The organism is Cupriavidus sp. 96C5-1, from assembly GCF_057798855.1.
Window position 1 is genome coordinate 1 of record NZ_JBYOJU010000008.1, and the last position, 57671, is coordinate 57671.

General features: G+C 62.0%; 42 protein-coding genes and 7 pseudogenes (1 of these 49 running past the window's edge). 23 read left to right on the forward strand and 26 right to left on the reverse strand.

Translation table 11 applies throughout. From position 1 onward, the window contains the following. From AC3FOF_RS11835 to AC3FOF_RS11865, 7 genes and pseudogenes are all read right to left on the reverse strand, one after another. Positions 1–363: pseudogene (locus AC3FOF_RS11835) on the reverse strand (transcriptional regulator); the annotation flags it as partial. A 271-nt stretch (positions 364–634) separates the two neighbouring features. Continuing rightward, a complete protein-coding gene (locus AC3FOF_RS11840) occupies positions 635–1453 on the reverse strand; it encodes a transcriptional regulator (RefSeq protein WP_488726665.1) in 819 nt (272 codons plus the stop codon). Positions 1454–1766: 313 nt separating this feature from the next. Further along, a complete protein-coding gene (locus AC3FOF_RS11845) occupies positions 1767–2810 on the reverse strand; it encodes a fimbrial protein (RefSeq protein ID WP_488726666.1) in 1044 nt (347 codons plus the stop codon). A 26-nt stretch (positions 2811–2836) separates the two neighbouring features. Continuing rightward, positions 2837–5512, reverse strand: coding sequence for a fimbria/pilus outer membrane usher protein (locus AC3FOF_RS11850; RefSeq protein WP_488726667.1), 2676 nt, complete (start codon positions 5510–5512; stop codon positions 2837–2839). Between the two features lie 65 nt (positions 5513–5577). Next, positions 5578–6312, reverse strand: a complete 735-nt coding sequence (locus tag AC3FOF_RS11855) for a fimbrial biogenesis chaperone (protein WP_488726668.1) — start codon at positions 6310–6312, stop codon at positions 5578–5580. Between the two features lie 81 nt (positions 6313–6393). Beyond that, positions 6394–6930 carry a fimbrial protein gene (locus tag AC3FOF_RS11860; protein WP_488726669.1) on the reverse strand — a complete coding sequence of 179 codons (537 nt, stop codon included), beginning with the start codon at positions 6928–6930 and terminating at the stop codon, positions 6394–6396. A gap of 249 nt (positions 6931–7179) precedes the next feature. Next, complete coding sequence (locus AC3FOF_RS11865) at positions 7180–8073, reverse strand: EAL domain-containing protein (RefSeq protein ID WP_488726670.1); 894 nt, start codon at positions 8071–8073, stop codon at positions 7180–7182. 947 nt (positions 8074–9020) lie between these two features. On the opposite strand from AC3FOF_RS11865, the gene AC3FOF_RS11870 reads away from it, so the two are divergent. Then, positions 9021–9248: a hypothetical protein gene (locus AC3FOF_RS11870; protein ID WP_488726671.1), complete on the forward strand. Its 228-nt coding sequence runs from the start codon at positions 9021–9023 to the stop codon at positions 9246–9248. A gap of 463 nt (positions 9249–9711) precedes the next feature. On the opposite strand, the gene AC3FOF_RS11875 is transcribed toward AC3FOF_RS11870, so the two are convergent. After that, positions 9712–10257 carry a hypothetical protein gene (locus tag AC3FOF_RS11875; protein ID WP_488726672.1) on the reverse strand — a complete coding sequence of 182 codons (546 nt, stop codon included), beginning with the start codon at positions 10255–10257 and terminating at the stop codon, positions 9712–9714. Between the two features lie 428 nt (positions 10258–10685). On the opposite strand from AC3FOF_RS11875, the pseudogene AC3FOF_RS11880 reads away from it, so the two are divergent. The 9 genes and pseudogenes from AC3FOF_RS11880 to AC3FOF_RS11920 all read left to right on the forward strand — a co-directional run. Beyond that, positions 10686–10892: pseudogene (locus AC3FOF_RS11880) on the forward strand (transposase); the annotation flags it as partial. A 452-nt stretch (positions 10893–11344) separates the two neighbouring features. Continuing rightward, a complete protein-coding gene (locus tag AC3FOF_RS11885) occupies positions 11345–11833 on the forward strand; it encodes a hypothetical protein (RefSeq protein ID WP_276268935.1) in 489 nt (162 codons plus the stop codon). A gap of 104 nt (positions 11834–11937) precedes the next feature. After that, entirely contained in the window at positions 11938–12174 is a 237-nt protein-coding gene (locus tag AC3FOF_RS11890) for an antitoxin (RefSeq protein WP_276268936.1), read from the forward strand. After that, positions 12174–12575, forward strand: a complete 402-nt coding sequence (locus tag AC3FOF_RS11895) for a type II toxin-antitoxin system VapC family toxin (protein WP_488726673.1) — start codon at positions 12174–12176, stop codon at positions 12573–12575. Before AC3FOF_RS11890 ends, AC3FOF_RS11895 begins: the two co-directional genes overlap by 1 nt. A 534-nt stretch (positions 12576–13109) precedes the next feature. Continuing rightward, positions 13110–13817, forward strand: coding sequence for a secretin and TonB N-terminal domain-containing protein (locus AC3FOF_RS11900; protein WP_488726674.1), 708 nt, complete (start codon positions 13110–13112; stop codon positions 13815–13817). Next, the gene (locus AC3FOF_RS11905) at positions 13798–14334 is read left to right on the forward strand and encodes an RNA polymerase sigma factor (protein ID WP_488726675.1); all 537 of its coding nucleotides are present in this window, start codon (positions 13798–13800) and stop codon (positions 14332–14334) included. Before AC3FOF_RS11900 ends, AC3FOF_RS11905 begins: the two co-directional genes overlap by 20 nt. A gap of 112 nt (positions 14335–14446) precedes the next feature. After that, entirely contained in the window at positions 14447–15448 is a 1002-nt protein-coding gene (locus tag AC3FOF_RS11910) for a FecR family protein (protein WP_488726676.1), read from the forward strand. A gap of 375 nt (positions 15449–15823) precedes the next feature. Continuing rightward, the gene (locus tag AC3FOF_RS11915) at positions 15824–28678 is read left to right on the forward strand and encodes a filamentous hemagglutinin family protein (protein WP_488726677.1); all 12855 of its coding nucleotides are present in this window, start codon (positions 15824–15826) and stop codon (positions 28676–28678) included. A gap of 32 nt (positions 28679–28710) precedes the next feature. Then, positions 28711–29337, forward strand: coding sequence for an RNA polymerase sigma factor (locus AC3FOF_RS11920; RefSeq protein WP_488726678.1), 627 nt, complete (start codon positions 28711–28713; stop codon positions 29335–29337). Between the two features lie 522 nt (positions 29338–29859). Here the strand turns inward: AC3FOF_RS11920 and AC3FOF_RS11925 are convergent. From AC3FOF_RS11925 to AC3FOF_RS11935, 3 genes are all read right to left on the reverse strand, one after another. Further along, entirely contained in the window at positions 29860–30465 is a 606-nt protein-coding gene (locus AC3FOF_RS11925) for a DNA-3-methyladenine glycosylase I (RefSeq protein WP_488726679.1), read from the reverse strand. 21 nt (positions 30466–30486) lie between these two features. Next, entirely contained in the window at positions 30487–30774 is a 288-nt protein-coding gene (locus AC3FOF_RS11930; RefSeq protein WP_488726680.1) for a YciI family protein, read from the reverse strand. Positions 30775–30836: 62 nt separating this feature from the next. Beyond that, positions 30837–31424 carry a TetR/AcrR family transcriptional regulator gene (locus AC3FOF_RS11935; RefSeq protein WP_488726681.1) on the reverse strand — a complete coding sequence of 196 codons (588 nt, stop codon included), beginning with the start codon at positions 31422–31424 and terminating at the stop codon, positions 30837–30839. Between the two features lie 536 nt (positions 31425–31960). Between AC3FOF_RS11935 and AC3FOF_RS11940 the strand changes: the two are divergent. The 5 genes and pseudogenes from AC3FOF_RS11940 to dld all read left to right on the forward strand — a co-directional run. Then, positions 31961–32247, forward strand: a pseudogene (locus AC3FOF_RS11940) (transposase); the annotation flags it as partial. Between the two features lie 35 nt (positions 32248–32282). Continuing rightward, entirely contained in the window at positions 32283–33044 is a 762-nt protein-coding gene (gene glcC, locus AC3FOF_RS11945; RefSeq protein ID WP_488726682.1) for a transcriptional regulator GlcC, read from the forward strand. Between the two features lie 205 nt (positions 33045–33249). Next, positions 33250–34584, forward strand: coding sequence for an MFS transporter (locus AC3FOF_RS11950; RefSeq protein WP_488726683.1), 1335 nt, complete (start codon positions 33250–33252; stop codon positions 34582–34584). 135 nt (positions 34585–34719) lie between these two features. After that, positions 34720–35505, forward strand: a complete 786-nt coding sequence (locus AC3FOF_RS11955; protein WP_488726684.1) for a class II aldolase/adducin family protein — start codon at positions 34720–34722, stop codon at positions 35503–35505. A 148-nt stretch (positions 35506–35653) separates the two neighbouring features. After that, positions 35654–37393 (forward strand): D-lactate dehydrogenase, encoded by a 1740-nt coding sequence (gene dld / locus AC3FOF_RS11960; RefSeq protein ID WP_488726807.1) that lies wholly within the window; start codon positions 35654–35656, stop codon positions 37391–37393. A gap of 9 nt (positions 37394–37402) precedes the next feature. Here the strand turns inward: dld and AC3FOF_RS11965 are convergent. From AC3FOF_RS11965 to AC3FOF_RS11975, 3 genes and pseudogenes are all read right to left on the reverse strand, one after another. After that, a pseudogene (locus AC3FOF_RS11965) lies at positions 37403–38424 on the reverse strand (ISNCY family transposase); the annotation flags it as partial. A gap of 312 nt (positions 38425–38736) precedes the next feature. Then, the gene (locus AC3FOF_RS11970; RefSeq protein ID WP_488726685.1) at positions 38737–39546 is read right to left on the reverse strand and encodes a hypothetical protein; all 810 of its coding nucleotides are present in this window, start codon (positions 39544–39546) and stop codon (positions 38737–38739) included. Between the two features lie 289 nt (positions 39547–39835). Next, on the reverse strand, positions 39836–40009 hold the full coding sequence (locus AC3FOF_RS11975; RefSeq protein WP_488726686.1) for a hypothetical protein: 174 nt from the start codon (positions 40007–40009) through the stop codon (positions 39836–39838). An 874-nt stretch (positions 40010–40883) separates the two neighbouring features. On the opposite strand from AC3FOF_RS11975, the gene AC3FOF_RS11980 reads away from it, so the two are divergent. Further along, complete coding sequence (locus tag AC3FOF_RS11980) at positions 40884–43553, forward strand: C1 family peptidase (RefSeq protein ID WP_488726687.1); 2670 nt, start codon at positions 40884–40886, stop codon at positions 43551–43553. 55 nt (positions 43554–43608) lie between these two features. Here AC3FOF_RS11980 and AC3FOF_RS11985 read toward each other — a convergent pair whose 3' ends face one another. Beyond that, positions 43609–43788, reverse strand: coding sequence for a hypothetical protein (locus tag AC3FOF_RS11985; protein ID WP_488726688.1), 180 nt, complete (start codon positions 43786–43788; stop codon positions 43609–43611). Positions 43789–44242: 454 nt separating this feature from the next. On the opposite strand from AC3FOF_RS11985, the pseudogene AC3FOF_RS11990 reads away from it, so the two are divergent. After that, positions 44243–44758: pseudogene (locus AC3FOF_RS11990) on the forward strand (IS5 family transposase); the annotation flags it as partial. 8 nt (positions 44759–44766) lie between these two features. On the opposite strand, the gene AC3FOF_RS11995 reads toward AC3FOF_RS11990, so the two are convergent. The 7 genes from AC3FOF_RS11995 to AC3FOF_RS12025 all read right to left on the reverse strand — a co-directional run bounded on the left by AC3FOF_RS11995 (position 44767) and on the right by AC3FOF_RS12025 (position 49067). Continuing rightward, positions 44767–45066, reverse strand: coding sequence for a DUF4365 domain-containing protein (locus AC3FOF_RS11995; RefSeq protein ID WP_488726689.1), 300 nt, complete (start codon positions 45064–45066; stop codon positions 44767–44769). A 600-nt stretch (positions 45067–45666) separates the two neighbouring features. Continuing rightward, on the reverse strand, positions 45667–46110 hold the full coding sequence (locus AC3FOF_RS12000; protein WP_488726690.1) for a tetratricopeptide repeat protein: 444 nt from the start codon (positions 46108–46110) through the stop codon (positions 45667–45669). A gap of 45 nt (positions 46111–46155) precedes the next feature. After that, complete coding sequence (locus AC3FOF_RS12005; protein ID WP_488726691.1) at positions 46156–46920, reverse strand: pentapeptide repeat-containing protein; 765 nt, start codon at positions 46918–46920, stop codon at positions 46156–46158. A gap of 28 nt (positions 46921–46948) precedes the next feature. Then, on the reverse strand, positions 46949–47179 hold the full coding sequence (locus tag AC3FOF_RS12010; RefSeq protein WP_488726692.1) for a hypothetical protein: 231 nt from the start codon (positions 47177–47179) through the stop codon (positions 46949–46951). Between the two features lie 813 nt (positions 47180–47992). After that, on the reverse strand, positions 47993–48124 hold the full coding sequence (locus AC3FOF_RS12015) for a hypothetical protein (protein ID WP_488726693.1): 132 nt from the start codon (positions 48122–48124) through the stop codon (positions 47993–47995). A gap of 312 nt (positions 48125–48436) precedes the next feature. Further along, positions 48437–48691, reverse strand: coding sequence for an H-NS family nucleoid-associated regulatory protein (locus tag AC3FOF_RS12020; RefSeq protein ID WP_488726694.1), 255 nt, complete (start codon positions 48689–48691; stop codon positions 48437–48439). Then, the gene (locus AC3FOF_RS12025) at positions 48681–49067 is read right to left on the reverse strand and encodes a tyrosine-type recombinase/integrase (protein ID WP_488726695.1); all 387 of its coding nucleotides are present in this window, start codon (positions 49065–49067) and stop codon (positions 48681–48683) included. The genes AC3FOF_RS12020 and AC3FOF_RS12025 overlap by 11 nt, the downstream gene beginning before the upstream one ends. Before the next feature lie 162 nt (positions 49068–49229). Between AC3FOF_RS12025 and AC3FOF_RS12030 the strand changes: the two genes are divergently transcribed. Next, on the forward strand, positions 49230–49661 hold the full coding sequence (locus tag AC3FOF_RS12030; protein ID WP_488726696.1) for a hypothetical protein: 432 nt from the start codon (positions 49230–49232) through the stop codon (positions 49659–49661). Positions 49662–49925: 264 nt separating this feature from the next. Further along, a complete protein-coding gene (locus tag AC3FOF_RS12035) occupies positions 49926–50642 on the forward strand; it encodes a DNA alkylation repair protein (RefSeq protein ID WP_488726697.1) in 717 nt (238 codons plus the stop codon). A gap of 284 nt (positions 50643–50926) precedes the next feature. Here the strand turns inward: AC3FOF_RS12035 and AC3FOF_RS12040 are convergent. Together AC3FOF_RS12040 and AC3FOF_RS12045 are read right to left on the reverse strand one after the other, a co-directional pair. Beyond that, positions 50927–51168, reverse strand: a pseudogene (locus AC3FOF_RS12040) (H-NS family nucleoid-associated regulatory protein). Between the two features lie 388 nt (positions 51169–51556). After that, positions 51557–52006: a cupin domain-containing protein gene (locus AC3FOF_RS12045; protein ID WP_276267757.1), complete on the reverse strand. Its 450-nt coding sequence runs from the start codon at positions 52004–52006 to the stop codon at positions 51557–51559. A gap of 137 nt (positions 52007–52143) precedes the next feature. Between AC3FOF_RS12045 and AC3FOF_RS12050 the strand changes: the two genes are divergently transcribed. Beyond that, the gene (locus AC3FOF_RS12050) at positions 52144–53094 is read left to right on the forward strand and encodes a LysR family transcriptional regulator (protein ID WP_276267756.1); all 951 of its coding nucleotides are present in this window, start codon (positions 52144–52146) and stop codon (positions 53092–53094) included. A gap of 275 nt (positions 53095–53369) precedes the next feature. Here AC3FOF_RS12050 and AC3FOF_RS12055 read toward each other — a convergent pair whose 3' ends face one another. Then, positions 53370–54377 carry a LysR family transcriptional regulator gene (locus AC3FOF_RS12055; RefSeq protein WP_488726698.1) on the reverse strand — a complete coding sequence of 336 codons (1008 nt, stop codon included), beginning with the start codon at positions 54375–54377 and terminating at the stop codon, positions 53370–53372. A 122-nt stretch (positions 54378–54499) separates the two neighbouring features. Here AC3FOF_RS12055 and AC3FOF_RS12060 point away from each other — a divergent pair, with 122 nt between their 5' ends. Together AC3FOF_RS12060 and AC3FOF_RS12065 are read left to right on the forward strand one after the other, a co-directional pair. Continuing rightward, on the forward strand, positions 54500–55474 hold the full coding sequence (locus tag AC3FOF_RS12060; RefSeq protein ID WP_488726699.1) for a Bug family tripartite tricarboxylate transporter substrate binding protein: 975 nt from the start codon (positions 54500–54502) through the stop codon (positions 55472–55474). 7 nt (positions 55475–55481) lie between these two features. After that, positions 55482–56525, forward strand: a complete 1044-nt coding sequence (locus tag AC3FOF_RS12065) for a methyltransferase (RefSeq protein ID WP_488726700.1) — start codon at positions 55482–55484, stop codon at positions 56523–56525. A 293-nt stretch (positions 56526–56818) separates the two neighbouring features. Here AC3FOF_RS12065 and AC3FOF_RS12070 read toward each other — a convergent pair. Continuing rightward, positions 56819–57113: pseudogene (locus AC3FOF_RS12070) on the reverse strand (IS66 family transposase); the annotation flags it as partial. Between the two features lie 356 nt (positions 57114–57469). Between AC3FOF_RS12070 and AC3FOF_RS12075 the strand changes: the two are divergent. After that, positions 57470–57671: the 5' portion of a hypothetical protein gene (locus AC3FOF_RS12075; RefSeq protein ID WP_488726701.1), read on the forward strand. It continues 29 nt past the right edge of the window; 202 of the gene's 231 nt are visible here — the first part of the coding sequence; the start codon lies at positions 57470–57472; the stop codon falls past the right edge of the window.

The window sequence follows — 57671 nt, forward strand, 5'->3', positions numbered from 1 at the left end:
TGGAAACAGGCTCAGCTTGAACTCGGCGCCCCAGGGCCCATATAGCTGCTGTTCGTAATACTGCTGGCAGTCCGTGGCATACAGGGGGAGGCCCAACACTTCGGCGCGAGCCGCCGCCATGATGCGGGCAATATGCTGGTGGCCCAGCCATCTTCCGAGGCTCTCGCGATACGTTGTGCGAAACGCTGCATCCCATGCCGGAGGGGACATGCGCGGCCTCAGCGGCGCGGTCAGATGTTCGAACCACGGATGTGGGCTTCCGTCGCAGAACCACACCGACGCCCCCGGATTCCCCCCTTCCATCCCAACATACGAAGCAAAATAGCCGTCCAACTCCGACCTGGTAAACACGGCATTTTCCATACTGCTCCCCTTACAGCTTAATGCGCCCCGCTAACTCGGCGCGCCAACGTGCTGATCGGCCACCTAACCCGCCGCCCGTGCCGCTGGCGTCGTCTCGCCGGATACCAAACGAGACATGGACGCTGATGAAGTGTTTCGCTTCAAAGAGTTTCAGGCCTTCCCGAATTGTCTGCCGGTCAGTCCGACTCCAAGATCATGGATCTAGCTGGCCCGGCATTCCTTCTTTGGGCTCGCCTTGATTCGGGGTCCGGGTCAAGGCGGTGGAGGCTCACTATGGTGCGGAAAGGGATAAGGCGGTCAGCCGTGTGCCCGGATGGGGAGGGAAATCCGATGCGTCCAGCCGCCGCGCCAGGTAGGCTCCCAGCGCGTCAAGAAGCACATTGGAACTCAGCCCCTTGGGGCCACCGAGTGGAGGGCTAAGCACCAGCGCAGTTCGTTCATGTTCAAAGACATATAGCGATTGAGGCACATCTGCAGGCTGCAGAATTTCCTCGATTCCATCGATACCTTCGAAGCCGAACGCACGCAGATAATCGCACCTGTGCCGTTGGCCCAAGCACAGGATGACGCGCGGTTGATGCTGATGGCGCAGCTTGGAGATGAAGCGGAATCGGCCGCCATCGCGGCACAAGTGCAAGTAGGCTGATTTCGAGTGCAGGACGGAATCGTCTTTGAACGCCTCGTTCCATGGCAGGCTGGGACGTGGATTTTCTGGAAATGGAAAGAGATTCAACTTGAATTCCCAGCCATGCGGCGCATAGAGACAGTGGTAGAAATACTCCGTCGCGTCGATTGGGCTAAGCTCTGGCGGCAGGGTCGATGCGTGGGCAGATGCGATTACGCGCGCAATTCGGTAGTGCGTTTGCCATTGCGGGAAGAAGTGAGCATTGGCCCGACGAAAGGCGACGTTCCAGGAGCCGGGCTGCTTCTCCGGGCGCAGTGCTTTCAGCGGTGGCACGCAGCTGAACAACGGAGCCACATCGCACACCCAGAGGGCAGCATTGGGATTGCCGCCATCCATTCCAATGAACGACGTAAAGACAGCATCAAGCTTCGTGCGGCCCGGTGCTGATAATCGAATCTGCTGCATCCCACCAACCTCCAAGCGAGCAAACTAGTTCACCCACCTTCTATTGAAATACTTACCACTGTTTCTTAAACGATTGAGCGCCCGCTATCCTCGTATGGGTCAGCAGATACTGCGTGGACACACTACAAATAGCTCATAGTGAAAGTCAGAATGCTACTGGCTGTCCCAGGACAGACGGTTGCTGCCGTCTGGTAATAGCGCGCCTTGGCACGCTCCTGGCAGAGGACGTGTATCCGGCGCCACGACGGAATTGGCCGGATTGAAAGCGGGTGTGATGCGTCAATCTGCATCAGCCTGCGCGTCTATGCCTTCATTACTGATAGCTGAATGTGAACGTGGAAACTGCAGTCGCTGCGCCGGCCGTGACGGGGCCGGTCTTTGCAAAGCGCGCCGTCAGCGGAATCGAAGCGTTGCCGTTCAGCTGACTGGGCAGGACCAGGAACTGGTTGGTGTTGCCAGCAGCGCTGGAATCAGGCCCGTACTTGATTGGGTTCCCTTTCCACAGGATCTGGACCGCCACGCCCCTGGCCTGCGAGCCCGGGGCAAGCGACAGCATGTCCGTGGTGTTTGTGGGATTGTTGGCATCCGTGAAGGTCACGTACACGTTGCTGGAAGTGGTGGTGGGATTACCACCGGAGCACATCAGGTTCACGTTGAAATTCACCTGATTCGAATAGGTGTTCGCGTCGAGCGTGCCGGCTGCCACAGTACCCAGCGGTACCCCCTGATTCGGCACCGTCGGCGCACAAGTAGGATAGGTTGGCTTGATGACGATGCCCCCAGGACGGAACCGATACGATACAACCTGCGTGTTATCAGGCGTAAACCAGCCGGCGAACTCACCCGTCAACGTTCCTCCCGACGTGACAGGACCGGTCTTGATAAGTTCGACAAGCAGCGGGTATGATGGGGCTAGGTAATTACCATAGTAAGTACCACCATCGAGCATGACATCGTTCTGCGACCAGTAGGTGCTAGGAAAGACGTAGCTGCCGAGAGTGATACGCACACCAATGCCTGGAATCGATGTGGGGTACACACTACCATTTGGTGCGCCGGTGGTTCCTCGAAAAGTGTATGGGTTAGGGTTCGTTGTACATTTCCACCCGACCGACATAACGCCGTAGCTAAAAACCGGCATCATCGAGGTTGTATTCACTGCCGCCGCTTGCGTACCGCTCCATCTCAACAGGACTGATCCAACGGGCAAGTTTGGATTGACTGTGAAGTTTGGACCTGGATCAAAATTGAAATACCCGACCTGACTGTCGGAGGTGACATACGTGCAGCTCGCGCGCGCGCAGACGGGCAGAAGCGCGCCGGCCAGAATGAATAGAAGAGCAAGGATGCGTGACATGTTAGCTGGGAATTGGTAAAGCAATTTCAAAGGACTGGCCTCGTGCGTTGCGGCTCTCCCATCGCCGTGCCAATGCCTTGCGGTGTGCACGGGAGCCCGTCTACGGTCGACGTCTCGCCCTTCGGGGCGCGAGACAAATCCAGGTGATAAGCCAAACGGCAAGACGAGGCTGGGCCATCACCCCATTTCACTATCAGTTCACCGTTGTTTTCCTTCAGACTCGCCAGAATCTTGCTGCCCTGGGCGACGACACCGACTTCCTTACCCGACGCATCCAGCACCGTAGCCCCAAAGGGAAGAGGCTTGCCGTCAGCGCCCTTGCTTCGAATCACGATCTGCGGGCCATTGTCTTGCGTATCAAACTTCACCACCGAAACAGCGCCGGCAGTGGGAGCGACATATTGCGTCGTTGACTTGAACTCGATTCCCGACGCCAATCCCTTCGGATCGATTTCAATCATGTTGCGCGAGAACGGAATCACGTTGGCTACCACGGCATGACCCCACGGATCCACGCGCAGGCCCGCGCCATTGGCGAGGCGCGCCCCGCCGGCATCCTTGGCCTCGACGATCACCATCGTTTCACCCATGACGGGACTAAAGGCCACACCGCCGGCGTAGGCGACAATGCCGCCGGAGAGGCCGGCGCTGGCCTGCGTATAGTTGTTGCCCTTGCTGACGCTACCATTCAGCATCGTGAACGGTGTCATGTAGGCAACGTTCGCACCCACCGACGTGTTGTTCGAGTTGCCGCCGCCCGAGATACGCGATGCATTCAGACCGTAGGTCAGGCTGCTATCGTCACCCAGCGCCCCGGACACGGATTCCCGCAGACGGAGTGTACCGTTGGAATCACGCTGCGCGCTCGTCACCGAGTTCGGAGCACGAGCCGTCTTGCCCAGCGGAATGCCAACCGTGAGCATGACACGATTGACCCACTTGTTCTCGTTCAGGTTAAACTCACGAGCAGCCGTTACCCCGTAGCTGATGCGCTTGTAGTAATTGCTGTATCCAACTGAGAACTGCGTATCGCGCCCACTGCGGTTCCAATAGTCCTGCGTGGAACCCATCAGGTAAAAGTTGCCCCAGCCTTGCGGCAGCGCCTGGTTCATGGTCACCTGGAGGCGACCCCGCTGAATGCCTGTCATGCCCTGTGGAATAGCGCGCTCATCCAGGTCGCGCAGGGCCATGGCATTCGACAGGCCCAGGTACCCGCTGGTCGAGTAGCGATAGGCAGCCAGCGTCAGGTTGGTGCTTGTGGGTGCCACCATCTTGGAGTAGGTCAACCGGTAGCTCTGGCCGCTGCGATCGGCCTGATTCTGCAGTTGGGTACGAGCTTGCGTAACATCGAGCCCAATTGCGCCCCAGTTGGTGTTCAGAGACGCACCGCCCATTGCTGCGACATAGTTCTCGGACAAAACGGCACCGCCGTATCCGGTCACCATGTTCGAGAAGCCATGCTGCACCGTACCCTGGAACATGAAGGGCCGAATGTGCGCCCCGGTACTGCGGTATTGGCCGGCGGTCATGCTATAGCGCGTCACGCCAGGGCGCAGTGAGGTCACGGCCGCGGCATACGGCACCTTGGACACGTGAACACTGCCGTCCGCCTCGGTGACGGTGACTTCGAGGTCACCACCAAAGCCAGTCGCATAGAGATCATTGATCTCAAATGCGCCAGGCTGGACCGTCGTTTCGTAGATGATGTTTCCGTTCTGCCGAATCTGCACTCGCGCGTTGGTCGAGGCAATGCCACGCACGGTGGGTGCATAGCCGCGCAGCGATTCCGGATACATGCGGTCATCGCTTGCAATCTGCACACCACGATAGCCCACCGAATCGAACAGCGTGCCGTCGGTGAAGCCGTCGCCCAGCGTCAACTGGCTATTGATGGGCGCGATAGCACGCTTGACATTGGTCTGCATCGCCTGATATTGCGAGCCGGTCGCGTCGCTATGCGTATAGCTACCCATGTGGGTCAAGCGCCACGGCCCGGCGTTCACGCCGGCGTTGATACCCGCGTAGCTCTGCGTGTACGACTGGCCCAGGTTGTCTGAATGATAGACGTTCGCGTTGTATTGCAGCTTGGCAGCATTGACGCCCTCGTCCCAGAATTTGGATTCCACGTAGCCGCGGGCATTACGCATCATGTACGCCTGCGGCACGCTCACATCCAGGCGCAACTCGCCGTTGTCATAGCTTGCGGTGGCGTCCGGCACCAGCTGGGGCATGGTGACACATTCGCCCGAGCCAAGCTTTTCGAGTGCTTGCGGCGAAAGCTTCGTCAGGTCGACGCCCATGCGTTCCAGCTGCGCGCGATCTACACATGGCTGCACATTGGCTTTGTCACTGCCGATCTGCCGCATTGTTACTTCGGTACGACCGAGCCAGATTTCGTTCACAAACAGCCCGGCACGGTACTGACCGGGTGCCGCGATGTTTCCCTTGCTGAAGCGGCTGATGTCAATCTTGCCGCCCGAGCCCGGCTGGAGGAAGGCATCATTGAACTGGACTTCGGCGACCAGGGTATCCTCGATCTCTTGCGTTGCCGCATGCGCACTCGCGCCAGCGAACAACATCAGCACAACCGCACTGATCGGGCAAAGGTCCGAGGGAAATGACCGGCGGTGGGATGGCTTATACATGATGGCGAACCCTGAATGCTTGCACGTGCCCGCGCGTGCCACCTCGACGGGCTGCATGTCAACACGACGGGCCTTCTTGGAACAATCTGCTCTACGCGTGACCTGCGCAGCGCGTGAAGGGGCTACTTCAACGAGGCTTCCTCGGTGGTCGAGCCACCCCAGTCGTTGATCGCCTGGTACAGGACCTTGGCGTCCGGCAAGTTGGTGACATCGCCCTTGAGCGGAAACACCTTGGTCTCACCGGGGCCGACCATGCCGCCGTCTTCAAATTTGGCAACCTTGCTGCCAGCTTTGACTTCGATCGCGGCGTAGGAAACGTGATAGGACGTGGGGTTGCTCGCCTCAATGCCGCCCCGGACAAGCTTCCACGTCACTTGCATCGGTGCTTCTTCGGCCTGCCCATGAAGTCCGGCGGGGCGGAAGAACAGCTTGATGCGAGAGCGGAAAGCCAGCTGCAGTAGATTCACATCGCCTTCGGCCTTGGCCTTCGGCGGAATATCCAGCACGTTCAACCAGAACACCGTCTCTTTGTCTTGCGGCAACGCTTCACCGGTGTAGGCAATGCGCAGCGTTTGCGCCTTGCTGGGATCCAGTCGCGACACCGGCGGTGTGACGGTGAAGGGAACGTCGAGATTGCTGGGCGACGCGTTGATATCGCCCTTGTCGATCCAGACCTGAGTCAGGCTGGGAGCCTTGCCATTATTGGTGAGTCTGATCGTGGTTTCAGGCTCCCCGGCATTGTAGATAACGCGAGTGCCTGCAATTACCACCGAGGCGCTCACCTGCGACGCTCCTGCCAGGCTTACTGCCGCCAAGGCCGAGCAAAGCAGGGTACGGAAGATGCGCCTCGTTTTCATGATCAATTCCCAATACTCAAAACCACTTCATCAAAAAGGACGGCGCCTTTTGTGGGCGCCATCCGGGTCATGCCTCGCCGCTTACTGGTAAGCGAGCGAGTACGTCACGAACGAAGTCACGGTACCGGCCGTGCTCGTGCCCGTGGCGTAGTAGCGGCCGATGTACGGCAGCGTGGCCGAGCCCGAAGCGATGGCCGTCGGCTTCGAGTTCTGCGAGGCGTCTGGATCGCCAGCCTTGATCACCGTGCTGTCGCCGTTCAGCAGCTGGATGTCCACGTTCGTGGCGGTACCAGTGGCCTGCTGGAGCAGGCGGCCTTGAGCGTTGACGGTCGAGCCAGCTTCGAAGTGGGTACGGACCGGGCCGCTGTTGGGCGAGCATGCACTCAGATTGATCGAGAAGGCGGTGTCGCCTGCGGTCTGGCCGGCAGCAGCCAGGATCGAGGTCGACACGGTCGGCAGCACGACGGTGAAGTCCTTGCCGCCAGCCGAGCTGGCGATGGTGCAGGTCTGGGCGGTGATGTTGCCGTTGAAGGTGATGGTGCCATCGGATGCCAGCGCATTCTGGGAGATGGCGATGACGCCGGCGGCGATCATGGTGGAAAACAGCTTCGTTTTCATGGGTGAACCTCAAAGAGAAGAGATGAAACTAAAGAAAGCATGCGGGCGGCCTATTTATCGCCGAGGCACGCAACTACTTCACAATTTCGCCCATAAGTAAGTAGAGCAAAAAGGTCCTTTGCAAACTCAAGAGATGGTATTCAATAATTTCCCATCCAGAGCGGTATTCTGGTCGTGAATCGAAACTCATTATTCTGAGATGCGGAAGACGATTTCCGTCATTCACATCGCCAGGAGGAGAAAAGCGTCCTAGTATCCAGCGCGCTTATCAGACAAAACAGCCCTAGGCAGATTTGCGTAGACTTCCCCGATCCGCGCCTGCGGGCGCCCGATATAGAACCCCTGGACTTCGATGTCTCCGCGCGCGGTTAGCCATTCGAGTTGCGCTCCGGATTCAACCCCCTCAACGACTACCCGAAGTTGCAATCTTGCGCACAGATCGAGAAGTGCCTCAAGAACAATGCAACTTCGCTCTCCGGTCGGGATTCCTCGAAGAAAGGATTTGTCGAGCTTTACTCCGTCAATTCGCATGGAACTTAATGCTGAAAAGGGCGGATAGGCAGAGCCGAAGTCATCGCACATGAGGCGAATCCCAAGTCCTTTCAGCGGATCCGTAAATTCCCTCAGCGAAAGCAGTGTCGAAGCGTCTTCCGTCTCGATAATCTCGAAGTCGAATCTGCTGGGGTCCACATGATAATGCCCCGTGATCGCTGTAATCCGTTCGATCAACTTCTCATCGACCAAAACCGACGGCTCCATATTGACGGCAATACGGGTTGGAATTTTTTGATTTCGTTCTTCCAAAACGGCCAATTCCCTGCAGGCGGACTCAAAAACAAAATAGAAAGTCTCGCGCGCAAGTGCCTCATCAGAGAATGCGTGACGAAACGCACCGGGCAGCAGCACCCCGTAAGTCGGGTGGTGCCAGCGCAGCAGACACTCTACGCTGGTGACAGAGGCATTTCTCGCGTGCCATATTGGCTGAAAAACGAGGCCGAATTGCTCTGAGATCAATCCTTCATGTACGCGTTTTACAATGGCCCGAATGCCGGCTGCCCGAATGCCGGCTCGAGCGCCGTCGACAAGAAATATATTACCGGCGCCCTGCACCATCCCGTTCCCCTGTATTTTCAAGTTCTTCATGCGCTTTATCCATCTTTTCCGTCAATGGATAATCAGAGAGTGCGACTTCGGCTCCCCCAATCAATTGGTTCGAGACGAAATCCATCTGGATCGAACGCTCCGACCCACATGCGCAGCGTGTGCATGCACCATAGACTTCGGCTCCAATGGCCGTTGATCATTGATATGCGGTGCTACGCGATGTCAGCAGGTGCTGTCGGGTATATCTGTTGGGGAGGATTATGAACGAGAGGCCTCGAAATCAGGTCGGAGTGGTGTCTAATGAAAATTGAGTCCGTTCTCAATGTGCAGAGCCGTCCGTATGCGTCGGGAACGCGAGGCGGGAAGCTACGTGTAGATGGTCTTTCCGCTTTTTGTGAATTCAATTGTATGAATAACCAAGCCTAAGTGAGCGCATAACATATCCATTATGCGCACATATTTTGTAACAGTTATTCCATTTTGGGTCGGAATTCGGGTGGGTTAATGCAGTCTTTGAAAATGCGCTTGGCGAGCGTCGGTATGTTCGAGATGAACAACTGCGCTACATCCGCCGCCTGGTAAGCGGCAATCTGGGGAGGGGGCTCGCGTAGTCCTTGCCGAGGATTGCTGTTGCGACACAGGCGTCCAGCGCCAACTCGGACGCAGTTTATTTGCCTGCGCTGTTCCCTCGCTCGCCAGACATGCAGATCAACTCGCAGAGTTGCTAGTCGGTCCCCGGGCAGGACTGCCGATTCCCTCGGCGACGTGTACACGTTTGTGTGCCGGAGTCGGCTGGTTGACGGACATCTCCAAGTGTTGCCCGCGATGAAACCGCTACAAGTAGATCAACCTTAAGCGTTCCGCGGGCAGTGCGATCCGTGACTGCCAATTGTCCATGAGTTCCGACCTGGTTCCTCCTATTAGCATGGTGTTCCGCGAGCAGGGTCGGCGCCATAATCGTCATCTGGTCCATTACGAGCCCTAATATGGCGAGGCAAGAGTACCTTGACGACCTGGTCGATGCTCAGTCTGTATTGCGGGTTAACTTATACGCCCAGAACGTGCTCAAGGGCGGAGGTGCCGGTCGGCAACCGGGGCTGAGCGTGGACGAGCAAGTGAAGTATGTCGTTGCGGACGCGATGATATGCGCAAGCGCGGCGCAGGACAATCTCGAATCCCTCTATGCGCAAGTTGCTGGGCGTGGCTTTGCTTAAGCGAGAGATCGTTCTGGCGGATTCTCAATTGAGGGCGCGTGAGCGCTGGCTGATACGTTTGCGTGCAAATAGGCTAGCCGGTGAAGCCGTTGTCGCGCTTGGCGGCCTGGCTTCCGCATGGTGATCACCGGCAGCTGGCTCGCTCTGTCCGGCCAACGCTGGTCATGCGCGTCTAATCGGTCGTTCCTGGGTACGCGCGCAGGGCTGCGCTCAATCTGACAACGCTCTAAGCCACAGGCTCTGGGCGACCGATTCCCAGCAGTTCGCGGCCACTGGGAAAAGTGGTTCGGATGGCTTCCGACGGCCATCAACGGTAGCTCACGATACCGAAACTACTTCGGTCTGGCGGGCACAAAAGCGGTCGTTCGGGTGTGGGCGGCCGACGCCATGGAACGTTCGACATGAACGACATGCCTCGGCACGCTTCGCCCGAGGCATGTCCGCTCGATGGCGAGGTTAGGCGTCACTGCGCATAGACTTCGTATGACACAAGTGCAGAGACTTCCGCAGCCCGGGAGCCACTATCGACTTTGTAGAGCGAGTACGCTTCTTCGAATGGGAGTGTGGTGATGTACGCGATCTTCTGCGCTGCGCGAAAGGTGGTCTTGCCCATCGGGCCGTCTCGCATCCGCATCTCGAAGCGAACCTCGTATCGAGACGCAGGAGGAAGTTCAATAGTCTTTTCGCTCATTGCTGGACCGACTTTCATCCATTCAACCCCTGCGACTGAGGGGTGTCGGTATTCAGTTCCGTTCACGAACACTGATAGTTGAACCTCGGCACCGGGGCGGTCTGGAAAGAGCTTGATCGGCTTAATTCGCATGAAGAACTGGCGCTCCTTCTTTGGCGCATTGGCCGCAGCCGCAGGTACTATCGTAGTTTGGAGAGTCACACCGTGGTGCGCCAGAACTAGTGTGCTGGCGGCAACCGCGATGCAAGCGAGCATAAGAAGGCGAGCCCACACTGGGTAGCTTCCAATAAAGCGAATGATGGATTCGAAGGTTTCCATAGGGCAGATGTTGTTCTGTGAACGCCCAACGCCTAAATTCGGCGGCCGCCGTAGGCGGTCCGCTGGAACGAAATGTTATGCGTCAGCCAACTAGGGCGTGCCCTTGATCGCTCGCGCCAGGTCCAACCGGTTGATCAGCCGCTGACGCTTCACGTGCAGCGGCGGGTTGTGCGGTCGCGGTGGCTCGCCCAGCAGCGTCCGCGAAGGGCCGGCCTGCGGCGCGCCAGACCGTCAGGCCGGCCTGCACAGTGGACTCGATGACCTTGCACCGATCCAGTTCCCGCATGCTCATGGTGTTAGTGTCGGGTCGGCCCATGATCGCGCTCCTGGCGTGGCGGCAAGGCAGCCAGCTTGACATGATCTGGGACGGGGTACGACATTTGAATTCATCCCAAGTACGACATTAGAAATCGACGAGGGTGTCAACCATGATGTGTCAAGAGGCGGACCAGGCTCTTCTGCTCGTTCACGTTGATGACCATGTACCCCCAATCACCTCTTGCGGGGCATTGATCGATTCTTTGATCTCGGCGATCTGCGCCAGCATCTGGCTCCTTACTATAGCCATGCCGGACGTCCCACGATCGATCCTGAACTGATGATTCGCATACCGCGTGGGCTGCTGCTTTGGCATTCCACTCAACGTCGCCACCCTACACGAAGGAGCATCAATCACCGCAATAGCATCAACTGAAGGTGAGGGACGGATTGGCGATGACGCCCAGGCAGTTGATCGAGTCGACGGCCCGCGTTATCACCAAAAACCCCTCTGCTGCGGGAGCATATTTGGATGTTTTACTATTTTTCTTCGGCTATCGAGGCGCGATACTTGCAAACAGTAACACTAGCTCTGCCGGTGCTGCTTCACTTGTGAGGTTGACCCCCTCCAGGTTTTTCCCGCGAGCATCTGTCCCACCCGACAGATGCTCTTTTTTCTTCCGTATCTTAGGAGCGGCAAGGGGCCTTCAAGCTGGATTAACAAGTATGTAAGCTGTCTCTGTCGGATTCAGCCCGTGGGATCGTCGTTGGGCTGTTTGAAACACCGAACGGTCTGCTTCGGTAGTTCCGATCTGGAATAATGCTTGCCATGAGTCGACCGAAGAAGCCAAGAAAGCCTTACCGTGCTGGTCGCACGATTGCGCGTGTCGCCATGCGCACGCGTCCGTGGCAATTGAATGCCGCCTTTGCGCCGCTGGAGTCGTTGCTGGATCGCATCGAGCGTGACGGTACGCTGGAACTGTCGGAAGCCGGGGTGCCAGTTTACACGGCGTCTGGGGACGGCAAGGCTTACAGTCTCGTGGCGGTCATTCAGGGTATGGCCGAAATGTTCGATATTGCCCGGCTGCGCGACCCCACCTGCCCACGTACCGAGTTGTTGCATCGGCTTGCCGAGTTGCTGGAACAAGACGGATTGCTGACGCCGGCAGATATTGCTGGTTGCCATCAGTGTTTAGCGGCACTGCGCGCCTATGCGGCAAGTCTGCCACATCAGGAGATGAGCGATATCGTCAGGACCGCGCAGATCAAGTTCAGATTGGACGCGCTGTTGGAGTTATCGGATGAGGAGGGGGGCTGATCTGGAGTGTTGCAGCGCACAGAAGACATGTACACACATGGATTTACATCTGGCCCGGCATAGTCTATAGTACATCCATGGTACATCCATCGATGAGGATCAACATGCACACCACCAAGGTTTTCAAGAATGGCAATTCGCAGGCCGTCCGTATTCCGGCTGACCTGGCCTACGAACGCATGGACGTCGATCTGGAAATTGAACGAGTGGGGGATGAACTGCGCATCCGGCCGGCACGCCGGCCTCTTGCCGGGGTGCTGAAGAAGTTCGCCAAGTTCGGGCCAGATTTCCTGGCCGAAGGGCGAGGCGAGCAAGAGCAAGCTGAGCGCGAGGCCCTGTAATGCCGCGCTTCATGCTCGACACGAACATGTGCATCTACCTGATGAAAAACCAGCCGGAACAGGTCGCAAAGCGGTTTGCGCAGTGCTACGTCGGTGACGTGGTGATGTCCGCGATCACGTACGCCGAGCTGGAGTACGGTGTCTCTGTGTCCGCAAGCCGCGCACGCGAACGTCGGAACCTCACCGCGCTGATCGAGGACATTCCGGTGGTGCCGTTCGATGCTGCAGCGGCGGAAGCCTATGGCCCCATCCGCGAAGCGACGCGCGAGCGTAGGAAGGATCACTTGGACAAGCTGATTGCTGCGCACGCCGTCGCTCTCGACATTGTGCTGGTCACCAACAACGAGCGGGACTTTGCCGGTTATCCCGGTGTCAAGGTTGAGAACTGGCTCCACGAATAGTCACGGAAAAGGATTCCATGATTGACGTACGGCGTCCTCTCTCCGCGTTCTTCCGAATGGGTTAGCCGGGACTCGGCTTGCTGTTGTGCGGCCTGCGCGGCCACTCGATTGGCATCGGCCACCGCCGCCGACTTTTCCGCCGCAACGCGTGCAACTGCCTCGGCGGCAACATGGGTGCATGCATCGACAAGCTCCGCTTCCAAGCAGGGGACCGCATCCAACCACAGTTCAGCCTGGGCCAGTAGCCTGCGCACATCGCCAACCTCCAGGCGGACCCGCTCGATCAGCTGGCTGAGAGGCGGTATCCCGGCGGACTGACCGCGGGCGCCTGGCCAGCCGCGCTGCGATTGTCCGACGCTTTCCCATCGGAAGGCGATGCGTAGACCGCCATTGACCACCCATGCGCCGCGTCGACGCCTCCCCCTCGTCCGGATTGTCACGGACGCGTCACATCCATCCAGTAACTTGCGGCTCATTTGCAGACGGATTTCCCTGTCCGCATGTCGAAGGCATCCCGCGATCTCGCAACGGAAAATGAAAGGCAGCTCGGCATCGGTCAGTGGGCTTGCGCTTGCGGGTTGCCTGAGTTGCCTGGGCCTTCCGGCGGCGACGGGTACGGCGTACGGGCAGGAAGCGGCGCTAGCCGCTGGCGAGCGTGCGCAGTTCTTCGATGTCGATATCCCCGCGCAGCCTCTGGTTGATGCCTTGACCCGGTTCGCGGTCATCTCGGGGCGTTCTGCCTTATTTCCCGCCTCGCTGGTGTCCGGCCGAATGTCGTCACAGGTGAGCGGCCGCTATACCGCCAAAGCTGCGTTGCATCGTCTTCTGGAGGGTACGGGATTGGATGTGGAGGAAATCAGCGGGGGGCGTGTCGCGGCTCTGGTCCTGAAACCCGTTGCCGCGGACGGCCCGGTGGCGGGTACCGGCGCCGACGCGAACGATCTGGGCGGATACGAAGCCCTAGTGCAGGCGCGCATCTGGGACGCCATCTGCGCATACCCTGAGACTTCGCTAGCAAGCTACCGTGCGCTCATACGCTTCAGGGTGGCGCCTGACGGTCGCGTCTACCATTTGCGATTGCTCGGATCTACCGGGGACCGTGCGCGTGATGTGGTGTTGATGCGCGCCTTGGCGCCCGTACGGATGGACCGGGCGCCGCCGCCGAAGATGTCGCAACCCGTCACCATGGCGATCTTGCCGGCACAGTCCGGCGGTCCCGCTTGTGTTGCCGCAGGGCATTGAGCCGATGACCGAAGACGTTCGCCCGGTCTTGCTGGACTTTCTGTCCCGGCGCTATGAAGATCTCAAGCGCCGGCTCGCCCGTGCATTGGGCAACGACGAGTTGGCCGGAGACGCACTGCACGATACGTGGTTGCAGTTGCGCCGCATGGACGACCCGAAAGCGGAGATCCTGAACCCGCGTGCGTTCCTGCTTCGCATGGCGGTCAATACCGCCATCAGCAGCTTGCGCAGCCAGCATCGCGCCGTGCCGCAAAGCGAAATCGAGGCGCTGCTGGAGGTGGCGGACCCGGCGCCGGGCCCCGAGCAGACGACAGCCGGCCGCGCGGAATTGCATGACCTGATGGCGATCATCGAGCGCATGCCGCAACGGCGGCAGGATATTCTGCTGCTGGTGCGCGTCGACGGCATGGCGCAAAAGGACGTGGCCAAGCGTCTGGGCGTCTCGCTGAGCACGGTCGAGCAGGAACTGAAACGGGCCCACCTGCACTGCGCGGCGCGTATGGCCGGCAGAAAATAGTTTGAGGTTTTGGATGCCGACAATTGTCTTGCCTATGGCAGGGCCCAGCCCGTGGTGCGATGGTAGCGCATGTGCACCGGTGCGGTTCAGTATGTGCGCGTGAAATGACATCATGAAGACATCCATTCAACCCAACGACGCTCCCAGCATCTCGCCGGACGTGCTGCACGAGGAAGCGGTGATCTGGCTGGGACGGCTCACGGACGGTGGCGTGACGCAGCCGGAGCTGCAGGCGTTCAAGCGCTGGCAGCAGACGAGCCCGGCGCACGCCGCGGCGTTCGAGGATGCCAAACACCAGTGGAAAGCCATGCGGCCGGCGTTGGTCGAAATGCTGCGCGCCAATCCGGCACGAAGCGCGCGGCACGCACGCCTGTCGCGCGCACCGCAGCTGGGGCGCCGGGCTTTCCTGGGCGCGGGCGTTGGCGTGGCCGCCGCTGCGGGCGTCGCGATCCTCCATCCGCCGTTGGGACTCTGGCCGCCGCTGGCCGAATGGGGAGCGGATTATCGAACCGGCACCGGAGAGCAGCGCATCGTGGCGCTGTCCGACAGCGTGACGGTCACGTTGAATACCCAGACCAGCATTCGCCGCCAGGCGGTCGACGGCGGTGTCGTGGGGATGCATATCCTGGCGGGCGAAGCCGCGGTCGACCTGGGTAGCGGCAGCGGGCCGTTCGCCGTCGCCGCCGGCGTCGGAACCAGTCTGGTCGAATCAGGACGGTTTGAAGCGCGCTACCTGGGCGACAAGGTGTGCGTCACGTGCATCGATGGCGCGGTTCGGATCATGCACCCTTCGGGCTCCCGACGGTTGCAAGCCCGCCAGCAGACGGTCTATGACGACAGCGGCATCAGCAACGTCGCCGCCGTCGAGACCGGCAGCGTTTCCGCCTGGCGCAAAGGCGAACTGGTGTTCAACCAGACCCCGCTCGCGCAGGTGATCGACGAGATCAACCGCTATCGCCCAGGGCGTGTCGTGTTGATGTCGGCTTCAGGGCGCGATCGTGGGGTGGTGGGGCGCTTTCGCATCGCCGTCCTCGACGAAGCGCTGCTGCAGATCCAGTTGGCCTTTGGCCTCGACGCCCGCCGGCTGCCGGGCGGCCTGCTCGTTCTGAGCTAAAGGCGCTTCCCCAAACACGAAGGCGTTGCCTGATATGACGGGCGCATGACACGCGATGTGTCATGTGCCGCTTTTCATCGTCCGTACATCTTCGCCACGTACGACGATGCGTGAGGCATTGGAGCGCACTACAAAATTTCCTAAGGTTTTTCGCGTTGGCCGGCGTCTATCAGCAACGGGTCTTTCGTCGTCAGTGCTTCGCGCTGTCGAACAGGAGATGCGTTCGGGCGTGGCTGCCTGACACGGGGCGGGCAGCCGTAGTGGAATCGACTCAACTATCGGGCGGGACTTCAGATGAGCAGACGCGGGCAAACGGGTGCAACAGGCAATTCACGCCATCCGTCACAAGGAAGACGGGTGTTGCGCACGGCTCCGATGGCTCGGGCCATCACGGCGGCACTGGCGGCCGGCGGCGTGTTCGGCTCGGCGCATGCGCAGCAGGCCTTCAGTCCCGCCTGGTTTACGGCGAAGGGGGCGGCCCAGAACAGCGCAGCGGTCACGGGAAGACTGCCCAACGGCATGCCGGTCTCGACCTTGACGAGCCCTTCCGAGCAGCAGCGCCTGGCCAACGCGCAGTTGCAACGCTCGGTCGCCAACCTCGGCGCTGCAGCGCAGGCGATCGCCGCACAGCAGTCGCTGCAGGCGGCGGCCCGACAGGCGGCACGGAACGATCCTGCTTTGCCCGACGGTTTGACCGATGGCGGGCTCAAGGTCGATACGAACAGCCTGACCCAGGGCTGGCTCAACGCCAATGCGCCGGAACAGACCGTGGCGGACGGCAGGACGACGGTGGCGATCACGCAGACGGCGGATCGCGCCGTCCTGAACTGGGAGACCTTCAACGTCGGCAAGCAGACCACGGTGGCATTCGCGCAGCAGAAAGACTGGGCAGTGCTGAATCGCGTGAACGACCCGCAGGCACGCCCGAGCCAGATCCAGGGGCAGGTCAAGGGCGACGGTACGGTGATGATCGTCAACCGCAACGGCATCCTGTTCTCGGGCAGTGCGCAAGTCGACACGCGCAATCTGGTGGCGGCAGCGGCGAAGATCAGTGACGAGCAGTTCCGGTCCCGCGGCATCCACAGCGCGAAGGTCGGCAACGGCCTGGCGCCCGTCTTTACCGATGCCGCGGGCGCGGTGACGGTCGCCGCCGGCGCGCAGATCACGACTGCCACGCCCGCTTCGGTGACCCAGGGCGGCGGCTACGTTCTGATGGTTGGGCATGAGGTGAGCAACGCCGGCGCGATCACCACGCATCGCGGCCAGGTTCAGCTCGCCGCAGGCGACTTCTTCATCGTGCGGCCCGGCCAGAGCACGGTGACAAATCAAGGGTCCACCACACGTGGCAACGAGGTGTCACCGCAGTTCATTGCCGGCAGTACGGCGGGGCGTGTCATCAACACCGGTCTGCTGAGCGCACCGGAAGGCGACATCACGCTGGCCGGACGCAAGGTGGTGCAGGATGGTGTCGCGCTGAGCACGACCACCGTCGACACGCGCGGCACCATTCACCTGTTGAATTCGGCCAGTGACACGCTTGGCAGCGTCACTGTGACGTCCAATGCGCTGAACGCGGTGTTGCTCGATGACAAGAGCGGTCGCACAGCGCTGGACACCCAGCGCGATGCGTTGATTGTCCCGCAGCTTCGTGAAACATTGGGGATATTCGACAATCTGTCGCAGTTGGACGACCGTCGGGATTTGTCGCGCATCGAGGTCGTTTCGGGCGGCAACGTACTGTTCGCCGGTGGCTCGAATACGCTGGCCACGGGCGGCCAGATTGTCGTCAGCGCCGGCAATGCGGGCCGCACCACCGTGGCCGACGGCGCACGGCTGGATGTGTCGGGCGCGGTCGCCGTACAGGTCGCGATGGCCACCAACAACGTGCAGGTCAACGTTCAGGGCAATGAGCAGCGCGACGCGCCGATCAATCGCGACAGCACCATGCTCAACAACGCCAACGTGTGGATTGACCGGCGTCGGCTGATACGCGTGGCCGCCGGCACGGGAGGCTACGACAAGGAGCGCTGGTATACGCCGGGCGGCCTGCTTGAGGTCGGCGGCTACCTTGGCCTGCAGGGGCACGGCATTGGCGAATGGGCCGCGCAGGGCGGCAGTGTCACCTTCTCCGGCGGGGAACTGGTTGCGCTGAAGGGGTCGAACATCAATCTCTCTGGCGGCACGCTCGACGTGCAGACCGGCATGATCCGGCAGAGCTGGCTCAAGGGGACGGACGGACGACTCTACGAGGTGTCAAATGCACCGGCCGATGTTGCGTTCACCGGCATGTACAAGGGCTTTGAGGATACGCACTCACGGTGGGGCGCGAAGGCCACGAGCTACTTCTACAATCCGCTGATCGGCCCGGCACATCGGCTGGAGAACGGCTATACGGTGGGCCGCGACGCCGGCCGGCTGGTGGTGGCAACCGGAGCCGCGGTGCTCGAAGGCGACATCACCGCGACAGCATTCCAGGGGGCGCGCCAGGTGACGCGCGGCGATGCCAGGCTGGACGGCTACGCGCAGTCGCACAACGCAGCGGCGCAGGCGGCGCAACTGGTCCTCGGCAGCTATATCAGCGGCTACAACAGCGACGCGACGGTGGGGCCGGTGGGCGTCTTCCACAACCTCGCGCCCACGTTCAACCGTATCGTGTTCGACCGCTCGCAGCCCGACGTCGGGGGCGGGCTGACGCCCGACGACGCACTGCCCCAGGTGCGCAAGGACACGCTGTTCATCGACAGCGAGCGTCTGAACGGATTCGGCCTCGGTGCGGTGGTGGCGCTGGCCAACCGGCAGGTGACGGTCGGGAGTGCGCTTTCGGTCGAGGCGGGCGGCAGCATCGCGCTCCATGCACCGCAGGTTTCGGTCAACGCCGATCTTGCGGCCCGTGGCGGGTCCATCGTGTTGGGCAACGTACTGAACCGCATGACATTCAACGGTGCTGTGGAAGCCCCGCTTCCCACACCGGCGAACTCGCCGGTCAACGTGGCGGTGGCCAACGGCGTGACGCTCGATGCCCGTGGCCTGTGGAGCAATCTTCAGCTCGACCCCGGCAGCGCCAGCGGCCTGCCGTATCTCGACGGCGGCAAGGTGTCGATCCAGAGTTCCGGCGACGTGACACTGGCATCCGAGGCCCGGATCGACGTGTCCTCGGGCGCCGCCATCCTGGCCAACGGCAAGACGCGCGGCGGCCGCGGCGGCGATGTCACCCTGGCGTCAGACATGCAGGGCGGCGGGCCGGCGTTGCGTGGCCTGCTCACGATTGACGGCGATATTCGCGGCTACGGGGTCAACGGCGGTGGCACGCTCAAGGTGTCGTCGGGTACCGGGATCGTGGTCGGCGGCCAGGTGCTCGGCACCGGCAACGTGCTGGAGGCGGGCAAGGTGGCGCCCATCGACCTGATCCTGTTGCAGGACTACCAGATCCGGGCAGGCGATATCCTGCCGGTGGATTACACGTATCAGCGTACGCGTGCGATGCCGGGAGAAGCGGTGGGCACGGAGCCGGTCATCAGCGGTGCCTACGCGGTCACGCTTGGGGCGGACTGGCAGCTTCCCGACGTTCCCAATAGCGCCCCGGCGACCTTCTATGTCGTATCCGCGACGGTCAACGGGAAAGACCGCGTGTTTCGCGGCCACAGGGCAGGTGACGGACCCGCTGTCATTATCCCGGCGGGATCGATCATCCAGCGGCTCACAACGTACAACGCTTTCCCGTCGGACTACATCGTGCCGGCGAGCGTGTTTCCGAACGGCTTTCTCATCTATCCGGAAACCGTCACGGTGACGGCCGGCAAGTCGGCACCGGCCGACGTCACGATTGCCAGCGGCACCCGGGTTGCCGCAGGATCGGTATTCAACCAGGCGGTGACCGCCAAGCCCAGCGTTTCGCTCGACGCCGGCGTCTTCCAGTCGGGGTTCTCCCGCTACCAGGTCGACGGGCACCTCGGCGTGATCGTGGCCGACGATGCCAGGCTCGATGTCCGGATGCCGGTCTATCGCTTTTCGGATGCCGCGCAAGCGGTGCCAACCGGCGGCAGCAGCGCGGGCGCGCTGGAACTCTGGACGCCGCCGATATGGCGCGAGAATCCGGCGCAAGGGGTGCTCACGCAGCGTGGCGGCGCCAGTCTCGTGCTGCAATCGACCGTCGGATCAGGCAGGTCTTCCCTCCCCAGCGGGGCGATCGACATCCGCACCGGTGCAGCGATCACCGTCGATCCCGGTCAGTCGATCACGCTGACGGCCAGCGATATCACGGTCGATGGCAAGCTCAGCGCCCCGGGCGGTGCCATTGCGATTGGCGGCGGCAGTGCCATCGTGGAGAAGGCCGGGATGATCTGGATCGGCGATCATGCCGAACTCGATGTCGCGGCACGCGCCGCCGTTGCGCAGGACGCCGCAGGACGGCGCTATGGACGCGTCGCCGACGGCGGCACGATCAGCATTGGCGGTGCGCTGGACTGGGAAGAGAAGGGCGACGGCAATGCGGCCAATGCATTCGTCGTCGTTCGCGCCGGTGCGCGTCTCGACGCGTCGGGCACGCAAGCGGAGCTGGATCTCGGGGGCAACAGCGCATCCGCGGCGCCAGTGACGGTGGCGAGCCCCGGCGGCTCGATCATCCTGAAGTCCAGTCACGGCTTGTATCTGGACGGCACGTTGCGCGCGGTGGCCGGTGGGGCAGGCGCCGCAGGCGGGACATTGGCGCTTGCACTGGCATCGGATTTCTATCCGAGGCTGACCACCAAAGGGGATGTCTTGCGGCATCGCGAGTGGGTGCTGGCACAAGTGCAGGGCGACAGCGCTGCCATGGCAGTGGCGAATCCGACGCAGGCGAAGCAGGTCCTGCATACCGGCACGGCGAGGCTCGGCGTCGACCGCCTCGAGGCGGGCGGATTCGACAATCTCTCCCTGCTGGTCGACGGGCCGCTGAGCTTCGATGGCAACGTCGCGCTTCACATGAACCAGAGCTTGCGCATGTACACGGGAACCTACGCGCACGGCGAGAACGCGGTGCCCGGTGCGACGGCGTCCCTGTCCGCGCCCTACGTGCGACTGGCCGGCGCGACGCGCCGCGTCACCATGGACGGCATGACAATGCCGTCGGCCCACTGGTTCAACAGCCCGTCGCGACAACCCGGCGACGGGACGTTCTCGGTGCTGGCCGACCTGATCGACATCCGTGACGAGGTGGGCTTCGGCACGTTCAACGAGGTCAACCAGGTCATCGCGCGCGACACGGTGGACCGGCGCGGTTTCGCGTCCGTTGAACTCACCAGTCGCGGCGACATACGCTTGCTTCACGGTGGCTTGACGACGCCGGGCAACATACTGTTGACCGCCGCGCAGCTCTATCCGGGAACCGGGGACGGCGGAAAGATCACAGCCGGCTTTACGCGACTCGATCCGTATACCGGCATCGGTGGGGAGTATGCCGTCGGCAGCGTGCTGGCGGTGCGCCGTTATGGCGAGGGTGACGTCCCCTTGCCGAATTCGGTATTCGGCAGCATCGCGCTGGGCGCGGAGACCGTTGAACAGGGCGGCATCGTACGCGCCCCGCTGGGGTTGGTGTTCCTGGGGGCAAATAGTCATCCGGTGAGGACGGACCGCGTGATTCTGCTTCCGGGCAGCATTACGTCGGTGAGTGCCGCAGGGTTGACGATGCCTTACGGTGGCACGGCCGACGGCCTGAACTATCTCTACGCGGGCCAGGCCGTCAAGCTGACCGGCGTGGGTAACATCGCGCAACAAGGCATCCAGCTCAACGGCAGCCATGTCGACGCGCAAGCCGGCGCGATTCTCGATCTGTCGGGCGGCGGCACGCTGACCGGCGCGGGATTTGTCGCCGGACGTGGCGGCTCGGTCAATATCCTGACAACCCCCCTGTTCAATGCCAACCCCGCGAACACTTACAGCAACGCCGGCAACACGGTCTACGCGATCGTCCCGGGCAGCTCGGCGCGCTATGCGCCCGTGGCAGCCGAAGCGGGATTCGGCATGCCGGGTGTCGGGCAGCAGATCACCGTGCCGGAAGGGGTGCCCGGTTTGCCGGCCGGCACTTATACACTGATGCCCTCGACCTATGCGCTGTTGCCCGGTGCGTTCCGGGTGGAAATCGGCGCGGCGGCGCGCATCGGAAGCGCGAACGTGGTCGGCACCGGCGACGGCTCCTACATCACGGCTGGCTACCGCAGCGTTGCCAACACGTCGATTCGCGATGCACTGCCGCGGCAGGTCATCGTCACGCCGGCGGAGAAGGTGAGCATCCATTCGGGCTACGACCCGACCGGCTACAACGCTTTCGTGCTGGCGGACGCAGCGCGGCTCGGCTTTTTGCGCGGCATGTTGACCACGGACGCGAAAACGCTCGACATCGTTCTGACCAAACCGACGGACCAGGACCCGGTACGCACCAGTCTGACCTTCGACGGCGAACTGCGCCAGAGCGCGCAAGCCGGGAGCGGAAGTTTCGACGGCACGGTCAACGTCCACAACCTCGGCGAAGTCCTGGCGTCCGGGCAGCGCGCCGCCGACGGATTGGCGGGGGCATCGGTCCATGACAACGAACTGAGCAAGCTGGGGGCGGCGCGTCTGGTGCTCAATGGCAGCATCGCCACGAACTACGGGCAGCGGGGCCGCATTGCAGGAATTGCCGGCGATTATGGCAGCCGTCTGATCATACGCAGCGGTGTGAATCTGTCGGCGGCTGACATCGTGCTGGCGAGCCCGCCTTCCTACTACGGCGGATCGATGCTCATCGAGGAGGGCGCATCCATCAGCACGCTCGGCCGGCGTGGCGCAAGCTTCGATTCGCGTGCCGGCTACGTATTCACGGGCAATGGCGTGATCGCCTTGTCCAACGGGTGGATCAACCTGCTGCTGGCACCGCCGGGATTGGACGATTTCGCGCCGGTGCCGATCGACATCGGCAGTTGCGTGAGCGCGGGCTGCAACGGCACGACGCGCCTGTTGTCCGAGGGCACGCTGGCGGTCGCCACCGGAGGGACGCTGACACTGTCACCTAACGTTTCCTATGGCACGCGCAACCTCTCGCTGGCACTGGCCGCGATCAATCTGGGCGAGGATGCCGGCATTGCGGCCGCCGGCGCTGCCGGACGCTTGCCGAGCGGCCTGGTGCTCAATCAGGGCAAGCTCAACCAACTCCTGTCCGGCAACACCGCCGACGGCGCCCCCGCACTGGAAACATTGACCCTCAATGCCCGGGATGCGGTCAACATCTACGGCACGACCAGCCTCGATGCCTCCAGCCTCAATCGGCTGGTGCTCGGCACCCCTGCCATCTATGGCTATGGCACGGCGGGTGATGTGGCATCGATTCGCGCGGGGGAGTTCATCTGGACGGGCTCGGACGCCGTGCCGGGTGCCGTCATGGCGGGCGCTTTGGGCGACGGCAGGCTCGACATCGGTGCCCGATCCATCGTGCTGGGGCAGGGGCCCTATGCGCAGGCCAGCGGCACGACGACAGATGCGCGCCTCGCGCTGGGATTTGCCGACGTCAGGCTGGCGGCCGCAGACGGCGTCACGTCCAACGGCAAAGGTGCCTTGTCGGTCTACCATCGACAGGGCGTGTACGCACCGGGTGAAGGCTACGCCTACGACGGCGGCAACCTTGATATCGTCGCGTCGCGCCTGACGGGGCAGGCCGGCTCGAAGACACGGATCGTGGCCGGCGGCGACATTGTGGTCGCCGCGCCGGAAGGCGCGCGTACGACGGCCGCCGCCGATGCACTGGGTGCAACGCTGGAGCTCAAGGGGCGGAACATCCGGGTGGACGGCACCGTTGTGCTGCCTTCAGGGCGCCTGGTCCTGAAGGCGGCCAACGATCTCGCGCTGGGTGCGGTTTCGCGCATCGATCTGGCCGGCCGCGAAATCGCCATGTTCGATGTCCGGAAATACAGCTGGGGCGGCGACCTCGTTCTCTCCAGCGCGACGGGCAACATCACGCAGGCCGCAGGCAGTGTCATCGACGTTTCCGCCCGCGACAATCGCGGCGGCACGGTCGAAGCGACTGCGCTGGGCGCCGGTGCTGGCCATGTCGATCTGGCCGGCGCGATCCGAGGGCAGAGCAGCGGCAGCTACGACGCGGGCGGCACATTCGTGCCTTATGACGGGGCGGAACTGACCGTGCGGGCGCAGACCCTGGGCGATTTCGCCAGCCTGAATCGTCGCCTGAACGATGGCGGCGTGTTCGGCGCGCGCCGCTTCCAGATCCGGCAGGGCGACCTGACGGCGGGCGATGGCGTAAAGGCCCGCGAAGTGTCGATTGTCGTGGACGGTGGCAACCTGACGGTGAACGGCCATATCGACGCCGCCGGCGCACAGGTCGGCACGATCCGTCTGGCAGCGAAGGGGGATTTGACCATCAACGGTACGCTCGATGCCCACGGCTCGGGATTGCGGGTGGATAGCTACGGCAAGATCATCGACAGCCCGAATCGCGCCATCGTCGACCTGACAGCGCAGCAGGGCACGCTGACGCTGGGCGCGAACGCCCGTATCGATCTGCGTGCCGGCACCGAGGCGACGCAAGGCAATGACGGCGTTGCGCGCGGCACGCTGTCGCTCAACGCTGCGCGCCGGGGCGGCACGGGTGTCGCGGCCGACGGTTCCGTCGATGTCTCGGGCAACGGCGCCAACGATGTTGCGGTGGCGGTCCTTGGCACCCCCGCCATTGCCGGCGCAAAAACCATCGCGGTGAACGCCTTCCGTACCTATGACAACGCGCCGCTGGCCGACCAGCCCGATGTGTCGGGATACCGGCCGCAACTCATCACGCAGGCGTACTTCGACGGTACCTACATCAATGGTACCTATCGCCCGGGCATCGATGCGGACAACCAGGCCTTCATGAATGCCGCGCTGAGCAATGGCGCGCTTGGCAGCCGGCTCGCGGGCCTGGGCGGTTACCACCTGCGGCCCGGTGTGGAGATTGTCAGCAATCGCCTGACGAATCCGCACGGCGACCTCACGATCGTGGGCGATCTGGACTTGTCCGGTTACCGTTACGGCCCCGACGCCAACCGCGGCGATCCGACCCGGCGCGGTTACGGCGAACCGGGTGCACTGGTGATCCGCGCGGGCAGCAATCTCAACATCTACGGCAGCGTCAACGATGGCTTTGCGCCGCCGGCGGGCACCCCCGACGACAAGGGATGGGTGTTGACCGAGGAGCGTTATACCTTGGGTGGGAATTATCGGTTCGGTGGCGACGTGGTCATACCGATCGACGGCGTGTCGCTCGATATCGGCACGCGCTTTCCGGCCGGTTCCACCCTGAACTACAACGTCCCCGTGGGCGCGATGACGCTGCCGCCGGGCACGGTGCTGCCCGTGGACGCGATTCTTGCCGGCGCATTGAACCTGGCCGCAGGTACGGTGGTGGCGGCGAACATCTACAACGCCGATGGGTCCATCGCCTATGCGGCCGGTACGGTATTGTCGGCGACGGTAACGCTCACGCCTGACATGCGGCTCGGGGCAGGAACCGCACTGCGTCTGCCTGCCAACGTCGCAGCGTTGACGTGGCCCAAGGGGGTTGCGCTGCCGGTGGAAATGACAACCACCCGCCAGATCGATCTGGCGCGGGGATCGCTGATTCCTTCCATGTCATGGGTGGAATTGCCGGGCGACGCGCGTGTTGATCTACGTCCCACAGTCGACGACAGGCAGGGGCGCAACTGGGCCGTCGCTCCAATGTTGGGCGCGGGCGCCACGTCATGGGATTTGCAGATGGTGGCCGGCGCCGATCTCGGCTCCGCCGATCGCCGCGCCTTGAATCCGGCCTCAAACGGTGCCATACGCCTGGGTGACACCCACTACGTCATGGGCGCCACGGTCAAGAGCGGAGATGTCTGGAAGTGGACTGCGGACAACTGGTTCTTCTACGAGGCAGACTCGACGGTATCCGAAGCCGATCTGGGCTGGTGCGAGGTGGAACCCAGCATGTGCTACAAGGCGTCTAGTGGTCCGCCCATCATCACCTCCCGCGACCCGGCCATGCGTGCCTTCAGTGTGGTGCGGACCGGCACCGGCGACCTGGAGATGATTGCCGCCGGCGACATCCGCATGCATTCGCTCTACGGTGTCTATACCGCCGGGTCGGCAACGGCCGTCGATGCCGCCTACACCGCCGCACGTGGCAGGCAGGCCGATGGCACGGTGATCGGCCTGCAGCCCGAACAACTCGACTATGACAGCAGCCTCGCAACGTACCGGGCCTGGTATCCGACGCAAGGCGGCAACGTGCGGATTGCCGCCGGCGGGAACCTGACCGGCGATCTCTCCGGCGCCTCGTCGACAAGCTTGATGACGGGCAACTGGCTCTGGCGGCAGGGCTCGGGCACGGCGCGGATCGACACCGCCATCCCGGTGGCCTGGTGGATCAACTTCGGCACCTACATTGCGGATCCCGTGCGCGCATCGAACACCATCACGGCGCCCCGGTTGACAGGCTTCACCGGGATCGGCGCACTGGGCGGCGGCGACGTCAGCATCCGTGTCGGCGGCGAGGCGGGCGTGACCGATTGGCACGGGCTCCAGAGTACGGCGCCGATGGCCTACGACCGAAGCACAGGCCTGATGGTCGCGGTGGGCAGTACAGGGCGGGTCGGTGCCGACGGCGCGCTCACGCTGACCGGGGGCGGCGATATCGACATGCGCATTGCCGGCGCGCTCAACGCGAGCCGGGATATCACCGTGGGCGTGGAAAAACTCGCATTGACCGGCGCAGTCGCGAATCTGCGCGGTGCCACGCAGGTCAGCGCAGGGTCCATAGGCAGCGTGGGCCTGGAATACAGCGCGCGCAGCAACGGACTCCCCGACCTGACGGACCCGCGCGGCATCGATCCGTTCACGGCGACGACTGGCACGCCCAAGGGTGCCATCAGTCTCATCCCGGGAGACTCGGCAATCTATCTGCGCTCGCTGGGCGATCTGGTCTTGGGTGCCGCGGCCGATCCGGGGCGCACCACCATGCCGAATAGTGCCGCCTTTGCCGTGAACGGCACCCCTTACCAAGGCGGCGGGAACGGATGGTTCTCGCTCTGGACCGCTCACACGGCGCTCAACCTGGTGTCTGCCGGCGGCAACATGACACCGACCGTGGAAACCCGGGGCGTTGCTGACGGCCTGATTCGTATCGCGTCTCCGGACGGATGGATTGTCTATCCTTCGATCTTCCGGGCCGCGGCCCTGACGGGGAGTCTGTACTACGGCTACGCGGCGCTGCCCCCGCAATCGAGAATTATCGACAGGCTCTCCACTGGCGTGACCCTCGCGCCCTCCGCCACAGGGGTGCTGGAGATGCTTGCGGGCGGGTCGATCTACGCAGGCCAGTACTCGATCAACATGTCGGGGGCGGGGATCGCCTTGCCATCGCCGTTCAATCCCGCTTTCGTGGGGATGGACCTCGGCACCGGTGACATGCGCGTTTCGAACCTGTCTGGCGGAGGATTGAACAACATCGGCCCGACGCTTTTTGCCTTCGGCCCCAATTCCGCCGAGCGGGTGCTTGCTCGCGCAGTCGATGCGCCACCGATCCGCTTCTACGCTGCCGGCGGCGACATCGTTGGCCTGAAGACCGGCGAGACGGCGGCGTTGCCCAACAGCGCGGCGACCTGGTACAACGCCGCGGCGCCGGTCCGTATCAAGGCCGCGCGGGATATCGTCAATACCGGCGACGCGCCGGGCCACACGACCCAGGGGGATGTGGATCTCGGTGGCGTTGCGATGCGCGGCAACCTCATCGTCCACACCAACGCCAACGACGTCTCGGTCGTTTCTGCCGGCCGCGACATCCTCTATGCCAATTTCGAGGTTGCAGGCCCCGGCACGCTCGAAGTCTCCGCCGGCCGCAACCTGCTGCAGGAAGACCGTGGCGGCATCACGTCCATCGGGCCGATCGTGCCTGGCGACACTCGGCCCGGCGCCGCCATCGCCTTGATGGCGGGCGCCGGCGCCGCAGGCCTGGACATGTCGGCGATCCGCGCGCGCTACCTCGATCCGGCGAATCGCGCCGACGCCGGGCGGCCCTTGGTAGACCAGCCGGGTCGCGCCGTCAAGACCTACGAAGCGGAACTGGCCGCGTGGCTGAAGGCACGCTACGGATTCGTCGGCGGCACCCCCGAAGCGCTGGCGTATTTCGACGGACTGGCGCCAGAGCAGCAACGGGTCTTCTTGCGCGAGGTGTACTACGCGGAGCTGCGCGAAGGTGGCCGCGAGTACAACAACCCGGCAAGCAGCCGGGTGGGCTCATACCTGCGCGGCCGCGAGATGATCGCGACGCTGTTCCCCGACACGGATGCCAACGGCCGCGAGACCGCGCGCATTGGCGACATCACGATGTTCGGTGGATCGGGGGTGCGCACCAATTTCGGCGGCAACATCGACATGCTGGCCCCGGGCGGCAAGATCGTCGTCGGCGTGCAGGGCCAGGTGCCGCCGAGCACGTCCGGCGTGATGACGCAGGGGAGGGGCGACATCCGTCTGTTCAGCGAAGGCAGCCTGCTGCTGGGACTGTCCCGCATCATGACGACCTTCGGCGGCAGCATCCTCGCCTGGTCGGAACGGGGCGACATCAACGCGGGGCGCGGCTCGAAGACCACGGTACTGTTCACGCCGCCGAAGCTGGCCTACGACGACGTGGGCAACGTTGCGATTTCCCCGCAGGCTCCGAGTTCAGGCGCGGGTATCGCAACGCTGGCGCCGCTCGCCGAAGTCCCCGCCGGCGACGTGGACCTGATCGCGCCGTTGGGCACCATCGATGCGGGCGAGGCCGGCATCCGTGTGTCGGGTAACGTGAATCTCGCTGCGCTTCAGGTCGTCAATGCGGCCAATATCCAGGTCAAGGGCGAGTCGGCGGGCATCCCGACCGTAGCCGCAGTGAATGTTGGGGCGTTGACCAATGCGAGCGCCGCATCGTCGCAAGCCGCAAACGCGGCACAAGACGCCGTGCAACGGGAGCGCTCGGCGGCGCGCCAGGCCTTGCCGTCGATCTTCACGGTACGGATGCTCGATGCGGGCAACGAGGCGCAGGCGCCTGCCGAAGGTGGCGGAGTCAATGTGCCGGCACGCCCCGGCTTGCAGTCGGATGCCCCGTCCTACGATCCGAAGAACAGGGTGCAATACGTTGGGCATGGACGCAACTTCAATCCCGACGTGCTCTCGCGCCTGACCGACGATGAACGCCGGCGTCTGCAGCAAGACCGATGATGGACGGAGCTAGCCGTGTTGTCCTGCGCGAGGTGCTGGTCGAGAACTACGATCGCCTGCGCCGTCGTCTGATTCGGCATCTTGGCTGTCCCGATCTGGCCGGCGAGTGCCTGCATGATGCCTGGTTGCGTTTGGGAGACATGCGTGCCGTGGCCACGCTCCTGAGCCCGGAAGCCTACGTGTACCGCGTGGCGTGCAACCTGGCTACGGACCGGTTCCGCCAGCGGCGGCCATGGTCCTTCGTCAGCGATGCCGCGACGGAACTCGAACAGTTGACGGACCCGTCGCCGGGACTCGACGTCATGATCGAACTGCGCGCCAACCTGGAAGCCCTCGATGGCGTACTGGAGAGCCTGCCGCATCGCCATCGTGGCGTGCTGATGAACCTGCGGGTGGAGGGATTGAGCCGCCAGGAAGTCGCGGAGCGCCACCGCATTTCGCTCCGCAGCGTCGATACGGTGCTGCGTCAGGCCTTGGACTACTGCGGCGTGCATATGGGACATCCGGTCAGAGGCGGCGTCAGTTCACCCCGTCGCGCCTTGCCGAAGATGCGACGATCCTCAAATGCGCGCACAGCACTGTCAGCAGGAAGCGCTGCACGCCATGCGGATGCACCGGCGATGCCTGGCCACCTGCATGAATTCAGTACTCATGATTGATTTCTCGAAGAGTCTGACTGCCTGTCTTGGTGTCGGTCCAAGACGTGCCGCCGCAATGCCGGACATTCTGATTTGGCCCTTACAAATCGTTGTCTAGGCGGTCTTGAAAGGTCGTAGCGCCAGCTAAATTCAAATGTCGGTGCGAGCGTGCTTTTTGTGCGGGGTTGACGTCTTTCTGGGGTTGGCCGTGGGGCGGTGGTGCTGGGCGGAGACGGCCGAGGCTAACGCAGGGTGGGGCGGCTCAGCCACCGTCGGCAAAGCTAAAATGTCCGCGTGCTTTCGGTTGACCGCAGTGCCGCGCGGGTGAGCAGGGGCTGTAGCTCGGAAGCGCTCATCAAGGTGTCTCGAATCGGCCAGGAAGTTCAGGGGCGCTTTTCGCCGGTCGGAGGCTACCGCTCGGGTAACGGCCAAGGTCGGGCCAGAATGAGTCATCAACGCGTACTGTCCCATGGACGTACAAACGGCCACTCCGACCAACAATCGCTCATTCGATCAGCCCATTGTCGAGACGATGCATCGTCGTTATTTAGCCGGAGTAAAGTCGCCTCGCTTTGCAGCTACCTCGGCGCGAATGATGCAGCCATGAGCATGATCGTTGATAAGGCCCATGGCCTGCATGAAAGCGAATATTGTCGTGGGTCCGACGAATTTCCAACCTCGCCGTTTCAGTTCCCGGGACAGTGCGATTGAGGCGGGAGACGTCGACGCACTCTGTGGCATCCCCACTTGATCGGGCATGGGCTCGTACCGCCAGAAGAAGCTGGCAAGAGAACCTGCCTCGGTCTGAAGCTCGATGGCCTTGCGAGCATTGTTGATCACAGCCTCTATCTTGCCTCTGTGCCTGACAATTCCCGGGTTACCCAGGAGTCGTTCGACGTCGCTCTGGTCATAGCCGGCGACAATGTGAAAGTCGAAGCCAGCAAAGGCCTTGCGGAAGTTGTCCCGCTTGGCGAGGATTGTTCGCCAGCTTAATCCCGACTGGAAACCTTCGAGGCTGATCTTTTCGAACAGCCGAATGTCGTCCGTCACAGGGTAACCCCACTCCTTGTCGTGATAGTCGAGAAACTCGGGAGCGGAGCCGGCCCAACCACACCGTGGGCGCCCATCGGGTGCCATATAGAGATGCATGCGGTCATCCTCCTCGTTTCGTTAATTGGCCAGAAACGCCAGCTCAGGGGAGGTGATGTTAGGGGCAATGTCGATGATCTCGGCCTTGACGATGTCGTAGACGACAAACGGATCTCCGTCGACGCGGGATTGCAGCGCCTCGGCCGACGAGTCGGCGGCCAGAACGGCGCCGCCTTGCCCCGAGCGAATGCTACCGACGAGGAGAAAGACCCCATCATCGACGCCCCTCTGGATCCATTCGCGATGCGCGGCCATGTGCTCGGGCGCCTTGGCCTTGTTGGTAGAGAAGCGAAGCAGAACAACATACATGCGGGTTCTCCTTGTGAAGCCCTTGGCAAGGGGAAGTGGATGTGCTGGGATATGCCTGATCGTCATTGATCGCCAATCGGCGCGGCGCTTGCGTCACGAAACTGAAGGGCGAGCCAAGCGTCAAGCCGGTTCACTTCTCGCTGTACGTAATCGCGCTCACCAAAAGCATTCGATAAGGTGGCGACGCCCTGGCTGAACATCAGGACATGCAATGCGAGGTCGTCCGCCTCTGCCGGGCGGCCAAGCGCTTCGAATTGCTCACGCAGCCAAGTGCGGAAAACCTCAAAAATGCCGACTGCTTGAGCGCGCGCAGGATGATCCAGCTTGGCCAGCTCGTTGGTCAGAGTTCCAACCGGGCATCCGTAGTTCTCGATGTCTTCGCGATTGGTGACCACGATCTGTACAAATCGGCGAATCCGCTCCAGCGGTGTAGCCGCGCTTTCGTGCCAGCAGGCCAGCATCTTGCGCGTGTTCTTGAGGCGCGCCTGAATGACTGCCTCAAGAATTTCGTCCTTCGTTCTGAAGTGGTAATAAAAATTACCTCGGGAGATCCCAACCGCTTCGGCGATCGAGGCGAACGAAGTCGACTCGTAGCCCCGTTCGTAGAACAGTCGATTCGCGGTATCTATGATCTGTTCGCGCGTACCCATAAGTTCCTGTTTCCTCCAACGGAATTAGGGCAATTGTCCTATTCGTGCGTGGGTAATTCTAGGGCAACTGTCCTACGGTGGCAAGCGTGAAACGTTCAGTGCGGAGGGTCTGGAGACAGGTGACGGGCGGCACCTTGGAAGCTGTCACTCGAGAGGTCGCGCCTCGGCGGCGCGCCAGACCATCAGGCCGTCCTGCACGACGGCCTCAATGACCTTGTACCGATCCAGTTCCCGCATGCTCATGGTGATCGTGTCGGGTCGGCCTATGATCGCGCTCCTTGCTTGGCGGCAAGGCTGCCAGCTTGCCAGGGCCGGCAAGCGCTACGACAGTTCTAATTGGCCCAAGTACGACACTATTTGGCTGTAACAGTCGCTCAACGCGGAATGCGGCTCAGTTGAAAATCGCCCCGAAGCGGCAGCAGAGACGATCTGCTGGCCTTCGGGGCAGCTGGCGATCAATGTCTCGAGAAAACTCTGGTGACCCTGAGCCGAATACACCCGTGTGCAGCGTGACGTGGGGAGGCGCGCTTGCGTTACTCAAGCGAGTGTGGTAATTCGTCGCCCAGGATCCGCACAGAAGGTTTGGGAAAGCTGGTGTGAATAGGCCCGCCAGAGCCGAATTCCAGCCATCGAGTCGTTCTCCCGGCGCCGGAAGGCCTACTGGTACGGCATCATCGCCGGGTGCCGGCACCCGTTGAACACGAGCGTGGTCGAGTGCATCAACAACACCATCAAGGTCATTAAGCGTCGTGTCTACGGCTATCCCGACGCGGATTGCTTCTTCCTCGAGATCCGGGCAGCCTTTCCCGGGATTCCTCCTTGAACCGAATAAAAGTGGTCTGACCAGTGAGGCACGCTATGCACGAAGACAATCAGGAACGCGGGTCGCAAATCGCAGATGTGGTTGCTGAACGCATCGAGAGCATGATTGTCGATGGTGTATTGAAACCGGGGCAAGCGCTGCCTTCGGAGCGCCGCCTGTCCACCAGATTGGACGTTTCGCGGTCCGCTGTGCGAGAAGGGCTGAGGGTGTTGCGTACGCGCGGTATCATCGACACAACGCATGGTCGTGGATCGTTCGTTGCGGCACTCACAACGCAGCCTTCGCTCTCGCCGATGATGCATCTGCTTGGCTCCCAACCGAGAGCCCTCTTCGATATCTTCGAAGTACGGGAGATGCTGGAGGCCGAATCTGCGCGTCTTGCCGCGCTCCGCGGAACGCAGGCGGACTTCGCGCTGATCACCCGCCGCTACGAGGCAATGATTGCGGCCAACGAGGTTAGCTCGGATGAATCGACCCATGCGCGGCTGGACCATGCCTTCCATCTGGCGATCTGTGAGGCATCGCACAACCCGGTGCTAATGCACATGCTGAGTTCCATCACCGATCTGCTATTGAGTTCGGTTTTCGCGTCCGTCAACAACCTGTATCACCGCGAGGCGGAAAAGCGAGTGATCGATAGGCAACATTCCCGTCTTTATCAGGCCGTGATGGGCAGACAATCCGAGCAGGCGCGAAAGATCGCGAGCGCGCATATCGACACCACGATCGCCTGCCTCCGGGAAATCGAGGCAGAGGAGCAAGGTCTGGTGCGGGCGACGATCCGGCCCAAGGGTTGAGAATGACGGCGGCGGCGGGGCGAGCGCGCAAATGAGTGAGAGTCCATGCCATGGCATTGAAAGGATGTGGCGAGCAGAGCTTGGAACGCTAAAACTGGTAGGACCAGGCTCAAGGCCTATCGACAGTCTCATGCGGGCGCTAAATAATGCGCGGCAGCAAAACTTAGCCGTAGCATGAAGCTGCGCATGTCCCAGGAGACTTTTGATGAACTCTAGCCATTCGAGAGGTGTATCCACTCGATCCATTGCCCATGGCCCGACGGCAACCACCGTGTTCGAGAACGCGACTTACGCGAAAGTGACTTGGCGCTTGCTGCCGTTCCTTTTCATCTGCTATGTAGCGGCGTACCTGGATCGTGTCAACGTGGGTTTCGCCAAGCTTCAAATGCTGAACGACCTGAAATTCAGCGAGGCGGTGTATGGGCTGGGCGCGGGCATTTTCTTCATCGGCTATTTCCTGTTCGAGGTGCCGAGCAACATCCTGATGCACCGCCTGGGTGCGCGCGTCTGGATCGCCCGCATCATGGTGACCTGGGCGCTGATATCGGCGGCGACGATATTCGTGACGACACCGGTAATGTTCTATGTCATGCGCTTCCTGCTTGGTGTTGCGGAGGCTGGTTTTTTTCCGGGAATAGTGCTGTACCTGACGTATTGGTTTCCAGCAGCACGCAGAGGCCGGATGAATGCACTTTTCATGATCGGTGTTCCAGTGGCAGGCGTGTTCGGCGGCCCGCTCTCGGGCTGGATCATGCAAGTTTTCAATGGAGTGCACGGCCTAGCGAATTGGCAATGGCTATTTCTGTTGGAATCGATTCCTTCAATAGTGCTTGGCATCGCTACACTGTTCATGCTGCCCAACGGGATCCGCGCTGCATCGTGGCTGGATGAGCGGGAGAAGAAACTTCTGGAAGACAACATCGCACGCGATAAGCCTGTGGGTACAGACCACTCGCTGAAGGCTGTCATATCGAATGGCTGGGTATGGTGGCTGGCCGCGATCTACTTCTGCTGCATGATGGGTCTATACGGCGTGGCCTTCTATCTGCCAACGCTAATTGCGATAGCGGGTGTAAAGGACGCGCTAAACGTGGGACTGTTGACGGCAGTGCCGTATGCCGCAGCGGTCGTGTCGATGATCCTGATTGCGCGCAGTTCGGATCGCCGTAACGAGCGCCGCTGGCATCTGGCTCTGGCGTTGGTTGCCGCCAGCATTGGCTTCTACGCTTGCACGCTGCACACGGATAGCGTTGCATTGGCCTTGGTCACGCTATCGCTCGGCACGGCCGGCATCCTGTCGACGATGCCGGTCTTCTGGACTTATCCCAGTACCCTGCTGACCGGCGCGGCCGCCGCAGCCGGGATTGCGATGATCAATTCGATCGGCAACCTCGCGGGCTTTGTCAGCCCGTCGATCATCGGGTGGATGAAAGCCGTGACGCACAGCACGAACGCCGGCTTGGCCGTCGTGTCGGTTGCCGCGCTTGTGGGTGCGGTGCTGGCGCTGTTGACACCGCGCTTGAAGCTGAGCCAGGCCTGAAGTCGCTCCCATGTCCTGCGTCACCCTATTTTCCGCTTCCGGAAGAACGCGAGTGCAGCCCTGCCGGAATTGCTCGGCGGCATCGCGCAAATCTGCTAATCACCAATTTCCATGACTACGGCATCATCTACTTCCATGACCACAGCAAAAGTAAGCGCCGCCGGCAGCGTGAGCCAGCGAACGGACAACCAAGAGGAATGGGCGCTGCGCGAAGACCTCGCCTGCGCCTACCGGCTGGCACACCACTTCAAGTGGACAGACCTGATCTATAACCACATCACCGCAAAGATCCCGGGCAAGACAAATCGATTTCTCATCAATCCCCTCGGGCTCAACTACGACGAGGTGACGGCGTCGAACCTCATCGAGATCGATCTGGAGGGCAACGTCTACGGGAACACGCGCCATCGCATCAACCGTGCAGGCTTCGTCATTCACAGTGCCATCCACGGCGCACGTCCCGATGCCAAGTGCATCTTCCACACGCACAGCCGCGCGGGCGTTCCCGTCTCGTGCTTGAAGAATGGTCTGGAGCCCATGACGCAGGCAGGCATGCAGTTCCACAACCGTGTTTCGTACCACGACTACGAAGGCTTCAACGTTTTGCTGGACGAGCGCGAGCGACTGATCCAAAGCATGGGGAACAACTACACGCTGATCCTGCGCAATCACGGCCTCTTGACCGTGGGCGACAGCGTCGCCAAGGCGTTTCAGCGCATGTACTACTTGGAGCAAGCTTGCCAGACGATGCTGGATGCGCTGGCCACAGGTCGGGAACTGGTACCGCTGTCGCCCGAGGTGCGCGAAGTCACGGCGGCGCGCTGGTACGACGGCAGCTCCGATGCTTCGGCCAACGATGACATCGAGTGGGCTGCCATGCGCCGGATGATGGATCGGGAACAGCCAGGCTACACCGCCTGACGCAAACGCTAACTTCAACCCTCTCTTCGTCCTTGCCACCTCGCGAGTAACATCTGGTCGTCGTCGCGGCAGCGCTGCTGACAGGTACGGCGCTGACGTTGACACAGTGCGCGACGACATCGAGACGAAGCCAGATCTAAGGCCGCCCATGTCCGGTGTTACTCCATATTCCGCTTCCGACGGGAACGCGGGCAGCAACCTGCTCGCCTCGCTCGGCGCCATCGTCGGCGCGCGCCACGTGCTGACCGGCGATGCGCCCACGCGCCGCTACCGTACGGGCTACCGCTTTGGCTCTGGCCGCGTGCTGGCAGTGGTGCGCCCCGGCACACTGGTCGAGCAATGGCGGGTGCTGGCCGCCTGCGTCGCAGCGCGCGCGATCGTCATCACGCAGGCATCGAATACGGGCTTGACCGGGGGCTCAACGCCCGATGGCGACGGCTACGACCGCGATGTGGTCATCGTCAGCACCACGCGCATCCGGCGTGTCCATCTGGTCGATGGCGGGCGGCAGGTGGTCTGCATCGGCGGCACGACGCTGGATCAGCTCGAATGCACGCTCAAGCCCCTGGGGCGCGAGCCGCATTCGGTGATCGGTTCGTCGTGTATCGGCGCATCGGTGCTGGGCGGCATCAGCAACAACTCGGGTGGCTCGCTCGTGCACCGCGGGCCGGCCTATACGGAGATGGCGCTGTTCGCCGCCGTGGATGCATCGGGTACGCCGCGGCTAGTGAACCACCTGGGGATTGAGCTCGGCGGCACGCCGGAAGAGATGCTGTCGTGCATCGAGAACGGAACGTTCACGGATGCCGACGTGCGCGATGGCGCCGCGGCATCTGACCATGAGTACGCTACCCATGTCCGGGATGTCGATGCGCCCACGCCCGCACGTTTCAACGCCGACCCTCGGAGGCTGTTCGAGGCGTCCGGTTCGGCGGGCAAGGTGATGACGTTCGCGGTGCGCCTCGACACGTTTGCCGCTGAACCAGGAGCGAAGGTGTTCTACATCGGCACGAACGATACCGGCGTGCTCACCGACATCCGGCGCCATGCGCTCGCTCATTTTACGCACCTGCCGATTGCGGGCGAATACCTGCATCGCGATGCGTTCGACGTCGCGAGCAAGTACGGCAAGGATTTGTTCGTCATCATCGACAAGATGGGCACGCACCGGCTGCCGATGTTCTTCAGCCTGAAGACGCGCTGCGATGCGTGGTTCGAACGCCTGGGCTTCTTGCCTCGGCATCTGACTGATCGCGTGTTGCAGTGGTTCAGCCAGTGCCTGCCGGAACATCTGCCTGCGCGTCTGAAGGCGTATCGCGACCAGTACGAGCACCATCTGATGCTGAAGGTGCCGGCGCGGGGAGTGGACGAAGCGCGAGCGTTTTTGGCCCAGCGCTTTGCACAGGGCGGCGGCGGGTACTTTGAATGCACCGACGAAGAGGGGCGCAAAGCCCTCCTGCACCGCTTCGCGGCGGCCAGCGCCGCCGTGCGCTACCGCGCAGTGCACCATCGTGAGGTGGAGGATATCGTCGCCCTCGACATCGCGCTGCGGCGCAACGACTGCAACTGGTTCGAGCAGTTGCCGCCGGAGATCGAACGGCCGATCATCCTGAAGCTGTACTATGGGCACTTTCTGTGCCACGTTTTCCACCAGGACTACATCGTCGCCAAGGGCAACGATTGCATCGCGCTGGAGCATGAAATGCTCAGACTGCTCGATGGGCGCGGCGCCGAGTATCCCGCTGAACACAACGTCGGCCATCTGTATGAAGCGAAGCCACCGCTGGCAGCTTTCTACAAGAAGCTAGACCCGTGCAATTGCTTCAATCCGGGGATTGGGATGACGTCAAAGTTTGAAGCCTATCGCGACGATCCGGTGGGGAGATAGATGATCGGAGATCACCTTGTCGTATTGCAGCGTGAGGCTGGCCGACACCTTGCGCCACTCGCGCCAGCTGAAGATCCGTTCCAGATCCTCATCGCCACGTAGCGGCCGGTGCGCATTGAAATCGCCCTTTGGCACCTTGACAAAGCGCACGTTGAAGTCCGCGATAAACGTCGGCGCATAGGCGTTGGCGGCATCCATCGAGCCGATGCCGCGCAGCCGCAGCTCCTTGACCAGGCGGTCCTGCAGCGTGCCGTTCATCCGTTCGACGCGACCCTTGGCCTGGCTGGAATGGCACAGAGGATGTCGATATTGAGCTCGAACAACGCGCGCCCGAACTGCGTGTAGCCGCAGCCTTCGGCATTCGCCTTGGCGCTGACCCGGAACACGCTGAACTTGTCCGAATAGAACGCCTGCGGCTTGCCGTGCCGCTCCAGACAGGCCCGGGTGGCGGTGAAATAGGCGGGTGTCGACTCGGTCGGCACAAACAGCAGCTGCATCAGGCGGCCGGTGGCGTCGTCGACATAGACCAGCAGCGTGCACGCCGGCGCGCGGTCTTCGAACCAGTGGTGGTCGCTGCCGTCGATCTGGACCAGCTCGCCCAGGCACGCCCGCCGGTTGCGCGGCTGGTGGACCTTGGGCGGGCGCTGCCTGCGCGGCACGCAGAAGCCCGCCCGCGTCGACCATGATCCGGCGCACCGTTTCCTTGGCTAGGTCGATGCCATGGCGCTCGCGCAGCTTCTCGGCCGCCAGCGTCGGGCCGAAGTCCGCGTAGCTGTCGCGGATCAGGCCGCGCACGCGACCTCCAGGCCGGGCGGCAACTGGCGGTTGCTGGGGCGGCCGCGCTTGCGCGAACCGAGGCCGCTCGGCCCATCCGCCCGGTACCGCTGCGCCAAACGCTCCACCTGCCGGCGCGACAATCCCAGCTTCTCGGCGGCGCGCCAGACCGCCAGGCCGTGCTCCACCACGGCCTGTATCACCTTGAGCCGGTCCAGTTCGCGCCTCGTCACGGTCAGGATCTCGGGCTTGCCCATGGCGGCCTCCAGTCTCGGACGGACGGAAAGCCGCCAGCTTGCCAGGGCCGGCAAGCGCTGCGACAGTTCTATTTGGCCCAAGTACGCCATTAGAAAAAACGGCCAACATGTAAAAAACGCCGAATAACTATTATGTTAAATTATTTGCAAACACAACTAATTCTTGCTTTCGTTTGCGCTTGCACAATATTGTTCTCGTCATCAAACCGGCTCGCGCTTGCCGCACCAGCGGTAGCGCACTCGTTGTCCCTCTACCATCGCTCCTACCGCACGCTCGAATCTTTGCAATTGGCATTGGCCTTAAGCGCTCCCTTACTTTTCCCTCGTGCCCTTTCGTCGCCACGGCCGCCCAGGCGCTTTCTCGCTGGTAGTAGTTCTCAACCCTTTTAGGTTTCCAATGACACGGACAGTATATTCTGAAAATACTTCACTCTTTACTCTCTCTATCCCCGCAGACAGAGCTTGCTTCTCGACACTTTTCAAATGGCAAAAAGCTATTCTAAATTTGCAAAGCGCGAAGACGCTATCCCCGGTCTCGTCGGGATTGCACTCGATGTCTAGGACGTGGCTCTCGGCGTCCCCAAGGGCGTTCCTGATATGATCTGGCCAAGTATCCCGGATATTTTTTTCCGCGATATTTCTGGCCTCTGGCTTCCGGCGGAAGTCGAATGAAATCTGCTCAGGCGGTTCAATGTCTTGCTCAAATGTTTCGTAGACGAACAACGCCGCCAATATCGAAAAACCAACCAGGATTCCCCCCAACCTATATCCCTGCCATGAGCCTGTTGCGGATGCTGTCGCGATAATGAGCGCTGCCGGAACAATAAACGTACCTGCCGCCTTCTTGGCCGCAAGGCCGGCCAGCGAGAAGAATACTGTGTGTCTATTAGTTGGGCGCCCATCTTCTCGAACTCGCCTCCTCATTCGCCGGTCGTAATACCTATGATAAAGTGGCGGGACTATGGCGACACTGATTGCGAGGATCCCATATACGCAATATCTCGTAATCCCAAAATCGGCAGAGCGAATGAAATCGTCAATACTCTTTCTCTCCATGTGGAAAAATAATCTCTCCGCTATATTGTAAGCGACCACCCCCATAACGTATTCGACACGATCCAATCAAAAAATAGAGCTTTCCTCCAGCCGAAAACCGTTTTCTTGTAAATCTTCTTGAAGAAAGCTACAACGCCTTTCACACAACTCAAAATTCTCGCCACTCTAGACATTCGACAGGGCTCCCATCACCAATCGCAAATTAGTATCTATCTGTTCCCCGATCCCATGGCGCTCGCGCAGTTTCTCGGCGGCCAGCGTCGGGCCAAAGTCCACGTAGCTATCGCGGATCAGGCCGCATACCCGGAATTCCGGGCCTAGCGGCAACTGGCAGGCGGCTGCGTTTGCGCGAAACCTAGACAGTTCGGTCTATCTGCCGAATATCGCTCCACCAAGCGATCCGTCGGCGCGACGACCCTAGCTTCTCTCTGGCACGCGAAATCGCCAAGCCATGCTCAGCCACGGCCTGCATCACCTTGAGTCGGTCCAGTTCGCGCATCGTCACGGTCAGGATCTCGGACTTGACCATGGCGGCCGCCAGTCCCGGACGGACGGAAAACGGCCAGCTTGCCGGCTGGCAAGCGCTGCGACTGTTCAGTTAGGCCCAAGTACGACAGCACTATTTGGCATGCATCAAGACGGCGCCTGTTGAGGTTGAGAGACGAATAGCCATACAAGTAAGCCTCAATCAAGGATATGTCCTCCCGCTCAGGACTAATAGCCCAGTCCGAAACGATATTCGTAGCATCGCCACACCTTTGCCAACATAAATGGCCTGCATGGGATGATGGGATAGCGCCCCACCTGAGTGCGACGTAGCCTAACAGGTAGTTCCATCGAACCGTGCTGCGAACGTGTCGGGTCGAAGAGAATTAGAGCGCCCATCCCCATTTTAGCAACCGCGATCAGATAACGCAGGAGACGACGTTCACAACTCCTGGAGTATTGACTGACGGCCTGTTACGAATTGAGAGTCACACATTATCGTGCGGAAACAGCGATCGAGAGGCAGAAGAGTAGCGCAATGGCGCAAATACTGATGATAAAACGCAAAAATATCTTGGCCTGATCGGGGGATGAAATTATCGCGCTGCAGCTTCTAGCGTCATGAGGAGATCGGTAGATGGTGGCACGCATCCCCCACTTAAGCAGGGATACGGAGAAGTAATTTAATGTCTAGGCTATATATCAAGAAAAATGTCACCGCTACTAGCGATTTTCCCAGGAAGCGTCAATGCATAAGCAACGTGGATACGTTATTGGGGAGGCTAGCTAGGAGCGCGCTGCGGTTCTGCAATTGCCTTCAGCTTTCGCGGCGCTCCAGCGCGACTCCCCTTTCTCCTTATCGAGTTCAACCCCACTGTGCCTGAGAATTAACCACCTAACCGCCGAAGGGGAAAACGATGAGCGTCACTCAAACCATGCTGATGCAGATCATGCGCAATGCTTCGACTGCCCGGCTGCTGCGCTTCGCCCCGCCGCTGAACGACGCCATGCACGAATTCGGCATCGACAATCTGCCTCGCGCGGCAGCCTTCATCGCGCAACTGGCGCACGAATCCGGGCAGTTCCGCTACATGGAGGAAATCTGGGGGCCGACCGAGGCACAGAAACACTACGAGCCACCGGGTTCCTTGGCTGCCAGACTCGGCAACACGCAGCCTGGCGACGGCTTGCGCTTCAAGGGCCGGGGACCGATCCAGCTCACGGGGCGAGCCAACTACACGCGATATGCCGCCTTGCTCGGCGTGGACATCGTCAACGATCCGGCGCGCGCAGCAACGCCAGAAGTCGGCTTTCGCATCGCCGGCCTGTTCTGGCAGAAGAACAGCTTGAACGAACTTGCAGATGCCGGGGACTTCAAGGGCATCACCCGCCGGATCAACGGAGGCTATAACGGACTGGCCGAGCGCGAGGCGTTCTACCGCATCGCACTCGAGGTGCTCAAGGACGCGTTCCCCACCATGCGGGCCGGCGCCGTCAGGCCGGCCGTCCCGGGCAAGCGTATCAAGTTGGAGCGAGGCGAGAGTGGGAGGCCCGAATCCGGCAAGGCAGCCGTCGCGAGGACGGCGAAGGCAACCAGGTCAGCACGTGGATCGATTCGGGTTCCGGCGCTGGATGCACGCGCCGACACGACGGACTTCCGCGATCGCATGTTCGAGCCGACGCTGATCGAAGTACCCACGTATATCCCGCTGGGTGACTACCTTGAGTTCGATGTGCCAATCCTGGACCAGGGTAAGGAGGGCGCGTGCACGGGATACGGCCTAGCCACTGTTGCCCACTATTTGCTGCGCCGGCGCCAGGTCGTTCCTGACCGCACGCCAGTCAGTCCGCGCATGCTCTATGACCTAGCGCGACGCTACGACGAGTGGCCCGGAGAAGACTACTCTGGCTCAAGCGCGCGCGGGGCGATAAAAGGCTGGCACAAGCATGGCATCTGCTCCGAAGCCCTCTACGCTTCGCGCACGCCTGACAAGAAGGGGTTGACGACGCAACGGACCTCCGACGCGCGACGCCGGCCCCTGGGGGCCTACTTCCGCGTCAACCACAAGGACCTCGTGGCGATGCACGCCGCGATCGCAGAGGTCGGAATCCTCTACGCGACTTGCGCAGTGCACGACGGCTGGAGCCACGTGGGACAGGATGGCGTGATCGAATTTTCCGACCACGAGATCGGCGGCCACGCGTTCGCGATCGTCGCCTATGACGATGAAGGTTTCTGGCTGCAGAACTCTTGGGGGGCGAATTGGGGCCATGGAGGTTTCGGGCGCATCAGCTACGACGACTGGTTGCGCAATGGTACCGATGTATGGGTGGCCAGGCTGGGAGCTCCAGTGACGCTGCGCGCAGTCGAATCGACCGCCGCCGCACACGCGTCTTCGTCCGGGGAGTCTGTGGCCTATGCTTACGCTGATCTCCGGCCGCACATCGTGAGCGTGGGCAATGACGGCTGCCTGCGCCCCGGCGGTGACTATGGCTTGACGCAGGAGGGGCTGCGGCACATCTTTGAAGAAGATATCCCCCGCGTCGCGGCTGACTGGCCAGTGGTGCGCATCCTGCTTTACGCCCATGGAGGCCTCGTCGACGAAGCGTCGGCGGTTCAGCGGCTCGCCGACTACCGTTCGGACCTGCTGCCGCGGCAGGTATATCCGCTAGCGTTCGTCTGGCGCAGCGATTACTGGACGACCGTATCCAACATTCTCGAGGATACGATGCGCCGCCGCCGCCCGGAGGGCATCCTGGACGCGACCAAGGACTTCATGCTCGACCGCCTCGACGATGCGCTGGAGCCGGTCGCGCGCGCGCTGAGCGGTCGGGCGGCCTGGAGCGAAATGAAGGAAAACGCACTGGCGGCCAGCAATAGGGATGGCGCCGCATGGCTGGTGGCTAAGCATCTGAAGGCCCTGGCCCGGATGAAGGACCGCCGGCTGGAGATCCATCTCGTCGGGCATAGTGCCGGGTCGATCCTGCATGCCGGCCTGACCACGCGGCTGGTGGAGAACGACCTGCCCATCGAAACTTGCACACTTTGGGCGCCCGCCTGCACGGTGGCACTGTTCAACGAGCGCTATCTGCGGCCGATCCGCAGCCGGCAGATCCGGCGGTTCCACCTATACATGCTCAGCGACAAGGCCGAGCAGGACGACAATTGCGCGCGCATCTACAACAAGTCGCTGCTGTACCTGGTGTCCAATGCGTTCGAGAAGACCATCCGCGTTCCAGGATTCCGCGACGGCGAGCCCATCCTCGGCATGCATCGTTGGCTCGACGAGACGACCTTGAGTCTGTTCAAAGAGAACGGGCCCCATCAACTCGTCGTCGCACCGAACGGGAACGGAGCACCAGGCGGCGCCGTCTCACAGGCAAGGCATCACGGCGACTTCGACGACGACCGGCTCACCGTGCTTAGTACCTTCGCGGTGATCACCAATCAGCCGGCGGGACAGGCCATACAGACAGCCAACGGGCAAGGCAGCCGCGCGAGCCTATCGTTTCACCGGAACGAGAGTTCGTTGCGGGACCGGCGCGCGGAGCTTGACGCTAGGACCATGCTTAATGCCAGGCAATAGATCATGGAGCGTAGACCGGACGCCACGGCATCGCGCGGAGTCTGGTCGCGCTATGTCATCCTTGCCCTTCGGCGTTGCGGTAGGTGCGCGCCGGCTCGGGAGCCGGCGGCGGTGGCGGTGGCGCCACGACGGCGAAGCAGCCGGCCGCCTGCAGGTCGGCCAAGGTCAGGCCGTGCCTGGCCATCTGCACACGGATCCACACCGTGGCTGCGGCGCGCTCGATCTCAAGAGACATAGGTATAACGTTTTGGGAGTCGGAAAGGTGCAACGATTTGGGGGCGGGCAATTGGTCGCCCTTGCCGGCCTCCCGCACCGGCCGCATTCGCTTCCATGCGCCGCGCCGTTTCGGTGGTCACACAGCGCGTGGCGATGTCGAGCGAGGCGTGGTCGGCTTTCTGCTGCACTACCTCCAGCGGCGCCGCTCCACTCGAATCGGCAAGGCGCAGTGTGCCGGCGCAGGCCGTCATGAAGCCCTTGATCTGCTTGGCGAGCGTGACGGCGCTGATGCCAGCGGCGGCATCGACGTGGGCTGGCGGCGCGCGCGCCGGCCCACGGCTCCCGCTCGCCCAGGTCGGTCGCGTGGCCGATGCAGCGCTACGCCGCCCGGAACCCGAGTGGCATCCGTGGCGGCCGGATGGCCGCGGACGGCCAAGTAGGCCCCCAGCCGCGCGATCACCGCCGGCGCCACCGCGCGCTCGGCCTTGCATTGCTCCTCGATCAACTGGGCGAGCGGTTGGGGCGGGCTAAGAACAGGACCGAACCCCACCGATCGCGCGCGAACTGGTTCCAAGCACCACGTCGCCACCGACGCCAACGGGACGCCGATCGCGGTCATCCTGACTGGCGCGAACCGCAATGACATTACCCAGCTCTTGCCTCTGATCGAAGCAATTCCTGCTATCCGGGGCCATCCCTTGCGCAAGCCAGGTCGGATCTACGCTGACCGCGCTTACGACCACGACAAATATCGTCGACCGCTTCATGCTGCCGGAATCCCGACTTCGATCGCCCGGCGTGGTTAGCTCCATGGCAGTGGACTCGGCAAGATCCGCTGGGTCGTCGAGCGTACTCATGCCTGGCTGCATGCATTCCGTCGTCTGCGCACCCGCTTCGAGCGTCGCGCAGACATTCACGAAGCTCTCCTCAAGCTGGCCTGTTGCCTCATTTGTTGGCGCACCCTTCAGCGTGAAGAGAATGCATTTTGAAAGGAGTTCTAATGACGATTGTTATTCAAAAGACTTTTTCTCAGGCGCAAGATGCTATCGACATCGAATGGCTCACCCTTGAACTCAATTTGCTTCACTCGTTTTCCTTTCTTGCGCTCCTCCTGCAGGTGCTTGCGTATTTCCATCCATCTAATGATACCATTAGACGATCTATGAACCAGCATCACAGGTGCTATCTGGTTCGCCCAATAGTCAGCGTGTCGTGGTTCCTTTATCGTGAATATCTCTTTGCCATCGACCTTCGTGTACAGATAGGAGTATCCAGACTTCAACTGCAGGAAAAGCAATTGTCCAGATGCTGATTTATCGTCTTATTCGAAGATGAAAAGAAAAAATCAAAATATTTACGAGTTTCTTCTTCTCAATCAGTTATTTTAGCCGACAGATTCCTGGTGTACGTATGTTTTTGCCGCGACGAAGCCTTCTGGCGGCTCAAGGGAGCGGCATGGGATTGCATTTCATGGGTATGCGCGGCCCAATGGGCCAAAACTATGCGAGCCGACGCCACTAATAGAAGGAAAAGTGACCAACAACCAGATGCTGCCTGAGGGCAGGCATCGAATAGCTTTAGCAAGTGTCTGTATTGCCAGTCGATGTCACCGGAGAGTTGCGGCATTCGCGCAACGGTGGAAGCGTTCTCGGCCGTCGGCAGCCGAGTCAGCCGGGATTCCCACCGGCGTGCTCATGCACACCAATCTGTATTAGAGCATCAACAGGCGATTGCCCGATCGGGTGGAGTCGTCATGACTGGAAACGTATGGCGGGTGTTTGGCGACGCAAGCCTTCTCGAACCAGATCAACATCCGCTTTCTCCCTGTGCAGCCCAACGTTCGACATGAGCGGCAGACGCAAGCGAAGTTCGAAGCTGTCCGCTCGATGGAGCGGGTTCACCAGTCCCCCAACGCTGGGGGCTTGATTTGGGTCTTGAGGTACTCAAAATATTTCTGAGAATCATTGGAAAAGATGTCCTTACCTTCGAGCATGTACGCTCTGGCCAAATGCTCTACCGCTTCGCTGTTGCGGCCACGCTCCAGTTCGCACTGCCCGAGACGGAGATGAACGAATGGATTTCCCAGGCCGCCGGGGCAACAGATTGCATAGCGAAACGCTTCGGCACCAGACGTGAAGTAGCCGGACAAGAAGCAAGCGTCACCGATAGCTGTCAGCAACCAGGTACTCGCTTCCCACTGGTTCTTCGGCTCGGGAACGATCGACCATGCCTCGTTGTACTTGGCGATGGCCTGCTCGTACTGTCCGCGTTCCGCCAGCATGTCACCGCTGGCCGCGATCGTTGTGATTCTTTCGTGGACGGTAGTAGGTAGCTCGTGCATTGGGGGAACCGAAAGTTGGAGTTAAGCGGCGGCGAAGCCGCCCGCTTAGCCACCGCTTGGCTCCGTGCCATCATCTTTTGCCCATGCGATGTCGGCACGCTGCTTGGCAGAAAGCAGTAGTTTCTTGCCTTGCTCCTCAGTGAGTACGACTCCCGCCATATGTGCGTCCGTGAATTCGCAGTCCGAAAACGAAGATTGCCGCATATCTGTGTCGGTGAGATCTGCAGATACAAACTTTACACGAGTGAAAACGGATGCCCTGAGGTCACTTCCGGTCAATATTGCGTTTGTGAAATCAACGTCTGTGAAATCGTTCCAGCACAGGTTTGACTCCGTCAAATCTGTGCTTTGAAACAGCGCGTTATTGATTTCTGAGCGCCCGAAGAATGTACGGGGAAGAGTGAGATTGCTCAGGTCGTCGCCTCCGCCTACGAATGTGCGAAAGAAACTGACTCCAAGATACACATCGTCGGCCTGTGGCATATGATCGGGCATCGGCGGAACAACGCCTGCCTCAAGGTAGCCTTCTTGCAGTCGACGGCATGAGTCTTCGTAGCTGAGCCTTGACGCTGGCATATGGGTTTCCATGGTGGCCTCACTGGTCAGGGGTTCGAAGATGAAATGCGCCGCGGCATAGCTGGCGTTGCACTCCCACACGGCGGCGCCATCGCGGAAGAAAGTGCACCAGCGACCGTCACTAACGCAGCGCGCTCGGGGGAACATTTCCTCATGGCCATTCAAGATGGCCGCCATGTGGCTGGGCTCCCGGCATTTTGCCAAATACTCGCCGGCAGCCAATGGTTCGGGCATCGCCTTTCTTACCACTTGATTTTCATCCTTAGATCTGATCGGCCAGAGTCTGGATCGCCAGGCGGAAGGCCGCACGCGCGGCGGCCTCCGCGCGATCTGCTTCATCCTTGGCTGACAGGCAGTCGGCCTCGGTCACGGCAGCGTCACCATCGAGAAAGCGCACGGCCAGCGCGCGGTAGCGCGCATTGGCCTCGCGCAACGCAGCGTACTCGTCCGGACAGGTCTGGGCGACGTGCAGGTCAAACAGGCTGGCGCTCATGAAAATCCTCGTTTGATATTCGGCTGCGCGGACAGCCAGTCCGCGATGGCTTCTTGGGTGTCGTGTATAGATCATCTCATGCCCTGGACGTAGGCCGTCACGCCTGGATACTCCAGCCCCATTCGATGCCAATCTCGGCAGCAACTGCAGGTTCGATAAAGCGCCGGTAGCCGTTCATTTTCGCAATGATGCCGTCGCGGCTCACTTTAAAATCCATGATCGCGCTGCGGGAAACAGCCGGCGGTGTGCATTTCCTCCGCCGGGGCCAGCCGTCATGGGCGATTGAGACCCAGTGGGTAAAGCGTCCCGTCGGCTGCAAGCGCTGCCGCCAAGGCGAGACCACCCGCCGCCTCGATCCAGAAACGCATCGGCGTCGCCGCGCGGTTCCAGCGGCGACCGTCGCGTCCTAGGAGGTGGCCGCGCCTGCCAACTGTACCAGGCCAGCACCACAGCCAGTGGCCAGCAGGCGGGATAAAGGAGGTCAGTCGTCATGGTCACTCAGCATGCGTCAGTCCTGCGCAGTCAAGCGGGGCATCCGACGAAAAGGCCAATGGGCGGCAGCAAAGTCCTGCCAACGCCAGCGAGTCCCCAGGCCTCGGCCGAAACCCCGCACACGGTCGCCCGTTCCAGGTTCGAGAGCCAGACTGCCGTGGTCATCAACAGTCCCCCAACCGCATCGTTAGCCTGGCTCGGATGAAAAAGCCGCCCGGGCCGGCGCCAGACCTTTGCGATGCCTCAATAGGCCCGCTCGACCTCGATCTTGCCGGCCCCGAACGTACTTGCCGTCCTCCTGGATGACCTTGGCCTGTGGCATTAGGCATAGTGGTACTCAAAGTGGAAGCGTGCCTGGCGCCATTTGCCGCCACTGCAGAACTCGAACACCGTGTTTTGATCTTCGTAGCCCTCGAACTCCCTTGCCAGCTGGCCTTGTTCGATAACGCCCATGACGACTTGCTCCTGGATGCCCGGTGTGGGCAGTACACCGATGATACGGATCTGGCACTTTCTCTTGCTACCCTACGGAGGGGGCGTTCTAGATCTTTCAATCACGCTCACTCCAGCAGCGCTGGCATCTTCCCACAGTTGGGACCCAGGCGTGCGCGCGCCCGCACGCATCCTCCAGGCCCCGCTCGCGGGCGCACGCCTGGAGGAGACGCTTGGTCTGCGGGCACAGCGTGGTGTCGCGAGTTCCGCCTGCGCACGCAAGCGGGCGGCCTTGTTCCACAGCCCCCTCTTGGCCCGGCTGTTCGCGTAGCGTCATCCCACCCGGAAATGCTCCGCCGACTGCCCCGCATTGACAGCCCGCTGCAACCAGGCCGGCATCTCGCCCTGCCCGTCCCATTTCTGCCCATCGGCGTTGCGGTAGGTGCGCGCCGGCTCGGGAGCCGGCGGCGGTGGCGCCACGACGGCAAAGCAACCGGCTGCCTGCAGGTCGGCCAAGGTCAGGCCGTGCCTGGCCATCTGCACTCGGATCCACACCGTGGCCGCGGCGCGCTCAATCTCAAGGGACATAGGTATAACGTTTCGGGAGTCGGAAAGGGGCAACGATTTGGGCCGCACAATCAGTCGAGCTTGCCAGCTTCCACACCGCCTGCATCGCCTCCATCCGCCGCTCGGCCTCGGTGGTCACGTAACGGGTGGTGGTGTCGAGCGAGGCGTGGCCGGCATTCTGCTGCACTACCTCTAGCGGCGCCCCGGCCGCCAGCGCGTGGGCAATATGGGTATGGCGCAGCCAGTGCGTTCTGGCGGCCGGCCCAGGCCGCGAAGAGAATCCCTTGATCTGCTTGCCGAGCGTGACGGTGCCGATGCCGGCGGCGGCATCGACGGGGCTGGCGGCGCGCGCGCCGGCCCACGGCGCCCGCTCGCCCAGGGTCGGTGGCGTGACCAAGCAGCGCGACGCCGCCCGGGACCTGGATGCGAGTATTAGAACCATTCAAGTGTGTATGAAAAGAAATCAACGGAACTAGATTCAAAATTTATCTTCCATTAACTAGACGCGCCAAGAATGACATCGTTTATTTTAATTTCATTCAAATAAGGATTGAAAATCATGACGTTAATCGATCCACCTCGTTCCCTGTTCGCTGCAGCTTCGCTGGTAGCGCTCCTTGTGAAGCCGCCCACTGCGCTGGCTTTTGCCGTCACGACTGCCAACAGTGGCTCGACATTCAACACGGTCAAGCAGTGGGCAAAGGATGTCGACTACGGACTCATCTGGGAGCCGCATAACTCCGCCGGGATGGTGGATTTTGACGCGCCACCACGCCACGTCCATGATGATTTCAGTGTGGCTGTGCAAGCGCTGGTCAGCGGCGCGGTATATGAGCGCGCCAACGTTTACTGCGTCCCACCGTCCGAGTTCCAAGCCGAAGCGATCATCGACAATCGTATGCACCGCGTCTATGTGATCGGCCACCCCACCGGGCGGGGCTGCATTTTGCATATCCCTCGCGGTGGAGTGGTCCCCTTTTATCGCCTGTAGACCCCCAGCGCGGCGAGCCCATTAGCAGGGCTTGGCGTGGGTCGCTTCGCACAGCGTCGGGAAGACGACGCCATAGCCAACTGTCAGCCGTGCGTCCTCTTTCAGTGTCTGACCGGACATCGGAAGCAGAAGGATCGGCGGCAGGAACTGGCCGACATCTGCCTGACGGGGAAATGTTCACAACGCCGTCGTAGCTGTTCACCCCCATACCGCAACGGGTATTGATACCATTCGTGCTATGCACAAGGATCGGAGCCGACAGGCATGACGGCAGAACGGCCAACTCCCCCCACTGACATCACTCCCGAGACCTACGTCGGGCACATCCGCCGCGCGCTGCAGCCGCTAGCCGATCCGGTCGCCGCCGCCCAAATGCGTGCCTACATGCGCGATCAGTTTCCGTTCCTCGGCATTCCCACGCCGGCCCGCCGGCGGGCGCTGCGCGCCCTGCCGACCGCGCCATGGCACGACTGCGAATGGATTTCCGTTGCACAACTGCTGTGGCGCGAACCCGAGCGCGAATACCGCTATGCAGCCACGGATCTGCTGCGCAAGTACGCTGCCCGGTTCGATGCCACGCGGATCGCGCCGATCCTCGCTCTCGCCCAGTCCGAGCCATGGTGGGACACCGTCGACAGCCTCGCCGTTACGATCGGCACCGTGATCGCGCGCGAGCGAAAAACCGATGCCGACGCGCAGGCCTGCGCTGATGCTTGGCTCGGACACGACTCGCCGTGGGTGCGGCGCGTTGCGATGCTCCACCAACTGGGATGGCAGCTAGAGACGGACGAGGCGCGGCTCTTCCGCTACGCGCGAACGTTGGCGCCGGAGACCGACTTCTTCATCCGTAAGGCGATCGGCTGGGCCCTGCGCGACTACGCGAACTGGAATCGGGCTGCAGTGTCAGCATTCCTCGCCGCCCATCGCGACAGCCTTTCCCCGTTGACGGTTCGCGAAGCTGGGAGGCACCTGCAAGCTTGACGACAGACGTCTCGCAGATGCATGGTGCGAAAGGCGGAAGGGCCCAGTCACCCATCTGTACGACCGCGATCGTAGCCAGGATGTGGCCGAGCACCGGACTCAGATGGCAGCTCGTCTGCGTCGGAGCTTACGGTTCCGTTTGCACGAAGGCGCTGTACGTTACGGTTCATTTTGGTGATTCTTCATTGCGCCTCGTCAATGCGGCGATTGGCGGCGAGAAGCGCGAGTTCTTCGCGTGATAGGTCATCCATCGCCCTTTAGCCGGAGATTGGAACACGGCACAACTAGACCCGGAAGAACTCGGGCGACTGCCCCGCGTTGACGGCCCGCTGCAGCCAAGCCGGCATCTCTCCCTGCCCGTCCCATTTCTGCCCTTCGGCGTTGCGGTAGGTGCGCGTCGGCTCGGTGCCGGCGGCAGCGCCTTCTCGGCGAAGCAGCCGGCCTTCTGCAGGTCGGTCAAGGTCAGGCCGTGCCTGGCCATCTGCACACGGATCCTGGCTGCGGTGCGCCCGATCTCGAGGGACATAGGTATAACGTTTTGGGAGTCGGAAAGGTGCAACGATTTGGGCCGCACAATCAGTTGGCCTTGCCGGCCTCCCACACAGCCTGTATCGCCTCCATGCTCCGCGTCCTCGGTCGTCACGCGTCACGTAGCGAGAGGCCGTGGCGAGCGAGTCATGACTAGCCTTCTGCCGCATCACCTCGATCGGCACGCCGGCGGCCAGCCCGTGTGAAATGTGCGTGTGCCGCAGCCAGTGCGTGCTGGCCGCGGCTAGCCGCTCGGCCCGCACGGCGTATTGCTGTGGACCATTGGCTGGGAGGGGAGCACCTGCATGAACTCGTGCTCGGATCCAATTACGGCGTTTCGGATCCTGACTTCCCGAGCGATCCACGGATACTGGCGCACTCCCTCCTTACTGGCATTGCTGCTTGTACTCGATGCGAATGGCGTGGAAGGGCCTATCGCCAGTGTTCTCGATAGCGTGCTCGGCCTGAGCCGGCAACCGGACCATCAGAGGGAGTTCGACCGACTGCTGCCCCTGTACGACCGACTGGAACACCTTGCCGTCCTTGTCGTAGTTAACGTAGGGTGGACGCGAGTCAACCACCATCACGCTTGGCCAGCGGTGGTGATGTGAAATCTCGCGTTCGCCTGGAAGTACCGTCACCTCGAGCACACGCATGTTTGCCGTTTCGTAGATGACCTTGTGATTCCTGGGGGCGGCTGTCACCGCTTCGCGGTCTGCTGCCCACGATGCAGCGTCGCTTAGGCCGGCACACATTGCGGTTGTCTGGGCTAAGCCGTTCGTCGCGATCATCGCGCCAGCCAAGGCCGCGATCGCGGCACACCATGGTTTTGTCATCGCGCTTCTCCTGTGGGGGTCAAAGTCTTTAGGCAGCATAGGTGGTGTGCCTGGCGGCGTCGAGCCGCTTGGCCGAATTTCAGTCGTGCGCTATTCTCACGAATCCCCACTCCCTCGCGTGGGACAAGGAGTTCGCATTGGATCGCACCCATCGCCTCCAGATGCTGGTCCACGTGGCCAACAGCGGTAGCTTCGCCGCGGCTGCACGCCTCATGGACTTGACGCCATCGGCGCTCAGCCGCGGCATTGCCGGTCTAGAAGGCGAACTGAAGTTCCGGTTGTTCAACCGGACGACGCGCGAGCTCAAACTCACCCAGGAAGGCGCCGAGGTTTATCGCCGGGCCGTGGACATCCTGACTCGCATGGCTGCACTGGACAAGGATTTGGTGCACAAGCAAGGGCGGATCGGTGGCGTCGTGCGTGTGGGCGTACAGGCTCCCCTGGCCCGCCACGTGCTGATGCCCAGACTAGCCAGGTTGCATGATCTTCATCCCGATCTTTGCATCGAAACGCGGCTGACGCAGGATCCGCGCGACATGCAGTCCGAGAACCTCGACGTGTTGCTGCATGTCGGCGCCCCGCCTCCGTCGCGGCTCGTGGCGCAGCGGCTGGGCCAGGGCCGACCGGCAGCCTATGCTTCACCGGACTACGTGCGCCGTTTTGGCGAACTGTCGCACCCCGCCGACCTAGTGAATCATCGCTGCCTGCTGTTTCGCATGCCTTGGGCGGCCGGTCCCCTAAACCACTGGACCTTCGAACGCGATGGCCACCGCGAGGCGGTGCATGTGCGTCCTGCGCTCGCGACTCCGGATCGCGAAGCGCTGCTGGTGGCGGCGCAGGCAGGCGCCGGCATCATCTACATGGCCTGCTTCGATCCGGCGGTCCTCAGCTCCGGCCGGCTCATTCGCCTGCTGCCGCAATGGTCATGTCCGCCGAGCTTCGACATTCATCTGCTCTACAGACGTGGCGCCGTTAGCGTGCCACGGGTGGCAGCCTTCCTGCGCTTCGCGCGCGAGGCCTTTTCTGATTTCGATCCGCAGGAGATCACAGTGCTCCATGCCGATAGGGCAAGGATGTCCGTTGGATAGAATAGGGCTTTCTTGCAGGCTCAGATCACTTCAATCGACAGTGATCGCTGCACGCCGGATCAGATCCCGCCACACGGGTGTCGTGCGCCGGATGGTGTCGGTCATGGCTTCGCCGCTGCCAGGCTCCACGATCCGGCCCCGCGGCTGCCACTGGGGGCTCCTAAAGGGCAGGCCGGTAGCCCCCTACGAACGGATTTTCGCGGGCGCGAAATCGATGGGCAGCTCCGATGCCGCGACGGACTGTGGCACCTTACGCGGTCTTGAGAACCGGGGGCTCAGCCAACTTCGCCGTCGTGCGTATGCGAGGCGCGAAGGCGCTTCGCCTTGAGCCATCGTGGCGTCGCAGTCGACGGCGCATGCTGCTCGCGCTGCTGCTCGATCTCAAGGAAGACCTGGGTCACGAAGTCCATGAAGAGACGCACCCGGGGAATGCGCCGCACGCTGGGCGGATATAGCAGATTGACCGGCGGGACCTCGGTCTGTTCCCAGTCGACCAGGGCCGGTACCAGCGCGCCACTCGCGATCTCGCGGCCCGGGCGCTTGTGCCAGTCCAGCAGCCGAGCCACGCCGCCACCGGCCAGGGCGACATCGCGAACCATGTCGCGATGGGCGTTGTCCACCACCAGCCAGCCTCGCGCGGAAACCGACACGCGCTCCTCGCCGCGTTTGAAGTGCCAGAGATCCATCACGGTGCCGGTATTGCCGCGAATGCACAAGCAGTTGTGCCGCTCAAGCTCGCTCGGGTGGCGGGGCATGCCGTGCCTGGCCCAATAGGACGGCGCGGCACAGACCACGAAGCTTGTGGCGCCGATATGACGCTGCACCAGATCGCCGGCTTCCGGCCAGCCCATGATCAGGAAGACGTCAACGCCGCGCGTCTGCTCCACTGTCACACGCATGAAATAGCGCACGTCCAGTTCGATGTCTGGGTACATGGACCGGAAACGCGGCAGGGCCGCTGTCAGGCATTCCTGAGCGATGACGGGTTGGATGCCGACAACGACGGTTCCCCTGGCCTGCGAAGTTGCGGTAACCACCTGTTCGTCGGCCGCCGCGAGTTGCGCGAGCGCCGGCCGGCAGGCCTCCAGGTAGTGCCGGCCAGCCGCCGTCAGCGCCAGTCCGCGCGCGTGCCGCTCGAACAGGGGAATCCCTACATGGCGTTCCAGCGTGGCAATGAGCTTGGCCACGGCAGCAACGCTGACACCATGCCTGCGCGCCGCGCCGGCAAAACTCCCTGCCTCGGCCGCGGCGACGAAGTAGTGCAAGGAACGCAGCTTGTCCATTGGGCTTCCTTTCAGCATCAACTTTCAGTTGATGGGCGCGGCAACCCGTGCAGTATTTCACTTTCCGATCCGGGCGCATAGAGTGACTGGCAACGCAGGGCATCGGAATAAGGGGAGTAGTCATGGATATCACGCGCCGCCATTGGATGCTGGCAATCGCCGGCATGGTACTGCCTTCGTTCGGATCCGCGCAGAGCGCCTCATGGCCGAGCCGACCCATTCGCCTGCTCGCCGGCGGCGTGGGCGGCGTCACGGATATCCGGGCGCGCTGGCTCGGCGAACGGCTGGGCCACGCGCTTGGCCAGCCTGTGGTGGTGGAGAACTACGCGGGCGCTGGCGGGATGGTTGGGGCGGAACAGGTCGCGCGCAGCGCGCCGGACGGCTACACACTGCTGCTGACCCATCAGGGCATCGCCACGATCAACCCTCACCTGTATGCGCGCGTGGGCTACGACCCGCTCAAGGACTTCGCTCCCGTCACGCGCTTCGGCTATGGGTCATTGCTGCTGGCCGTGCCCGCCAGCCTGCCCGTATCCAACGTGGCGGAACTGATCCAGTTCGCCAAGGCCAATCCCGGCAAGCTCAACTACGGCTCGCCGGGCATCGGCACGCCGCCGCACCTGGCAAGTGAACTGTTCAGGCGCATGGCCGGTATCGATGTGACCCATGTCCCCTACAAAGGCGGCGGCGCACTGCTTGCGGCGCTGCTTGGCGGCCAGATCACCTGGTCGATGGACGGCCTTACCGTTCAGGTTCCGCACGTCAGGTCCGGCCGGCTGCGTGCGCTCGGCGTCACCGGCACGCAGCGCGCGAGCATCCTGCCCAACGTGCCGACCATCGCGCAGGCCGGCCTTCCCGGCTACGAGTTCTCCGGCTGGACCGGCATCGCCGCGCCAGCGGGAACGCCGCAGACGGTCATCGCCCGGCTGTACGCGGAGATCACGCGAATCTCGGCGAGCAGCGAGGCACGCGAGTGGTTTGCGGCCAATGGCGCCGAACCCGGCGCGCTGTCTCCGGACGCATTCGGCGATTACATCCGCTCGGAGTACGTCCGCTGGGGCAAGGTCATCCACGACGCAGGCATTAAGGCGGAGTAAGCGAACCATGGACATCGAAGCCGGCCTTCGTGCGCAACTGCTATCGCAAATCAACGCCAGCTGGATGACGGGTGCCGTTCATGCGGCATGCCGGCTCCGCATTCCCGAGCACCTGATGCCCGGGCCGCGTAGCGTTACGGCGCTGGCGGCAGCCAGTGCCTGTCACCCGTCCTCGCTGTGGCGCCTGCTGCGCGCCCTGGTGTCGCTCAATCTGTGTAGCGAAGGCGACGACGGTGCGTTCGCGTTGACGCAAGCCGGCGCGCTGCTGCTGGAAGATCATCCGCGGTCGTTGCGTGCGTGGGCCATGCTGTGCGGCAGTGTGCACTTGACAAGATGGGGCGAGCTCGACGAATGCGTGCGCAGCGGCCTTAGCTATCACGTCCGGCACGCTGGAGAAGACAACTTCATTCACCTCAATGGCAATGCCGAGGGTGCCACGCTCTTCAACCGGGCGATGATCGAACTGACCCGCAGCGTAGCCGAGGACCTGTTGCGCGCGGTGGACCTCGGCCATGCGCGCCGCGTCGTCGATGTGGGTGGCGGCTCAGGGGCCCTGCTGTCGGCCGTGCTCGTCGCGTATCCGGCGGCGACCGGCGTGCTGTTCGACCTCGCGCACGCCATCGACAGCGCCGGCGCGGAGATGGCGCGTGCCGGCGTTGCCCGTCGTTGCGAGCTGGTGGCCGGCAGCTTCTTCGACGACGCGGTACCCGCAGGGGGCGACGTCTATCTACTCAAGAGCGTGCTGCACAATTGGGACGACGTCCGATGCGCGCATTTGCTCGGCAATTGCCGTCGCGCCATGCCGCCCGGTGCCAGGCTGTTGGTGGTGGAACGGATCGTTCCCGACCGCCTAGGCCAGTCGGAGCGCGATCGGTCTATCTGTCGTTCTGACCTGAACATGCTGAGCGCCCTGAGCGGCCGCGAGCGGCGAGAAGCCGAGTTCCAGGTACTGCTTGCCCAGGCCGGACTGACGGTCGCATCCGTGACGGCAACGGCTGGCGAGTTCTCGGTGATCGACGCCATTGCTGACGAACTGGCAAGCGAGCCGTAGCCCGATCGCATGAGCCTACAATCCAGTTGAGTCATGAACTACGCGACCATCGGCCCGAACACAAGCGCCGCGGCCGGATCGGCGCAGGCCGATCTCTCTCAACCTGTGCGACCTGCCGATAGCTTGTACCTGCCGGCGTCTTCCCAAACAGACCCTACATCACGCCTGGGCGCCGAAACTGCGCTCGCACGGCCCGCTGCACTGCCGGAGCGGCACCGGCATTCTGGTCAACGCGCCGGGACGTAGTTGGCACGGGTTTCCCGTGGCTAGCCGCAATGATGACTGCCTGCAGAGCTGTTATCCACTGGCGCCCGTCCATCGGTGACGTATCGGCTCAGGTATTCCCACTGGCTGCGCGCGTAGGCGATGGCCTTGCCCGGCAGGCTCTCCGGCAGTACCTGCGGCGCCTGCTCATCCAGCCACGCCTTAGAGGCTTTCAGCAGCGGCGCGCTGTGCTGTTGACGCAGCCGGTACGTGTAGTTGACGCGTTTCGCTTTCGGGCAGTTCTGCCATGGCGAGCGTCTCGACTTGATACAGGGCTTTGAAGTACTCGAGTGCCTTGAGCACTCGAGCGCTGGGCTTCCCCTGCCCTTTTGGGCCTGCGTCCTGATGCTCGATCCGATGCCGCAGGGCGGCAATATCAATGACGTTCTCCTTGAGTAGCGCGGGCCGGCCAATCAGCCGGGCAGCCCGTACGAGACACAGGGGGTGCCAGGGGCAAGTAATGGCGCCGGTCCGTTGGTTCCTGGGCTGGTGCAATAGAGGAGCGTCATATCTTGTCAACGCGCCAGTCTATACCAAACACCGGAGGACCTACCAGCATGCGATAGCCTGCACCAGGCGACCTGGTTGGTGGAAGACGGTACTCTTCATATTGACTTCACCACCACGCATGCAAATAGCATAGCCACTCATGCTGACTCACCATCCGGAAACGCTTCTTCTTGAAGCCTGTCACGCCACCCTCGGCGCAGTTACACTTTGCCTCACATGTCGCATGTATCACCGTTGCACCAGGCGGCATCGTTGCCGAGGGCATCGACGTCCATCAGCTTTTGGCTTTGGATTGGACGCCTGAATATCTCTTCTTCGACTTGGGAGGGAAGAGCTATAGCTTCCGTGTCTCCGGGGTCCAAATTGTCCGTC

Coding starts and splice junctions, on each gene's coding strand:
- AC3FOF_RS11930 (WP_488726680.1), bottom strand. CDS start 30,774: ATGTATGTTGTTCTGCTTCGCTTCTCTACCAACAAGGCCAAGGCGCCC.
- AC3FOF_RS11875 (WP_488726672.1), bottom strand. CDS start 10,257: ATGGAAACCTTCGAATCCATCATTCGCTTTATTGGAAGCTACCCAGTG.
- AC3FOF_RS11900 (WP_488726674.1), top strand. CDS start 13,110: ATGAAAGGCAGCTCGGCATCGGTCAGTGGGCTTGCGCTTGCGGGTTGC.
- AC3FOF_RS12020 (WP_488726694.1), bottom strand. CDS start 48,691: ATGTCCCTTGAGATTGAGCGCGCCGCGGCCACGGTGTGGATCCGAGTG.
- AC3FOF_RS12010 (WP_488726692.1), bottom strand. CDS start 47,179: ATGAGCGCCAGCCTGTTTGACCTGCACGTCGCCCAGACCTGTCCGGAC.
- AC3FOF_RS11915 (WP_488726677.1), top strand. CDS start 15,824: ATGGCTCGGGCCATCACGGCGGCACTGGCGGCCGGCGGCGTGTTCGGC.
- AC3FOF_RS11840 (WP_488726665.1), bottom strand. CDS start 1,453: ATGCAGCAGATTCGATTATCAGCACCGGGCCGCACGAAGCTTGATGCT.
- AC3FOF_RS11850 (WP_488726667.1), bottom strand. CDS start 5,512: ATGCAGCCCGTCGAGGTGGCACGCGCGGGCACGTGCAAGCATTCAGGG.
- AC3FOF_RS11975 (WP_488726686.1), bottom strand. CDS start 40,009: ATGGTCAAGTCCGAGATCCTGACCGTGACGATGCGCGAACTGGACCGA.
- AC3FOF_RS11910 (WP_488726676.1), top strand. CDS start 14,447: ATGAAGACATCCATTCAACCCAACGACGCTCCCAGCATCTCGCCGGAC.
- AC3FOF_RS11860 (WP_488726669.1), bottom strand. CDS start 6,930: ATGAAAACGAAGCTGTTTTCCACCATGATCGCCGCCGGCGTCATCGCC.
- AC3FOF_RS11890 (WP_276268936.1), top strand. CDS start 11,938: ATGCACACCACCAAGGTTTTCAAGAATGGCAATTCGCAGGCCGTCCGT.
- AC3FOF_RS12060 (WP_488726699.1), top strand. CDS start 54,500: ATGGATATCACGCGCCGCCATTGGATGCTGGCAATCGCCGGCATGGTA.
- AC3FOF_RS12065 (WP_488726700.1), top strand. CDS start 55,482: ATGGACATCGAAGCCGGCCTTCGTGCGCAACTGCTATCGCAAATCAAC.
- AC3FOF_RS11955 (WP_488726684.1), top strand. CDS start 34,720: ATGACCACAGCAAAAGTAAGCGCCGCCGGCAGCGTGAGCCAGCGAACG.
- AC3FOF_RS11845 (WP_488726666.1), bottom strand. CDS start 2,810: ATGTCACGCATCCTTGCTCTTCTATTCATTCTGGCCGGCGCGCTTCTG.
- AC3FOF_RS12045 (WP_276267757.1), bottom strand. CDS start 52,006: ATGACAAAACCATGGTGTGCCGCGATCGCGGCCTTGGCTGGCGCGATG.
- AC3FOF_RS12005 (WP_488726691.1), bottom strand. CDS start 46,920: ATGCCCGAACCATTGGCTGCCGGCGAGTATTTGGCAAAATGCCGGGAG.
- AC3FOF_RS12030 (WP_488726696.1), top strand. CDS start 49,230: ATGACGTTAATCGATCCACCTCGTTCCCTGTTCGCTGCAGCTTCGCTG.
- AC3FOF_RS11935 (WP_488726681.1), bottom strand. CDS start 31,424: ATGGGTACGCGCGAACAGATCATAGATACCGCGAATCGACTGTTCTAC.
- glcC (WP_488726682.1), top strand. CDS start 32,283: ATGCACGAAGACAATCAGGAACGCGGGTCGCAAATCGCAGATGTGGTT.
- AC3FOF_RS12055 (WP_488726698.1), bottom strand. CDS start 54,377: ATGGACAAGCTGCGTTCCTTGCACTACTTCGTCGCCGCGGCCGAGGCA.
- AC3FOF_RS12000 (WP_488726690.1), bottom strand. CDS start 46,110: ATGCACGAGCTACCTACTACCGTCCACGAAAGAATCACAACGATCGCG.
- AC3FOF_RS11870 (WP_488726671.1), top strand. CDS start 9,021: ATGGCGAGGCAAGAGTACCTTGACGACCTGGTCGATGCTCAGTCTGTA.
- AC3FOF_RS11865 (WP_488726670.1), bottom strand. CDS start 8,073: ATGAAGAACTTGAAAATACAGGGGAACGGGATGGTGCAGGGCGCCGGT.
- AC3FOF_RS12035 (WP_488726697.1), top strand. CDS start 49,926: ATGACGGCAGAACGGCCAACTCCCCCCACTGACATCACTCCCGAGACC.
- AC3FOF_RS11925 (WP_488726679.1), bottom strand. CDS start 30,465: ATGCATCTCTATATGGCACCCGATGGGCGCCCACGGTGTGGTTGGGCC.
- AC3FOF_RS11895 (WP_488726673.1), top strand. CDS start 12,174: ATGCCGCGCTTCATGCTCGACACGAACATGTGCATCTACCTGATGAAA.
- AC3FOF_RS11950 (WP_488726683.1), top strand. CDS start 33,250: ATGAACTCTAGCCATTCGAGAGGTGTATCCACTCGATCCATTGCCCAT.
- AC3FOF_RS12015 (WP_488726693.1), bottom strand. CDS start 48,124: ATGGGCGTTATCGAACAAGGCCAGCTGGCAAGGGAGTTCGAGGGCTAC.
- AC3FOF_RS11985 (WP_488726688.1), bottom strand. CDS start 43,788: ATGTCTCTTGAGATCGAGCGCGCCGCAGCCACGGTGTGGATCCGTGTG.
- AC3FOF_RS11980 (WP_488726687.1), top strand. CDS start 40,884: ATGAGCGTCACTCAAACCATGCTGATGCAGATCATGCGCAATGCTTCG.
- AC3FOF_RS11885 (WP_276268935.1), top strand. CDS start 11,345: ATGAGTCGACCGAAGAAGCCAAGAAAGCCTTACCGTGCTGGTCGCACG.
- dld (WP_488726807.1), top strand. CDS start 35,654: ATGTCCGGTGTTACTCCATATTCCGCTTCCGACGGGAACGCGGGCAGC.
- AC3FOF_RS11855 (WP_488726668.1), bottom strand. CDS start 6,312: ATGAAAACGAGGCGCATCTTCCGTACCCTGCTTTGCTCGGCCTTGGCG.